This window comes from Streptomyces melanogenes, assembly GCF_014649795.1.
GTDB lineage: Bacteria > Actinomycetota > Actinomycetes > Streptomycetales > Streptomycetaceae > Streptomyces > Streptomyces noboritoensis.
This window is the reverse complement of the sequence record NZ_BMTS01000010.1, coordinates 285,633-341,028: the sequence shown is the minus strand read 5'-3', so window position 1 is coordinate 341,028 and position 55,396 is coordinate 285,633. Positions and strand designations below refer to the sequence as shown.

55 protein-coding genes, 1 pseudogene and 1 riboswitch (1 of these 57 running past the window's edge) are annotated in these 55,396 nt (G+C 72.7%); of the genes and pseudogenes, 26 read left to right on the top strand and 30 right to left on the bottom strand.

The annotated features are described in order from the left end of the window. Window positions 1–998 (bottom strand): GH3 family acyl-acid amido synthetase (locus tag IE252_RS23275; protein ID WP_190091430.1); only part of this gene is annotated, 998 nt, incomplete at its 3' end. Beyond that, complete coding sequence (locus IE252_RS23270) at window positions 985–1,635, bottom strand: hypothetical protein (RefSeq protein ID WP_190091385.1); 651 nt, start codon at window positions 1,633–1,635, stop codon at window positions 985–987. The genes IE252_RS23275 and IE252_RS23270, both read right to left, overlap by 14 nt. Window positions 1,636–1,940: 305 nt before the next feature. Between IE252_RS23270 and IE252_RS23265 the strand changes: the two genes are divergently transcribed. The 3 genes from IE252_RS23265 (at window position 1,941) to IE252_RS23255 (ending at window position 6,845) form a co-directional block, all read left to right on the top strand. Beyond that, the gene (locus IE252_RS23265) at window positions 1,941–2,567 is read left to right on the top strand and encodes a YigZ family protein (RefSeq protein WP_190091384.1); all 627 of its coding nucleotides are present in this window, start codon (window positions 1,941–1,943) and stop codon (window positions 2,565–2,567) included. A 70-nt stretch (window positions 2,568–2,637) separates the two neighbouring features. Beyond that, a complete protein-coding gene (locus IE252_RS23260) occupies window positions 2,638–3,837 on the top strand; it encodes an exonuclease SbcCD subunit D (RefSeq protein WP_190091383.1) in 1,200 nt (399 codons plus the stop codon). Beyond that, complete coding sequence (locus IE252_RS23255) at window positions 3,834–6,845, top strand: AAA family ATPase (RefSeq protein WP_190091382.1); 3,012 nt, start codon at window positions 3,834–3,836, stop codon at window positions 6,843–6,845. The genes IE252_RS23260 and IE252_RS23255 overlap by 4 nt, the downstream gene beginning before the upstream one ends. Before the next feature lie 16 nt (window positions 6,846–6,861). Here the strand turns inward: IE252_RS23255 and IE252_RS23250 are convergent, their stop codons facing one another. Continuing rightward, window positions 6,862–7,308, bottom strand: coding sequence for an Lrp/AsnC family transcriptional regulator (locus IE252_RS23250; RefSeq protein WP_190091381.1), 447 nt, complete (start codon window positions 7,306–7,308; stop codon window positions 6,862–6,864). Between the two features lie 94 nt (window positions 7,309–7,402). On the opposite strand from IE252_RS23250, the gene IE252_RS23245 reads away from it, so the two are divergent. Further along, a complete protein-coding gene (locus tag IE252_RS23245; RefSeq protein ID WP_190091380.1) occupies window positions 7,403–7,891 on the top strand; it encodes a rhodanese-like domain-containing protein in 489 nt (162 codons plus the stop codon). An 84-nt stretch (window positions 7,892–7,975) separates the two neighbouring features. Here IE252_RS23245 and IE252_RS23240 read toward each other — a convergent pair whose 3' ends face one another. Both IE252_RS23240 and IE252_RS23235 read right to left on the bottom strand, forming a co-directional pair. Continuing rightward, on the bottom strand, window positions 7,976–9,658 hold the full coding sequence (locus IE252_RS23240) for a DUF885 domain-containing protein (protein WP_190091379.1): 1,683 nt from the start codon (window positions 9,656–9,658) through the stop codon (window positions 7,976–7,978). Between the two features lie 50 nt (window positions 9,659–9,708). Then, complete coding sequence (locus IE252_RS23235; protein WP_190091378.1) at window positions 9,709–10,239, bottom strand: Lrp/AsnC family transcriptional regulator; 531 nt, start codon at window positions 10,237–10,239, stop codon at window positions 9,709–9,711. Window positions 10,240–10,298: 59 nt separating this feature from the next. Between IE252_RS23235 and IE252_RS23230 the strand changes: the two genes are divergently transcribed. After that, the gene (locus tag IE252_RS23230; protein WP_190091377.1) at window positions 10,299–11,546 is read left to right on the top strand and encodes a trans-sulfuration enzyme family protein; all 1,248 of its coding nucleotides are present in this window, start codon (window positions 10,299–10,301) and stop codon (window positions 11,544–11,546) included. Here IE252_RS23230 and IE252_RS23225 read toward each other — a convergent pair. After that, window positions 11,440–12,897, bottom strand: a complete 1,458-nt coding sequence (locus IE252_RS23225) for a GNAT family N-acetyltransferase (RefSeq protein ID WP_229848739.1) — start codon at window positions 12,895–12,897, stop codon at window positions 11,440–11,442. The two genes, IE252_RS23230 and IE252_RS23225, sit on opposite strands and share 107 nt — an antisense overlap. A 186-nt stretch (window positions 12,898–13,083) precedes the next feature. Beyond that, window positions 13,084–14,667 carry an alkaline phosphatase D family protein gene (locus IE252_RS23220; protein ID WP_190091376.1) on the bottom strand — a complete coding sequence of 528 codons (1,584 nt, stop codon included), beginning with the start codon at window positions 14,665–14,667 and terminating at the stop codon, window positions 13,084–13,086. 292 nt (window positions 14,668–14,959) lie between these two features. Between IE252_RS23220 and IE252_RS23215 the strand changes: the two genes are divergently transcribed. Continuing rightward, window positions 14,960–15,373: a VOC family protein gene (locus IE252_RS23215; protein ID WP_190091375.1), complete on the top strand. Its 414-nt coding sequence runs from the start codon at window positions 14,960–14,962 to the stop codon at window positions 15,371–15,373. On the opposite strand, the gene pdxR is transcribed toward IE252_RS23215, so the two are convergent. After that, a complete protein-coding gene (gene pdxR / locus IE252_RS23210; protein ID WP_190091374.1) occupies window positions 15,370–16,851 on the bottom strand; it encodes a MocR-like pyridoxine biosynthesis transcription factor PdxR in 1,482 nt (493 codons plus the stop codon). The two genes, IE252_RS23215 and pdxR, sit on opposite strands and share 4 nt — an antisense overlap. Between pdxR and IE252_RS44525 the strand changes: the two are divergent. Next, a pseudogene (locus IE252_RS44525) lies at window positions 16,842–17,303 on the top strand (EamA family transporter); the annotation flags it as partial. The gene pdxR and the pseudogene IE252_RS44525 overlap by 10 nt on opposite strands. Before the next feature lie 483 nt (window positions 17,304–17,786). Here IE252_RS44525 and IE252_RS23200 read toward each other — a convergent pair. Continuing rightward, entirely contained in the window at window positions 17,787–18,617 is an 831-nt protein-coding gene (locus IE252_RS23200) for an alpha/beta fold hydrolase (protein ID WP_190091373.1), read from the bottom strand. A 186-nt stretch (window positions 18,618–18,803) separates the two neighbouring features. On the opposite strand from IE252_RS23200, the gene sigJ reads away from it, so the two are divergent. Continuing rightward, entirely contained in the window at window positions 18,804–19,721 is a 918-nt protein-coding gene (gene sigJ / locus IE252_RS23195) for an RNA polymerase sigma factor SigJ (protein WP_190091372.1), read from the top strand. A 250-nt stretch (window positions 19,722–19,971) separates the two neighbouring features. Next, window positions 19,972–20,733 carry a GntR family transcriptional regulator gene (locus tag IE252_RS23190; RefSeq protein WP_190091371.1) on the top strand — a complete coding sequence of 254 codons (762 nt, stop codon included), beginning with the start codon at window positions 19,972–19,974 and terminating at the stop codon, window positions 20,731–20,733. A 133-nt stretch (window positions 20,734–20,866) separates the two neighbouring features. Here the strand turns inward: IE252_RS23190 and IE252_RS23185 are convergent, their stop codons facing one another. The 3 genes from IE252_RS23185 to IE252_RS23175 form a co-directional block, all read right to left on the bottom strand. Then, window positions 20,867–22,024, bottom strand: a complete 1,158-nt coding sequence (locus IE252_RS23185) for an ROK family transcriptional regulator (protein WP_190091370.1) — start codon at window positions 22,022–22,024, stop codon at window positions 20,867–20,869. An 88-nt stretch (window positions 22,025–22,112) separates the two neighbouring features. After that, window positions 22,113–22,763 carry a response regulator gene (locus IE252_RS23180; RefSeq protein WP_190091369.1) on the bottom strand — a complete coding sequence of 217 codons (651 nt, stop codon included), beginning with the start codon at window positions 22,761–22,763 and terminating at the stop codon, window positions 22,113–22,115. 4 nt (window positions 22,764–22,767) lie between these two features. Further along, a complete protein-coding gene (locus tag IE252_RS23175; RefSeq protein WP_190091368.1) occupies window positions 22,768–23,940 on the bottom strand; it encodes a sensor histidine kinase in 1,173 nt (390 codons plus the stop codon). A gap of 107 nt (window positions 23,941–24,047) precedes the next feature. On the opposite strand from IE252_RS23175, the gene IE252_RS23170 reads away from it, so the two are divergent. The 5 genes from IE252_RS23170 to IE252_RS23150 all read left to right on the top strand — a co-directional run bounded on the left by IE252_RS23170 (window position 24,048) and on the right by IE252_RS23150 (window position 27,076). Then, on the top strand, window positions 24,048–25,088 hold the full coding sequence (locus tag IE252_RS23170) for an ABC transporter ATP-binding protein (RefSeq protein WP_190091367.1): 1,041 nt from the start codon (window positions 24,048–24,050) through the stop codon (window positions 25,086–25,088). Window positions 25,089–25,091: 3 nt separating this feature from the next. Continuing rightward, entirely contained in the window at window positions 25,092–25,841 is a 750-nt protein-coding gene (locus tag IE252_RS23165; protein ID WP_190091366.1) for an ABC transporter permease, read from the top strand. A 37-nt stretch (window positions 25,842–25,878) separates the two neighbouring features. Next, a complete protein-coding gene (locus IE252_RS23160; RefSeq protein WP_190091365.1) occupies window positions 25,879–26,316 on the top strand; it encodes a hypothetical protein in 438 nt (145 codons plus the stop codon). Window positions 26,317–26,422: 106 nt separating this feature from the next. Further along, window positions 26,423–26,824, top strand: a complete 402-nt coding sequence (locus IE252_RS23155; protein WP_190091364.1) for a hypothetical protein — start codon at window positions 26,423–26,425, stop codon at window positions 26,822–26,824. A gap of 105 nt (window positions 26,825–26,929) precedes the next feature. Further along, complete coding sequence (locus IE252_RS23150) at window positions 26,930–27,076, top strand: hypothetical protein (protein ID WP_229848737.1); 147 nt, start codon at window positions 26,930–26,932, stop codon at window positions 27,074–27,076. A 45-nt stretch (window positions 27,077–27,121) separates the two neighbouring features. Here IE252_RS23150 and mug read toward each other — a convergent pair whose 3' ends face one another. From mug to IE252_RS23135, 3 genes are read right to left on the bottom strand one after another with little or no spacing between them, the layout of a single operon-like run. Beyond that, window positions 27,122–27,679: a G/U mismatch-specific DNA glycosylase gene (gene mug / locus IE252_RS23145; RefSeq protein WP_190091362.1), complete on the bottom strand. Its 558-nt coding sequence runs from the start codon at window positions 27,677–27,679 to the stop codon at window positions 27,122–27,124. 31 nt (window positions 27,680–27,710) lie between these two features. Further along, window positions 27,711–29,153: an adenylosuccinate lyase gene (gene purB, locus IE252_RS23140; protein WP_190091361.1), complete on the bottom strand. Its 1,443-nt coding sequence runs from the start codon at window positions 29,151–29,153 to the stop codon at window positions 27,711–27,713. Between the two features lie 59 nt (window positions 29,154–29,212). Then, window positions 29,213–30,040: an SGNH/GDSL hydrolase family protein gene (locus IE252_RS23135; RefSeq protein ID WP_190091360.1), complete on the bottom strand. Its 828-nt coding sequence runs from the start codon at window positions 30,038–30,040 to the stop codon at window positions 29,213–29,215. 65 nt (window positions 30,041–30,105) lie between these two features. On the opposite strand from IE252_RS23135, the gene IE252_RS23130 reads away from it, so the two are divergent. Beyond that, window positions 30,106–31,149, top strand: coding sequence for a maleylpyruvate isomerase family mycothiol-dependent enzyme (locus tag IE252_RS23130; RefSeq protein WP_190091359.1), 1,044 nt, complete (start codon window positions 30,106–30,108; stop codon window positions 31,147–31,149). A gap of 262 nt (window positions 31,150–31,411) precedes the next feature. After that, window positions 31,412–31,699: a holin gene (locus IE252_RS23125; protein WP_190091358.1), complete on the top strand. Its 288-nt coding sequence runs from the start codon at window positions 31,412–31,414 to the stop codon at window positions 31,697–31,699. Between the two features lie 63 nt (window positions 31,700–31,762). Here IE252_RS23125 and IE252_RS23120 read toward each other — a convergent pair whose 3' ends face one another. The 9 genes from IE252_RS23120 to bioB form a co-directional block, all read right to left on the bottom strand. Beyond that, window positions 31,763–32,782, bottom strand: a complete 1,020-nt coding sequence (locus tag IE252_RS23120) for a hemolysin family protein (protein ID WP_190091357.1) — start codon at window positions 32,780–32,782, stop codon at window positions 31,763–31,765. Further along, window positions 32,779–34,317: a hemolysin family protein gene (locus IE252_RS23115; RefSeq protein WP_190091356.1), complete on the bottom strand. Its 1,539-nt coding sequence runs from the start codon at window positions 34,315–34,317 to the stop codon at window positions 32,779–32,781. Before IE252_RS23115 ends, IE252_RS23120 begins: the two co-directional genes overlap by 4 nt. 242 nt (window positions 34,318–34,559) lie before the next feature. Next, window positions 34,560–37,124 carry an ABC transporter permease gene (locus IE252_RS23110; protein WP_190091355.1) on the bottom strand — a complete coding sequence of 855 codons (2,565 nt, stop codon included), beginning with the start codon at window positions 37,122–37,124 and terminating at the stop codon, window positions 34,560–34,562. Between the two features lie 6 nt (window positions 37,125–37,130). Further along, window positions 37,131–37,955 (bottom strand): ABC transporter ATP-binding protein, encoded by an 825-nt coding sequence (locus IE252_RS23105; RefSeq protein WP_373298594.1) that lies wholly within the window; start codon window positions 37,953–37,955, stop codon window positions 37,131–37,133. A gap of 115 nt (window positions 37,956–38,070) precedes the next feature. Continuing rightward, window positions 38,071–38,742 (bottom strand): class I SAM-dependent methyltransferase, encoded by a 672-nt coding sequence (locus tag IE252_RS23100; protein WP_190091353.1) that lies wholly within the window; start codon window positions 38,740–38,742, stop codon window positions 38,071–38,073. A gap of 117 nt (window positions 38,743–38,859) precedes the next feature. Then, complete coding sequence (locus IE252_RS23095) at window positions 38,860–39,213, bottom strand: VOC family protein (protein ID WP_190091352.1); 354 nt, start codon at window positions 39,211–39,213, stop codon at window positions 38,860–38,862. After that, the gene (gene bioD / locus IE252_RS23090) at window positions 39,213–39,905 is read right to left on the bottom strand and encodes a dethiobiotin synthase (protein ID WP_190091351.1); all 693 of its coding nucleotides are present in this window, start codon (window positions 39,903–39,905) and stop codon (window positions 39,213–39,215) included. The genes IE252_RS23095 and bioD overlap by 1 nt, the downstream gene beginning before the upstream one ends. 1 nt (window position 39,906) lies before the next feature. Then, on the bottom strand, window positions 39,907–41,220 hold the full coding sequence (locus tag IE252_RS23085; RefSeq protein ID WP_190091350.1) for an adenosylmethionine--8-amino-7-oxononanoate transaminase: 1,314 nt from the start codon (window positions 41,218–41,220) through the stop codon (window positions 39,907–39,909). Next, window positions 41,213–42,406, bottom strand: a complete 1,194-nt coding sequence (bioB, locus tag IE252_RS23080; protein ID WP_190091349.1) for a biotin synthase BioB — start codon at window positions 42,404–42,406, stop codon at window positions 41,213–41,215. Before bioB ends, IE252_RS23085 begins: the two co-directional genes overlap by 8 nt. Window positions 42,407–42,550: 144 nt before the next feature. Here bioB and IE252_RS23075 point away from each other — a divergent pair, with 144 nt between their 5' ends. Then, entirely contained in the window at window positions 42,551–43,693 is a 1,143-nt protein-coding gene (locus IE252_RS23075) for an 8-amino-7-oxononanoate synthase (RefSeq protein WP_190091348.1), read from the top strand. A gap of 17 nt (window positions 43,694–43,710) precedes the next feature. Here IE252_RS23075 and IE252_RS23070 read toward each other — a convergent pair whose 3' ends face one another. Further along, entirely contained in the window at window positions 43,711–43,956 is a 246-nt protein-coding gene (locus IE252_RS23070) for a DUF397 domain-containing protein (RefSeq protein WP_190091428.1), read from the bottom strand. A gap of 10 nt (window positions 43,957–43,966) precedes the next feature. Continuing rightward, complete coding sequence (locus IE252_RS23065; RefSeq protein WP_190091347.1) at window positions 43,967–44,824, bottom strand: helix-turn-helix domain-containing protein; 858 nt, start codon at window positions 44,822–44,824, stop codon at window positions 43,967–43,969. 242 nt (window positions 44,825–45,066) lie between these two features. On the opposite strand from IE252_RS23065, the gene IE252_RS23060 reads away from it, so the two are divergent. Further along, window positions 45,067–45,498 carry an ATP-binding protein gene (locus IE252_RS23060; protein WP_190091346.1) on the top strand — a complete coding sequence of 144 codons (432 nt, stop codon included), beginning with the start codon at window positions 45,067–45,069 and terminating at the stop codon, window positions 45,496–45,498. A gap of 68 nt (window positions 45,499–45,566) precedes the next feature. Here the strand turns inward: IE252_RS23060 and IE252_RS23055 are convergent, their stop codons facing one another. From IE252_RS23055 to IE252_RS23045, 3 genes are all read right to left on the bottom strand, one after another. Continuing rightward, complete coding sequence (locus IE252_RS23055; protein WP_190091345.1) at window positions 45,567–46,040, bottom strand: C40 family peptidase; 474 nt, start codon at window positions 46,038–46,040, stop codon at window positions 45,567–45,569. 4 nt (window positions 46,041–46,044) lie between these two features. Then, a riboswitch (cyclic di-AMP (ydaO/yuaA leader) is annotated at window positions 46,045–46,206 on the bottom strand. Window positions 46,207–46,543: 337 nt separating this feature from the next. Further along, window positions 46,544–46,852: a hypothetical protein gene (locus tag IE252_RS23050; protein ID WP_190091344.1), complete on the bottom strand. Its 309-nt coding sequence runs from the start codon at window positions 46,850–46,852 to the stop codon at window positions 46,544–46,546. Window positions 46,853–46,856: 4 nt separating this feature from the next. Further along, entirely contained in the window at window positions 46,857–47,489 is a 633-nt protein-coding gene (locus IE252_RS23045) for an ATP-dependent Clp protease proteolytic subunit (protein ID WP_190091343.1), read from the bottom strand. Window positions 47,490–47,586: 97 nt separating this feature from the next. On the opposite strand from IE252_RS23045, the gene IE252_RS23040 reads away from it, so the two are divergent. From IE252_RS23040 to IE252_RS23005, 8 genes are all read left to right on the top strand, one after another. Continuing rightward, on the top strand, window positions 47,587–47,868 hold the full coding sequence (locus IE252_RS23040; RefSeq protein ID WP_190091342.1) for a type II toxin-antitoxin system Phd/YefM family antitoxin: 282 nt from the start codon (window positions 47,587–47,589) through the stop codon (window positions 47,866–47,868). Window positions 47,869–48,077: 209 nt separating this feature from the next. After that, complete coding sequence (locus tag IE252_RS23035; RefSeq protein WP_190091341.1) at window positions 48,078–48,380, top strand: urease subunit gamma; 303 nt, start codon at window positions 48,078–48,080, stop codon at window positions 48,378–48,380. Window positions 48,381–48,395: 15 nt separating this feature from the next. Then, entirely contained in the window at window positions 48,396–48,707 is a 312-nt protein-coding gene (locus IE252_RS23030; protein WP_190091340.1) for an urease subunit beta, read from the top strand. Further along, window positions 48,700–50,421, top strand: coding sequence for an urease subunit alpha (locus tag IE252_RS23025; RefSeq protein WP_190091339.1), 1,722 nt, complete (start codon window positions 48,700–48,702; stop codon window positions 50,419–50,421). Before IE252_RS23030 ends, IE252_RS23025 begins: the two co-directional genes overlap by 8 nt. A 34-nt stretch (window positions 50,422–50,455) precedes the next feature. Beyond that, on the top strand, window positions 50,456–51,130 hold the full coding sequence (locus IE252_RS23020; RefSeq protein WP_190091338.1) for an urease accessory protein UreF: 675 nt from the start codon (window positions 50,456–50,458) through the stop codon (window positions 51,128–51,130). Between the two features lie 131 nt (window positions 51,131–51,261). Beyond that, the gene (gene ureG / locus IE252_RS23015) at window positions 51,262–51,939 is read left to right on the top strand and encodes an urease accessory protein UreG (protein WP_190091337.1); all 678 of its coding nucleotides are present in this window, start codon (window positions 51,262–51,264) and stop codon (window positions 51,937–51,939) included. Further along, the gene (locus IE252_RS23010; protein ID WP_190091336.1) at window positions 51,927–52,709 is read left to right on the top strand and encodes an urease accessory protein UreD; all 783 of its coding nucleotides are present in this window, start codon (window positions 51,927–51,929) and stop codon (window positions 52,707–52,709) included. The genes ureG and IE252_RS23010 overlap by 13 nt, the downstream gene beginning before the upstream one ends. A gap of 109 nt (window positions 52,710–52,818) precedes the next feature. Further along, the gene (locus IE252_RS23005; RefSeq protein ID WP_190091335.1) at window positions 52,819–54,396 is read left to right on the top strand and encodes an alpha/beta hydrolase; all 1,578 of its coding nucleotides are present in this window, start codon (window positions 52,819–52,821) and stop codon (window positions 54,394–54,396) included. Between the two features lie 57 nt (window positions 54,397–54,453). Here the strand turns inward: IE252_RS23005 and IE252_RS23000 are convergent, their stop codons facing one another. Continuing rightward, window positions 54,454–55,396, bottom strand: partial view of an NAD-dependent epimerase/dehydratase family protein gene (locus IE252_RS23000; RefSeq protein ID WP_190091334.1) — the 3' portion only. Its footprint extends 86 nt past the window's final position; 943 of the gene's 1,029 nt are visible here — the last part of the coding sequence; the start codon falls outside the window, past its right edge — the gene reads right to left on this strand; its stop codon occupies window positions 54,454–54,456.

Genomic DNA, 55,396 nt, shown 5'->3' with positions numbered 1-55,396 from the left:
GCGGGCAGGAGGGTGACGCCCGGTCCGAACTCCTCGCGCAGGCGGGGGAGGTAGAGCGAGGCCAGGCCGGTGGTCCAGCAGAACAGGGCCCGCATGTTCGGCCACACGTGGGCGGGCCGGACCCGCCCGAAGTGCGCGGCGAGACGGTTGAGTTCGCGGGCGCGCTCGGGGTTGGGGGAGCGGTAGGGGTGCCCGCCGAGGGTGCCGTCGCGCACTTCTTGCACGATGCGCTCCCACCACAGGTTCAGCTGGTGGGGGAGGGCGGCGACCATCGCCGGGTTGATCCCGATGACACAGCGGACATCGCTCTCGACGGCCAGGCGCAGCCGCAGATACATCTTCTCCAGATGCGCATCGGCCGCCACCGGCACCGGCAGCGTGGCCCAGGGAGCGCTCGTACCGGGCTCCGCCGAGAGCGGCTCACCGAACTTGGCGCCGAAGTCGACCTGGCTGGCCCCCACATGGGGTTTGCCGGAGGCCGTGGTCGGCGGGGCGGCCAGCGGGTCGTGCTTCAGATTCAGCACCGCGTCCGGGCGCGCGAGGACGTCGGGGAAGTGCTCGATCAGGGGCGCCCACGCGGCGTAGTAGAACGGGAAGAACGTGGTGCGCATGAACTGAGGAGTGACGGGGATCTTCTTGTGGGCGCCGGTGCTGCCGCTGCTGGTGAAGAAGACGGCGGGCTTGTCGGCGGTGAGGACGTTGTCCTCGCCTGCGGCCGCCCGTTCGATCCAGGGGGCGAGCCCGCTGTAGTCCTGGACGGGGACGGCTTTGCGCCAGTCGTCCAGCGTGCGGATCCGGGCGAATCCGTGGGCGCGTCCGTACGCGGTGTCGGCGTTGAAGGCGAGCAGGTCCTCCAGGACCCGCTGCTGGTGTCCGGCCGGGTCCGCGAATGCGGCCCGCAGGCGGGCCCGCTCGGCGAACACCCGCGACCGGTACCGCGCGATGCGCTCCGGATTCGACCAGGACGGGCCGTCCTGACGCGTCTCAGACGTAGTCATGGCAGACCGCCTCCCGCACGGCGTCGGCGGTCCGCTCCGGAGAGTGCTGCTGCTCCACGACGGTCACCGGGAGGTACCGGATCTCGTCCCACATCAGCTTCTCCAGGTCGGTCTGGTACCGCTCGAACGACGTCCGGTTCGGCTGCTCGCCGTAGTGCTCCAGGGAGTTGAGCCGGGTCCCGTGCCGACTGCGCCGCCAGGCCTCGTGCGGCGCGACCTTGAGGTAGACGACGTGGCGCGGCTGCGGGAACGAGCGCCACCAGTCGTACATGGGGTTCTCGCGCACGCCCGCGAGGCGGCACTTCGCGAGGATCTTGTAGTAGTACGAGTCGACGAGGAGCGGCCGCCCGTCGGCGGCGTCCGCGGCCGTGAGGAGCTGGTCGCGCAGGTGCACCACGGCGGTCTGGAGCATGCTCGCCATGAAGTCCGGCGAGTAGGCGCCGTCCGGGGCGGCGACGTCCTTGACCACGTCGCGCCGCAGCCGGCCGATCAGTGAATGCCGGTCGGCGAGGAACCGATCGTCGACCGAGACGACCCGGACCGGTTCGGGGCCTCCGGCGAGCCGGGACATCGCCGATGACTTGCCCGCGTAATCGCCTCCCAGGAGGACGGAGAATAACGGGAGGTTTGATGACATATTCGGGTTACTCCTTACGAACCGGCGCACTCTCTGCTGTGGCACGACTCCTCCCCGCAGCCTGGGGGAGGTGCCTATAGCGAGAGTTGAGGATCAAGGGGGAGAGGCGGGCGAAGGTTCAACTGAGGTCCATCCGGTCGTCGCCGGGGTGTACTTTCGGGCATCGCCCTTGCCCCGCTGTCGTGTCAAACCGGGTGACATCGGTCACCCGGTACCCCCGGGGCGGGCCGTGTATCTCTGCCCCGAGGGCCGGGGCACCCCGGTGACCAGCAGTTCACCGGCCCGGCACCGCATAGGGTGGCCGTATGCAGGAGCAGTACCGGACGATCGCCCGCGAGGGTGTGCACGAGACCGAGGTCAACCGATCGCGGTTCCTCTGCGCGCTCGCGCCCGCCGCGACCGAGCAGGAGGCGCAGGACTTCATCGCGCGCGTCCGCAGGGAGCACCCGACGGCGACCCACAACTGCTTCGCGTACGTCATCGGGGCCGACGCCTCGGTGCAGAAGGCCAGCGACGACGGCGAGCCGGGCGGCACCGCCGGAGTCCCGATGCTCCAGATGCTGACCCGCCGCGAGGTGCGGTACGCCGTCGCCGTCGTCACCCGCTACTACGGCGGTGTGAAGCTCGGCGCCGGCGGGCTCATCCGCGCCTACGGGGGAGCCGTCGGCGAGGCCCTGGACGCGCTCGGCACCGTGGTGCGCCGGCGGTTCCGCCTGGCCACCGTCACCGTCGACCACCAGCGCGCGGGCAAGCTGGAGAACGATCTGCGGACCACCGGACGCGCGGTGCGCGAGGTGCGCTACGCCGAGGCCGTGACCATCGAGATCGGCATCCCGGAAGCGGACGTGGAGACCCTGCGGCGCTGGCTCGCGGACGTCACCGCGGGCACGGCGACGCTGGAGCTCGGTGGAGAGGCGTACGGGGACGCGTGACAGCTCTGCGCCGTACCGGTAAGGCAGTTGCCGCCCGGGATGTCCGACCCCACCGTTACCCTCGGGGATCATGAGATTCCTGCACACGTCGGACTGGCACCTGGGACGGTCGTTCCACCGGGTCGCCCTGCTCGACGCCCAGGCAGCGTTCCTCGACCACCTGGTGGCGACGGTGCGCGAGCGCGACGTGGACGCGGTCCTGGTGGCGGGGGACGTCTACGACCGGGCCGTGCCGCCGCTCGCGGCCGTGGAGCTCTTCGACCGCGCCATCCACCGGCTCGCCGAGGAGGGCGTGCCGACGGTCATGATCTCCGGGAACCACGACTCCGCGCGGCGGCTCGGCGTCGGCGCGGGCCTCATCGAGCGGGCGGGCATCCACCTGCGCACCGATCCGGCCGGGTGCGGCACGCCGGTGCTGCTGTCCGACGCCCACGGGGAGGTGGCCTTCTACGGGCTGCCCTACCTCGAACCGGCCCTGGTCCGCGACGAGTTCAAGACCGACAAGGCCGGGCACGAACAGGTCCTCGGCGCGGCCATGGAGCGCGTCCGGGCGGATCTCGCGGCACGCGCGCGAGGCACCCGGTCCGTCGTCCTCGCGCACGCCTTCGTGGCGGGCGGCGAGCCGAGCGACAGCGAGCGGGACATCACGGTCGGCGGGGTCGCCGCCGTGCCCTCGGGAGTCTTCGACGGCGTCGACTATGTGGCGCTCGGCCATCTGCACGGCAGCCAGACCCTCACCGACCGCGTGCGCTACTCGGGCTCCCCGCTGGCGTACTCGTTCTCCGAGACCACCCACCGCAAGTCGATGTGGCTCGTCGACCTGGCCGCCGACGGTGCCGTCGCCGCCGAGCGGATCGACTGCCCGGTCCCGCGCCCCCTCGCCCGCATCCGGGGCCGCCTCGACGACCTGCTCGAAGACCCCGCCCTTGAGCCCCACGAGGACGCGTGGGTGGAGGCGACGCTCACCGACCCGTTCCGCCCCGACGACGCGATGGCCCGCGTCGCCGTCCGCTTCCCGCACACGCTGAGCCTCGTCTTCGAGCCGGACCGCGCCCCCGAGGACCCGCTCGCCTCGTACGCGCGCCGCCTCCAGGGCCGCACCGACCAGCAGATCGCGGAGGACTTCGTGGCCCATGTGCGCGGCGGCAGCGGCCCGGACGAGCGGGAGCGGACGGTGCTGCGCGGCGCCTTCGACGACGTACGGGTGGAGTCGGCGCTCACCCAGGACCACGCGCGCGAGGCCGCGGCCGCGCGGGAGGGTGCCCGATGAGGCTGCACCGGCTGCGCGTCACCGCCTTCGGCCCCTTCGGCGGCACCGAGGAAGTCGACTTCGACGCGCTCTCGGCCGCCGGGCTCTTCCTGCTCCACGGAGCCACCGGCGCGGGCAAGACCTCCGTCCTCGACGCTGTTTGCTACGCGCTGTACGGGGCGGTGCCCGGCGCCCGCCAGAGCCCCGGCGCCACCCTGCGCAGCGACCACGCCGCGCCCGACACCGTCACCGAGGTGCTGCTCGACCTGACCGTCGGCGGACGGCGGTTGGAGATCACCCGGCGGCCCCAGCAGAACCGGCCGAAGAAGCGCGGCACCGGCTTCACCGCCGAGAAGGCGCAGACCTGGCTGCGCGAGTACGACGCGCGCGAGGGCGCCTGGGAGGCGCTCAGCCGCTCCCACCAGGAGGTGGGGGAGGAGATCGGGCAGCTCGTCGGCATGAGCCGTGAGCAGTTCTGCCAGGTCGTCCTGCTGCCGCAGGGCGACTTCGCCAAGTTCCTGCGCTCCGACGCCGAGGCGCGCGGCAAGCTGCTCGGGCGGCTCTTCGACACCGGCCGCTTCGCCGCCGTCGAGGAGCGGCTCGCCGAGCTGCGCCGCGCCGCCGAACAGCAGGTCAGGGCCGGTGACGAGCGGCTGCTCGCGCTCGCCCAGCGGATGGCGCAGGCCGCCGGGGACGGCGCGGACGCGCGCGACTGGCCGCTGCCCGACCACCGCCCCGGGGAGCCCGGCCTGGCCGAGGCCGTCCTGGAGTGGGCCGCCGTCGCGCGCGTGGGGGCCCGCGAGCGCTTCACCGTCGCCGAGTGCGCGGTCAGCGCCGCCGAGAGCCGGCAGGCCGCCGCCCGTATCGCGCTCGACGACGAGCGCCGCCTCGCCGAGCTGCAGCGCCGGTACGCGGACGCCCGCCGCCGCGCCGACGAGCTGGCCGCCGCCGAGCCCCGCCGCGCGGCCGTACGGGACCGGCTCGACCGGGCCCGCAAGGCCGACCTCGTCGCCCCCGCCCTCGCCCTGCGCGCGGAGACCGAGCGCGAGCACCGCACGGCCACCGCTGTGCGCGAGCGCACCGCCGCGCAACTGCCCCCGGACCTCGCTGAGGCCGGGGCGGAGCAACTCGCGGCATTGGAGCGGCAGATGCGCCAGGAGCTCGGCGCGCTCGACGCCGCCCGCAGGGCCGAGGCCCGCAGCGCCGAGATCACCGCCGAGCGTGCCGCCCTGGACCGCGAGGCCAGGGCCGACGAGCAGCTGCTCCTGGACGCGACCGGATGGCTCGCCTCCTGGGACGCCGACCGACTGCGCCACCAGGAGCGGATCGAGGCGGCCCACCTCGCGGCCACGCGCGCGGAGCAGCTGGTGGGGCGGCTCGACCCGGCCCGGCGCAGGCTCGCGGCCGCTCGCGAGCGCGATGCCCTCCAGGCGCGGCTGGACGCCGCCGAGGAACGGCAGGGCTCCGCGCGGGAGAGGGCCAACCAGGCCCATGAGCACTGGCTCGCCCTGCGCGAGGAGCGGCTGCGCGGCATCGCGGCCGAGCTGGCCGCCGGGCTGCGTGATGGCGAGGCCTGCGCGGTCTGCGGCTCCGCCGAGCACCCCGCGCCCGCGCGGGCGGCGGACGGCCAGGTGGACCGCGCGACCGAGGACGCCGCCCACGAGGCGTACCGGCGCGTCGAGGCGGACCGCTCCGACGCCGAGCGCGCCCTCGCCTCCGTACGCGAGCAGTTCGCGGCCACGCGCGCGGAGGCGGGCGCCGAGACCGTGGCGGAGCTCGCCGCCCAGGTCGGTGAGCTGGAGCGCGAGTACGGCGAGGTCCGGGCGCTCGCCGCCTCTCTGCACGCCGCGCAGGAGGCGTTCGGCAGTGCCGAGCGCGAGCACGCGCGCCGGGTCTCGGAGCAGCGGGAGGCCGAGAACCGCGTCTCGGCCCGCAACGCCCGGCGCGAGGAGATCGACCGGGAACAGGCCGCCCTGGAGCGGGAGTTGGCGCAGGCCCGGGGCGAGGCCCGCAGCGTCGCCGAACAGGCGGCGCTCCTGGAGCACCGGGCCGGGCTGCTCGCCGGGGCCGCCGAGGCGGTCCGCGAGGTCGAGGCGACCGCCCAGCGGCTCAAGGACGCCGACGGACGGCTCTCCGAGGCGGCCTTCCGAGCCGGTTTCGACACCCCGCGGGCGGCGGCCGAGGCGTTCCTCGACGACCGCCAGCAGCGAGAGCTCCAGCACCGGCTCGACGAGTGGCAGCGCGAGGAGGCGGCCGTCGCCGACCGGCTCGCCGAGCCCGCCACGGTCGCGGCGGCCGAGCGCCCGGCCGCGCGCACCGAGGAGGCCGAGGCCGTCCACGCGCGCGTGGACCGCGCGCTGCGCGAGGCCGCCTCGGTGCTCTCCGCCGCGCGCGCCCGCTGCGCCGAGCTCGCCCGGCTGGGCCGCGAGGCCACCGCGGAGACCCGAAGGATCGGGCCGCTGCGCGAGGAGTACGACCGGGTGGCCCGCCTAGCCGGGCTCACCGCGGGCACCTCCGCCGACAACGAACGCAAGATGCGCTTGGAGTCGTACGTACTGGCCGCGCGCCTGGAGCAGGTGGCGGCCGCCGCGACGGCCCGGCTGGGCCGGATGTCCGGCGGGCGCTACACCCTGGTGCACTCCGACGCCCGGGGCGGCCGCGGCCGCTCCGGCCTCGGGCTGCACGTGGTCGACGCCTGGACGGGCCGGGAGCGGGACACCGCCACGCTGTCGGGCGGCGAGACGTTCTTCGCGTCGCTCGCGCTGGCGCTGGGCCTGGCTGACGTGGTCACCGACGAGGCGGGGGGCGTCCGGCTGGACACGCTCTTCATCGACGAGGGCTTCGGCAGCCTCGACGACCAGGTCCTGGACGAGGTCCTGGACGTACTGGACTCGCTGCGCGAGCGCGACCGCAGCGTCGGCATCGTCAGCCACGTCGGGGACCTGCGCCGCCGCATCCCCGTCCAGCTGGAGATCGTCAAGGAGCGGAACGGGTCGCAGGTGCGGCACCGGGCGGACGCCGGGGAGTGAGCACCCCGGCCGGCGCTCAGCGGCCGATCGCCCGGCGGGGCAGCGGCGAGGAGTAGACGACGCTGGTCGTCACCGACCCCAGGGCGCCGATCTTCCCGGAGATCTCCTCCAGGTGGCTCATCGACCGCGCCCCCACCTTGATCACGAAGCAGTCGTCGCCCGTGACGTGGTGCGCCTCCATGATCTCCGCGGTCGCATCGAGCAGATCGTGGAACGGCTTGTAGTTGCCGTTCGGGTACCGCAGCCGGACGAAGGCGAGGATGCCCCGGCCGAGCCGCTCCTGGTCGACGACCGCCGTGTAGCCCGAGATCACCCCCGCCTCTTCGAGGCGCCGCACCCGCTCCGTCACGGCGCTCGGGGACATGGCGACGGCGCGGGCCAGCTCCGCGAAGGTGGCCCGGCCGTCCTGCTGGAGGGCGTCCAGGATGCGCCAGTCGGTGGCGTCCGGGGAATACTCGGTCATGGCTGCCAGACAACAGTGAAATCCCCGGCGAATCAAGAGATGTTCCGGGGATCGCATCTTCCGGCCGATGATCAAGGGCCGTAGATTTTCGGCCATGACAACAACGCAGCTCGCCACCGCCGCCAACCCCGTTCTCCGCGTCGCCCCGGCCGCGCCCGCCGACGCCGCCGCCTACTTCCGCGCCAGCCTGGTCTTCCACGCCGACGTCTCCGACGTGGCGTCCGTGCTGGCCGGAGGCGGCGAGCCGGGCTTCGTCGTACTGGACTCGCGCTCCACGGAGTCCTGGGACCAGGGCCACGTGCCCGGCGCCGTCCACCTGCCCACCGCGCTGATCGCCGAGCAGGCCGAGCAACTGCTCGACAAGTCCGTGCCGGTCGTCACCTACTGCTGGGGCCCCGGCTGCAATGGCGCCACCCGCGCCGCCCTGGCGCTGGCCGAACTCGGCTACCAGGTCAAGGAGATGCTCGGCGGCTTCGAGTACTGGGTGCGCGAGGGCTTCGAGTTCGAGACCTGGGAGGGCCGCGAGAAGCGCGAGGCCGACCCGCTGACCGCGCCCGTGGGCGCGGAGAACTGCGGCTGCTGACCGGCCGGGCCGGTGGCGGGCGGTGGGTGGCGGGCCGGAACCCGCCACCCGCCACCCGCAGGTGAGGAACTGCCACCCGCCGCGTCAGAGCTTGGACAGCTCGTCCACCAGGTCGTCCAGGCCCAGCGGCCCCTGCGAAAGGGCCGCCATGTGCCAGGCCCGGGCGTCGAACGCGTCGCCGTGGTGCTTCTTCGCGTTCTCCCGGCCCATCAGCCAGGCCCGCTCGCCCAGCTTGTAGCCGATCGCCTGGGCGGGCACCGACAGATACCGGGTGAGCTCGCTCTCCACGAAGTCCGCCGGACGCCCGCTGTGGCCGCCGAAGAACTCCTGCGCCAGCTCCGGCGTCCACCGCTCGCCGGGACGGAACGGCGAGTGGTCCGGAATCTCCAGCTCCAGGTGCATGCCGATGTCGACGATGACCCGGCAGGCCCGCATCATCTGCGCGTCCAGGTACCCCAGCCGCCGCTCCGGGTCGGGCAGGAAGCCCAGCTCGTCCATGAGCCGCTCGGCGTAGAGCGCCCAGCCCTCGGCGTTGGCGCTCACCGTGCCGATGGTCGCCTGGTAGCGCGAGAGTTGGTCCGCCACGTGCCGCCACTGCGCGATCTGCAGATGGTGGCCCGGAACGCCCTCGTGGTACCAGGTCGAGACCAGGTCGTACACCGGGAACCGGGTCTCGCCCATGGTCGGCAGCCAGGTGCGGCCCGGGCGCGAGAAGTCCTCCGAGGGGCCCGTGTAGTAGGGCGCGGCGGCGCTGCCGGGCGGCGCGATGTGCGACTCCACCTTCCGTACCCGCTCGGCGAGTTCGAAGTGCGTGCCGTCCAGGGCCTCGATCGCCTCGTCCATCAGGGCCTGGAGCCACTCGCGGACCTCGTCCACGCCCTCGATGTGGACGCCGTGCTCGTCGAGGTGGGCCAGCGCCTCCCAAGGGCCCGCGCCCGGCAGGATCTTGTCGGCCTCGGCCTTCATCTCGCCGAGGATGCGGTGGTACTCGGACCAGCCGTACGCGTACGCCTCGTCGAGGTCCAGGGTCGTCCCGTTGAAGTAGCGCACCCAGCGGGCGTACCGCTCGCGGCCCACCGTGTCGGGCGCCCCGGCGATCGCGGGCGCGTACACCTCGCGCAGCCAGTCGCGCAGGGCCACCAGCGCGTCGCCCGCCACGCGTGCGGCCGCGTCCAGTTCGGGGCGCAGGGCCTCGGGGCCCGGCGCGACGAACTCCTCGAACCAGTTGCGGTCCGTGCCGATCCACTCGGTGAGCTGGCCGATGAAGGTGGCCGTGGCGCGCGGCCCCGCGAACAGCTTCCGGTCGAGCCCAAGGCGCAGCGAGGCGCGGTAGCCGTCCAGGGCCGCCGGGACGGCGGTGAGCCGGGCCGCCACGTCCGCCCAGTCCGCCTCGTCGGCGACCGGCATCATGGTGAACACCTGGCGCACCGAGTGGACGGGCGAGCGCAGATTGCTGATGCAGCGCAGGCCCTCCTGCGCCTCGTGGACGGCGAGTTCGGACGTCAGGCGCTCCCGCAGCAGTCTGGCGCAGCGCCGCTCGGAGTCGCTGTCCGCGCCCGGCAGCCGCTCCGCCTCGTCGAGCCGCGCCAGCGTCGCGCGGGCCAGATCGGCCACGGCCGCCTGCCCGGCGGGTGTGAAGTCCGGAAGCAGCCGGGCGCTTCTGCGCACGCCCAGATAGGTACCGGTGATGGGGTCGAGTTCGATGAGTGCGTCGACATGGGCGTCGGCGACCTGGCGGGGCAGCACGCTGCTGGAAGTGTCTGGCATGGACCACATACTCGTACGCGCGGAGGCTCCGCGTCACCAACAGGCGACCTTCAGCCACCAGAGGCGGAAGGGGAGAGAGGGGACGAAGCGGAAGGTGGTCCCGGTGTCGACGAGGGTGGCAGCAGAGGGCCGCACTCCCACTGCTGGAAGATCAACCGCGTCTCCACCCGGGCGACTTCGCGCCGCGAGGTGAACTCGTCGATGACCAGCCGCTGGAGGTCGGCCGTGCCGGTCACGGCCACGTGGACCAGGTAGTCGTCGGGCCCGGTGAGGTGGAACAGGGCACGGGACTCCGGCAGCGCCCGGATCCGCTCGACGAACGGACCGATCAGTTCACGCCGATGTGGTCGCACCTGTACGGAGAGGAGTGCCTCCAGGCCACGGCCCATTCTGGCCGGGTCGAGTCGGAGCTGGTGGCCCAGGATGACTCCGGAGCGGCGCAGCCTGGTCACCCGGTCCAGGCAGGTGGAGGGCGCCACGCCCACCTGCGCGGCCAGGTCACGGTAGGTGGTCCGGGCGTCGTTCTGCAGGAGGCGCAGAATGTCCAGATCCACCGGGTCCAGTGCGACAGAATCGGCCATTGGCCGAACGTAGCACGGACCTCGCCGCTCATTTCCGGTCAGCTCATCACAGTGCCGCCATGGACACCGACACGCAGGACCGCGCCCAGGCCGCACCCCGTGCCCTGGCCACCGAAGCCGTCCACGCCGGCCGCGACGACCTCGCGGGACTCGGCCTGCACGCCCCGCCGATCGACCTCTCGACGACCTACCCCTCGTACGACAGCGCGGCCGAGGCCGCCCGGATCGACGCCTTCGCGGCCACCGGCCTGCTGCCCGACGGACCTCCGGTCTACGCGCGTCTGGACAACCCGACCGTGGGCCGTTTCGAGACAGCCCTCGCACGGCTGGAAGGGGCCGCCGGCGCCGTCGCGTTCGCCAGCGGCATGGCCGCCCTGACCGCGGTGCTGCTCGCCCGGGCCTCGGCGGGCCTGCGGCACGTGGTCGCGGTCCGGCCGCTGTACGGCTGCAGCGACCACCTCCTGGACGCCGGACTCCTCGGTACGGAGGTGACCTGGGTGGACCCGGCGGGCATCGCCGACGCCCTGCGGCCCGACACCGGCCTGGTGATCGTGGAGACCCCGGCCAACCCGACCCTCGCCGAGGTCGACATCCGGGCCGTCGCCCACGCCTGCGGCTCGGTGCCGCTGCTGGTCGACAACACCTTCGCCACGCCCGTGCTCCAGCGGCCGCTCGAACAGGGCGCGCGGATCGTGCTGCACAGCGCCACCAAGTACCTGGGCGGCCACGGCGACGTCATGGGCGGAGTCGTCGCCTGCGACGACGCGTTCGCCCGGCAGCTGCGCCAGGTGCGGTTCGCCACCGGCGGCGTCCTGCACCCGCTCGCGGGCTATCTGCTGCTGCGGGGCCTGTCGACGCTTCCGGTACGGATGCGGGCGGCCGCGGGGAGCGCCGCCGAGCTGGCCCGCAGACTGGCCGCCGACCCCCGGGTGACCCGCGTCCACTACCCGAAGGTGGGCGGGGCGATGGTCTCCTTCGAGGTGGACGGCGACCCGCACCGCGTCATCGCGGGCGTCCGGCTCATCACCCCGGCCGTCAGCCTCGGCAGCGTCGACACCCTCATCCAGCACCCCGCCTCCATCAGCCACCGCATCGTGGCCGAGGGGGACCGGCGCTCCGCCGGGGTGAGCGACCGCCTGCTGCGGCTCTCGGTCGGCCTGGAGGACGTCGAGGACCTGTGGAGCGATCTGAGCCGGGCGCTCAGCGCTCCGCCCGCGACGCCTGCTCGAACGGCGTCTGCCCGAACGAGGCCTGCTGCTCGAACGACGGACGCGCCGGTACCCGAGACTTCGGCAGCCGGGCGGTGACCACCAGCGTGCCCTCCTCGATCTGGTAGTCCAGCGGCAGGCCGAGGCCGCGCATCGCCGCCACCATCCCGGTGTTGGAGGACTGCGTGACCGCGTACACGCTCTCGCAGCCCGCCTCGACCGCCAGCGCCACCAGGCGCTCCAGGAGCTCGGAGCCGATGCCCCGGCGCTGCCAGTCGTCCTCGACGAGCAGCGCCACCTCGGTCTCGTCGCCGTCCCACAGCAGATGGCCGAGGGCGACGAGCCGCCCCGAGGCGGTCTGGGCGGCGATGGTGCGCCCGTAGCGGGGGCTGAGCAGGTGGTTGAGGTAGCGGTCGGCGTCGCCGACGGGGCCGTGGTAGCGCAGGCTCAGCGTGCGGTCGGAGCAGCGCTCGTGCATGGCCTTGGCGGCCTCGACGTCGTCCTGACCGGCCCGGCGGACGGTGATCTCGTTGCCCTCGGGCAGGGTGAGGACGTCCTGGCTGCGCGGGATGCGCGGGCCGAGCCGCGCGTCCAGCTCGACCAGTGCGCGCGCCCGCGCGAACTCGGTCGGGGTGAAGGGGAGGTAGGGCCGCTCGATGGTGATGGCCCCGCCGTTCGGGTCGCGCAGCCGCATGGTGGTCGATTCCAGGACGCCCTCGACCGGCGCCGTCTCACCGGTCGGGCGGCCCGAAAGGGACACGGCGGGCAGCGAGTGGATCGTGCACCGGCCCAGCAGTTGCCGCAGCGCGAGCGGAAGTTCGGCCGCGTCCAGCGCGGTCCGGGTGGCGAGCCCGAGCACCCGGGTGGGCGCGTCCACCAGGTCGTGCGCGTCCGCGCGCTCCAGCCAGATGTCGCCGCCGCCCGCCGCCGCGATCTCCTGGGTGAGCCGGGTGCCCGCCAGCTCGGCGGGGGCCCGCAGCAGGAACTCGTCGACCGTGCCGTCGGCCAGCGGGTGCGTCTGGAGGGTGAGGATGTCGACCCGGCTGTGGGCGAGCGCGGTGCACAGGGCGGCCAGACTGCCCGGCTCGTCCCGCACGGTGGCCCGCATCCGCCACAGCGAGGTCTCGCGGGGCGCCGTCTCGGGTGCGGTGGATCCGTCGGTGGACGCGGCGCCGGCTGTCGCGGGCACCGCGTCCGTATCCGCCGGTGTGTCCGCCGGGGGCGCGTGGCTGTGGCGGTGCGCCCACCAGGTGTGGAACGCCGCCGTGGCCACCAGGGCGACCGCCGAGGCGACCAGCAGGAACGGTCCGTCCGGGCCGTGTGCGACCGTGTTCGCCAGCCCGTCGGCCACCGCCACGGCGGTGAACAGCGCGGCCAGCTCGATCATGTCCCGCCGCCAGTGGTGGCGGCGGGCGCTCTTGCGGGCAGTCAACTCAGGCAGCTCAGTCATGCCCTCACTGTGGCCGAGCGGTGTTGCGTGATCACGAACGCTTTGTGACTGATGGGTTAAGTGTGATTCTGGTGCTTTTCTGGCCGTTTCTTACGGCTTGTGGCGCACAATGACCGGCTCGGTGCCGCAGTCCGTACGTCGTTTCCGACCCCTGCCATCACTGCGCGCCATCACTGCCGTACGTCGCTACTGGCCCACCAGACCCGGCCTCAGCACCTTGGTGAAGAGTACCGAACCGCCCTGGGCGCGCAGTCGCACCGTCAGTTCGCCGCTGGCGCCGTCGATCTCGATCTCGCCGAAGTTCGGCGGGGTCTCCATCGGGGAGGCGTTGGCCTGCGCGGGCGCGTGGACGAAGACCTGGTCGGGGCCGAAGGTCGCGTCGAGCTTGTTCGCCGGGAACCCGCCCGCGGCGAGCGGTCCCGACACGAACTCCCAGAACGGCGCGAAGTCCTTGAACGCGGCCCGCGACGGCTCGTAGTGCTGGGCCGCCGTGTAGTGCACATCCGCCGTCAGCCACAGCGTGCCGGTGATCTTGCGGTGCTTGATGAACCGCAGCAGCTCGGCGATCTGGAGCTCGCGCCCGAGCGGCGCGCCCGGGTCGCCCTGCGCCACGGCCTCGAAGTTCGCCGGGCCGTCGGTGACGACGAGTCCGAGCGGCATGTCGGCGGCGATCACCTTCCACACCGCCCGGGAGCGCGCGAGTTCCCGCTTCAGCCACTCCAGCTGCTCCGCGCCGAGGATGCCCACGGTGTCGTCGGCCTGGCGCCCGGGGGAGTTGGCGTCGCGGTACGTCCGCATGTCGAGCACGAACACGTCGAGCAGCGGACCGTGCCGCACCACCCGGTGCACGCGCCCCTCCCGGCTGCCCGGCCGCAGCGTGGAGACGGGGAAGTACTCGCTGAAGGCCCGCAGCGAACGGGCGGCCAGCACGTCGATGTTCTTCTCGGTGTACCGGGCGTCGTCCAGGATCTGCCCGGGGTACCAGTTGTTCCGTACCTCATGATCGTCCCACTGGACGATGGAGGGCACCTGCGCGTTGAACCGCCGTACGTTCTCGTCCAGCAGGTTGTAGCGGAAGTTGCCCCGGTACTCGGCCAGGGTCTCGGCGACCTTGGACTTCTCCTCGGTCGTGATGTTCCGCCAGACCCGGCCGTCGGGCAGCGTCACGCTGGGCAGGATCACCCCGTCCGCGTAGATGTTGTCCCCGCTGGACAGGAAGAAGTCCGGGTTGAGCCGCCGCATCTCGTCGTAGACGCGGAAGCCGCCGATGTCCGGGTTGATGCCCCAGCCCTGCCCGGCGATGTCGCCGGACCACAGGAAGCGCACGTCCTGGTGGCGCGAGGCGGGCGCCGTGCGGAACGTGCCGTACACCGGCTTGCCGGTACGGCGCGGGTCCTCGGGGTCGGCGAGCGTGACCCGGTAGTGGATCTGCTCCCCGGCGGGCAGGCCGCGCAGCTGCGTCGTACCGGTGAAGTCGGTGCCCGGACCGAGCAGCGGGCCCTGCCATCTGCGGGCGCGGCGGAACGATTCGGTGGCGGAGGTCTCCACGACCATCCGGGCGGGTCGGTCGGACCGGGCCCAGACGAGACCCGACGACGCCGTGATGTCACCGGCCTGCACACCCCAGTCGGCGCTCGGCCGCCCGGAGAGCGCCAGCGCGGGCGCGGCCGTGGCGAGCCCGGCGGGCAGGGCGAGCCCCGCCGACACGGCGAGCGAACCCTTCAGTACGGTACGGCGGTTGGGCGAGGGGATCCGAGGGCGGTACGGCATCGGGGCGCCTCCAGGGACGGCGTGGTGGGGTGGGACGGGTGGTCCGGCGCGTGCGGATCCGTGCCATGCCTACTGCCCGGCTGCGGCGCGGGCGCGAACCCCAGGTGAACAACCGGATGTTGGCCCCCGGCCGACGGACCGAGGGCCGTGGGACCGGGCCGTTCGGACTAGGGCAATCGGCCGGGGACCAAGGAACCATCGACCGGGTGATCTTCGTTGAGTACGTTGCCGGTACGGGCCGCCGCCGAGGCGGCCCCGGACGACAGCAACAGCGAAAGCACAGGGAGTTCCCATGCCGGTCGGAGGCCGTTCTCACATCCGCATCGCCCGTCCGTCGCGCGATCTGGCGGCGGCGGAGCGCTTCTGGGTCGAGGGCCTGGGCCTCGACGTCGTGTGGCGGCTCGACGCGGCGAGCGCCGCCCCCGGCGAGCAAGGGCTGCTGATGGTCGGCTGGCCGGACGCCGACTGGCACCTGGAGCTGGTCCACGAGCCGGCCGCGCCCGTAGAGCCTCGGCCGACCGAGGAGGACCTGCTGGTCATCTACGTGGACGAGGAGCTTCCGCAGGACCTGGTGGCCCGCCTGGAGGCCCACGGCGGCAAGCGGGTGCAGTCGCCGAACCCTTACTGGAACGAGTGGGGCGTGACGATCGAGGACCCGGACGGGTACCGGTTGGTCCTGTGCATACGGGGCTGGTCGAACTCCTAGGCGTCACGTGCGGGTACGGCCCCGGCGAGGAGCCGCACCCCGCGCGCGATGTCGGACGGGGTCAGATGGGCGTACCCCATCACCAGCGCCACGCCGTCGCTCGCTCCCGCTTCTCTTTCGGTCCCGCGTGAGCTGTAGTACGAGAGTGGGCGCACGGCCACGCGCGCGTGGGCGGCGCGTTCGAGCAGACGGGGCTCCGGGCCGTACCGCGCGGGCAGCCGGGCGATGATGTGCAGTCCGGCCGCGATGCCGCTCACCTCGGCGCCAGGGAAGTGCTCGCGCAACGCGCCGACCAGCGCGTCCCGCCGCTCCCGGTAGGCGCGTTGGCACCGGCGCAGCTGACGGTCGTACGCGCCGCTGGTGACGAAGTCCGCGAGCAGCGCCTGGTCGAGGGCGGGGTTGCCGAGGTCCATGGTGCGCTTGCGGGTGACGATCGATCCGGTCAGCCGCTCCGGCGCGAGCAGCCAGCCGAGCCGCAGCCCGGGGGCGAGCGACTTGCTGACCGACCCGGTGTACGCGACGTGTTCCGGGTCCAGTCCCTGGAGCGCCCCGACCGGAGCCCTGTCGTAGCGGAAGTCGCCGTCGTAGTCGTCTTCGACGACGAGGCCGTCCACCGCCCGCGCCCAGTCCAGGAGTTCGGCCCGCCGGCGCGCCGAGTAGGCGATTCCGGACGGGAACTGGTGCGCCGGAGTCGTTACCGCGACTCGTACCCCGCTCGCGTACAGCGGGCCCGTCGCCAACCCCTCCTCGTCGAGCGGCAGCAGCCGGGTCCGTACGCCGGTGGCCGCGAACAGCGCGGTGTGCTCGGGGCTGCCGGGGTCCTCGACGCCCACGGTCCGCTCGCCCCGCTCCCCGAGCGCGAAGCCGAGCAGCGTCGTTGCCTGGGCCACCCCGGAGCACACCACGATCCGCTCGGGGTCGGCGACCACGCCGCGCCGCCGGGCGAGCAGCGCGGCCAGCGCGGTCCGCAGCTCGGGCAGCCCGCGCGGATCGGGATAGCCCAGCGACCGGTGCGGCAACCGCTCCAGGACGCCCTTGTGCGCGGCGGCCCAGGCGGCACGGGGGAAGAGCGACAGGTCCGGGGTGCCGGGCAGGAAGTCGACGAGGGCGCCCGCCTCGCGCGGAGCCAGATCACGCGCGCGTGGCGCGTCGGCGGCGCGCGCCGCCCCGCCCACCCAGGTGCCCGATCCCCGGTCGCTGCGCAGATACCCCTCGGCGGTGAGCTGCTCGTACGCCTCGGTGACGAGGCCGCGCGAAACCCCGAGGTCGGCGGCGAGCTCACGGCTCGACGGCAGTCGCGTCCCGGCCGCGAGCCGCCCCGACCGCACGGCCTCGCGGAACGCCGACTGGAGCATCCTGCCCCGCTGCCGGGCCGGTGCGGCGGCGGCCGGAAGCAGCAGTTCCCAGGCCGCGTTCCAGGACGGCGGCGCGTCGCCGCCCTGTGGCGCGGAGGGCGAAGTGGTCCCCGATGGTGTCATGGAAGTGGACCTTAAACAAGACCACCGCGCTGCCTAGCGTCGGGCTCATGAACGTGTCACAGCTGCGGGGCGCGGCGCTCGCCGCCCTCGCCTGCTTCCTCGTCGGCGGCTCCTTCACCGCCAACAGCGTCCTCGGCGACTATCCGCACGCGGGCGGCCAGGCCCTTCGCTACGGCCTCGCCTGTCTGCTGCTGCTCCCGCTGCTCGGCCGAGGCGGCACCGCGCCGCTGCGCGGCCTCGGCGGGGCTCGGTGGGGCCGGCTCGCACTGCTCTCCGCCGTCGGGATGGTGGGCTTCAACATGGCGGTGCTGGCCGCCGAGCGCACGGCGGAGCCCGCCGTCCCCGGTGTCTTCGTCGGGTGCGCGCCGGTCGTGGTGGCGGTCCTCGTGCCGCTGCTGGACGGGCGGCGGCCCACCCGGCCGGTGCTCTACGGGGCGCTCCTGGTGGCGGCCGGAGCCTTCACCGTGCAGGGGTGGGGCCGTACCGACGCGGTGGGCATCGCCTGGTCGGCGGGCGCGCTGGTGGGCGAGGTGGGGTTCGCGGTGCTGGCGGTTCCGGTGCTGCGCCCGCTCGGCCCGAAGCTGCTGTCGGCGGCCGTGTGCGGGGTCGCGGCCGTCGAGTCCGCCGCGCTCGCGCTCGTACTGGACGGCCGGGCGGCGCTGCGGCTGCCCGACGCCGCCGAGACGGCGGCCCTGGTCTGGCAGGCAGCCGTCGTCACCGTCGTCGGATTCGTCTGCTGGTACATGGGCGTGCAGCGGATCGGCGCCGAACGGGCGACGCTCTTCTCCGGCCTCATCCCGGTGTCGGCGGCGCTCACGGCCCCGCTGGTCGGTGCGGGAGCGTACGGCACGGCGCAGGCCGTGGGCAGTGCGCTGGTCGGCGCCGGGGTCGCGCTGGGCGCGGGGGTGCTGATCCGGCGCCCGAAGCGCGCCGGATCAGCGGCTGGTGTCGAGGATGACGCGCGCGACCAGGGCCGGGTCGTCGTTCATCGGGACGTGGCCGCAGCCGGGCAGCCGCACCAGCCGGGCGCCGGGGAGGGTGTGCTTGGCGCGGACCCCCTGGCGGCGCAGCAGCAGCCGGTCCTTGGCGCCCCAGGCGACGGTGACCGGGATGCCGGGCACGTCGTCGGTGAACCGGACCTGCACCCCGGCGGTCAGGGTCTCGTCGAAGCCGGTGGCCTGGCGCAGCGCGAGCGTCTCGGCGACGACGGCCTCGGGTGAACGGCGCCCGGGGCGCGCGTAGATGGTGCTCGTGAGCGCCGCGCGCCCGGCCGCGCTGCGGGACAACCGCTCGATGACCGGCAGCGGCAGCAGCTTCGCCCCCCGCCGCATCGCGGTCAGCGTGGCGAAGGCGTAGCGGCGCTCGGCCTGGGTCCAGAACCCGGCGGGGGAGAGGGCCGTCACCGACCGCACGAGCTTCTCGCGCCCCAGCTCCAGGGCCAGCAGCCCGCCGAGCGAGTTGCCCGCCACATGCGGCCGCTCGACGCCCAGCTCCTCGCAGAGCGCGCCCAGCGTCGGCACGACCGACCGCAGGTCGTACGAGACGCCCTCGGGCAGCGCCGGGGACTCGCCGAAGCCGGGCAGGTCCACGGCGATGACGTCGCGCTCGGCGGCCAGGAGATCGAACACCGGGTCCCACGCCTGGCGGTGGTGGCCGATGCCGTGCAGCAGGAGCAGCGGATCGCCGGAACCGGCCCGCCGGTAGGAGACGGTGACGGTGCGGCTGCCCCGGGGGGAGCCGATCGTGAAGGAGACCTCTTCGGCCATGCTGCTGCTCCCGGTCGTGGACGGACGGCGCCGCGCGGGCGACGGTAGACACCCTGTCAGCAACAATTACCCCTCGGTAGCTTGGAGTTCAAGAGGCGGGTCCCGGACAGCGCGCGAGGGGCCAGGAATCGAACAGCGCGGGTTCCCCTTCTGGACAGCCGGTTGCCGGTCGGCTGGGATGGAGCGGTGACTGCCCCCACCGCCGCCGAACTCTTCGAAGACCACAGGTCCGTCCTCACGGGCGTGGCCTACCGCATGCTGGGCCGCGTCGCCGACGCCGAGGACGTGGTGCAGGAGTCGTGGCTGCGCTGGTCGGCGCGGGATCGCGACGGCGTGCGCGACCCGCGCGCGTTCCTCGTGCGGATCACCACCCGGCTCGCCATCGACCGGCTCAGACAGATCCAGGCGCGGTGCGAGGCCTACGTCGGGCCCTGGCTGCCCGAGCTGATCGCGACCGATTTCGGGCCCGTCGTACCGGATACGGTCGAACAGGCCATGCTGGCCGATTCCGTCTCGCTCGCCGTCCTCGTCGTCCTCGAATCGCTCTCGCCGCTGGAGCGCGCGGTGTTCGTCCTGCGCGAGGCGTTCGGCTTCCCGTTCGCGGAGATCGCGGCCACCCTGGACCGTACGGAGCCCGCCGTGCGCCAGCTCGCCGGGCGCGCCCGGCGCCACGTCGACGAGCGCAAGCCCCGCTACGACGTCGACCCCGCCCAACGCCGCGACCTCACCGAGCGGTTCATGGCCGCCGCGGGCGGCGGCGACCTGGACTCCATGCTCTCCCTGCTCGCCCCCGACGTACGGTTCATCGGTGACAGCGGCGGCAAGTCCAAGGCCCCGACGCGGATCATCGAGTCCGCCGACAAGGTCGGACGCTTCCTGTACGCGGTGTCGCAGGAGGGCGGGCCCGAGGGTGACTTCCGCATCACGGAGATCAACGGCGGCCCCGCGGTGCTGGTCCTCTACGACGGCGAGCCGGACAGCGTCCTGCAGCTCGACGTCCTCGACGGCCGCATCCACTGCGTCTACGTCGTACGGAACCCGGACAAACTGACCGCCCTCGTCCGCGAGTGGCGCGAGGTGTCCGCGGACCAGTCGTCCTGTTAGCCCCACGCGCCCCAGCAGCCCCGACCCCGTGCCCGGATCCGGGCACGGGGCACTTTGCTGCGCCCGGCTCACGGGACCGCGAACGTCGTGTGAACGCTCTGGGCCAAGGGTCGGTTTCGTTCCGTAACGGAACGAGGATTGGTCTTGACCAAGGGGGTGTGCCGCCCTATGGTCGCAGAGTTAGTGCAGGAACCTTTAATAAACAAGGGCGCAGAAAAGCCGCCGGGGCACGGCGATTGCGGAGGACAGGGTGGGGACCACGCAGCTGGAAACGGTGCCGGAGCCGAAGTACTGGCACCTCAAGACCGTGCTGAGCGAGGCGCTCGACTCGGACTTCGCGGTGGGAGAGATCCTGCCCAACGAGCGTGAGCTGGCCGCCCGTTTCGGCGTCGCGCGCGCCACGCTCCGCCAGGCTCTGGAGCAGCTCGAACTCGAAGGCAGGCTGCAGCGCCGCCGCGGCGTCGGCACGACCGTCGCCCCGCCGCGCGTGGGCGTCTCCGTCGGCGCCGAGCAGCACGACTGGCCCGGCACCGCCGGTGACTCCTGGCAGGCCGCCGACTGTGCCGTCGGCGCCCCGCCGCTCGCGGTGGCCCGGCTCTTCGACAGCGAGCCGCTCGAAGAGGTGCACACCGTCCGCCGGATCCGCACCACGCACGGCCAGCCCGTCGCCGCCGAGCTCCTGTACGTACCGGCCTCCTCCGTGCCGGACCTCACCGCGATCGACGCGCCGTCCGGACCGGCACGCGCGCGCAGCGTGCTGCGCGAGCTCCAGCGCCTCGACCTGGAGGGCCAGGACCGCGCGGTCGAGCTGGGCTCGGCCCGCGCCGACGACGCGAAGGAGCTCGACCGGCTGCCGGGTGCGCCCGTCCTCGTCGTGACGACGCGCTACTTCTCCCTCGGCCGGACCGTCGCCGTCTCGGTGGCGACCTACCGCGCCGACACCTGCCGCCTCACCTTCGGCGACTCGGGCGACCTGCAGATCAGCCACGACGGCCACCGCCAGGCCTCCTGACACCTGCCCGCTCCGTTTTTGCCACGGCCCGCCACTCTCGAGAGTGGCGGGCCGTTCGCGTTGGGGGAGGGGGAGGCGCGGTGCTTCGTCCGGGATGGCGGGGCCGCCGTAGGCGCCCCGCGTCCCCGCCCGCTCAGCGTCGAGCCGTCACCGTGCCCTCGACCGCGAACAGCTGCTCCTCGACATGGTCGAGCGCCAGCCGCAGCGCACCGGTCGCCACCGCCGCCTCCCCGAGGAGGGAGAGGGCCACGCGCGGCGGCCGCAGGCAGTACCGCGCCAGCTCCTGCCGCAGGGGATCCAGCACGCCGTCGATCCCCGCCGCCCAGCCGCCGACGACCACCAGCTCCGGGTCGAGCGCGAGCACCAGGGCCGCCACATCGTGGACCAGTCGCTGGATGAACCGCTCGACCGCCTCCTGCGCACCGCTGTCGCCCCGCTTGGCCAGCGCGAACACATCGGCGACCGCCTGCTCGTCCAGCGGGTGCAGTGGCTCCCCGGTCGTCGACAGCAGCTTCTCCGGCGTCACGTCGCGGCCCAGCAGATGCAGGGCGCCGATCTCGCCCGCCGCGCCGCCGAACCCCCGGTGCAGCCGTCCGCCTATCAGTGACCCGGCTCCCGGGCTCAGCCCGGCCAGTACGAAGACGATGTCGTCGGAGTCGGTCGCCGCGCCCTTCCAGTGCTCGGCCACGGCCGCCGCGTTGGCGTCGTTCTCGACCAGCACCGGGCAGCGGAACGACCGCCGCAGCCGCTCGCCCAGGGCCAGTCCGGTCCACTCGGGCAGCGCCGTGCCGAGCCGCACGGTGCCGTCGGCCTCCACTATGCCGGGGCTGCCGACACCGACCGCGCGGAGCGAACTGCGCGCCACGCCGGCCCGTCGCAGCAGGTCGGCGACCGTCGCCCTGACCTTCTCCAGACGCTCATCGGCCGAGGCAGTCTCCGACACCTCGCGGGACCCGGCACCGACGATCCGCCCGTCGAGCCCGGACAGCAGCGCCGCCACCCGGTGCGGGCCGATCTCGATGCCCAGCAGATGGCCCGCCTCGGCCCGGAACCTGAACCGGCGCGCGGGGCGCCCCTGACGGCGCGCCTCACCCTCCTCGGGAGCCGACTCGACGACGAGCCCGCCCTCCATGAGCCCCTCGACCACGCCCTCGACCGTCGGCCTCGACAGACCGGTGATCCGGGTCAGATCGGTCAATGTGGGAGATTCCGCCCCACGCAGTGCATGGAGAACCACCGCGGAGTTGATCCGCCGCAGCAGAGAGGGATCCCCGCCGGTCAGCCGCCCCAACGTGTGTCCTCCCAGCTCGTACGCGTGTCTGCCGGATCGTACTCGCTGGTCAGGTATACGGCGAGTGGCGGATGGTCACGGAGACGCATCAGCTCGGAGCCACGAATCCCGACTCGTACGCCGCGATCACCGCCTGGGTCCGGTCCCGGGCGCCCAACTTGGCCAGGACGGCGCTGACATGGGTCTTCACCGTCTCGGTGCCGACGATCAGCCGGGCGGCGATCTCCGCGTTGGAGAGCCCGCGCGCCATGAGCCGCAGCACGGCCGCCTCACGCTCGGTGAGCGCCGCCTTGTCCAGCGCCGCCCGGGCGTCCCGGTTGCCGTACTCGGCCGCGAGCGACCGGACCGCCGCCGGGAACAGCAGCGATTCGCCCTCCGCGACGAGCCGCACCGCGTGCACGATCTCGGCGGGCCGGGCCCGCTTCAGCAGGAACCCGTCGGCCCCGGCCCGCAGCGCCTCGTACACGTACTCGTCGTTCTCGAACGTCGTGACCACCAGGATCTTCGGCGGATCCTGCACCGTGCGCAGCACCGCCCGAGTGGCCTCTATGCCGTCGAGCAACGGCATCCGGACATCCATCGCCACCACATCGGGGCGCAGCCGGCGCACCAGCGGGATGACGGCGGCGCCATCGGCGGCTTCACCCACCACCTCGATGTCGGGCTGGGCCTCCAGTACGGCACGCAGACCCGCACGGACCAGGGGTTCGTCGTCGACGAGCAGAACGGTAACCGGCATCCGGTCAGCGTAGGCCGTCCAGCGGCAGCCGGACGCGCACCCTCCATTCCCCCTCCTGCGGACCCGACCGGGCCTCGCCGCCCAGCAGTGCCGCCCGTTCACGTATCCCGCGCAGGCCGCTGCCGCCCTGCCCCCTGGGCATCGAACCCGTCAGTGGATTCGTCACATCGAGCTCCAATCGCTCTCTCAACACGGCTATCCGCACCCGCACGGGCACCGGACCCGAGTGCCGCAGCACATTGGTCAGTGCCTCCTGGAGGATCCGGTACCCCTCCCGGGAGACCGGACCCGGCACCGACGCCAGCGGGCCGCTCAGCTCGGAGTCCACCTTCGCCCCCGACGCCCGCGCCGATTCGAGCAGCCGGTCGGCCTCGTCGAGCGTCGGCCGCTGCCCCACCGGCCCCCCGCTCTCGCGCAGCACGAGCAGAACGCGCTCCAGGTCGTCCAGTGCGGTCCGGCCCGTCTCCTCGATCGCGGCCAGCGCCCGGGCGGTGAACGCCGGGTCGCCCGCCGCCCGGGCAGCGCCGGCCTGCACCACCGCGACGGTCAGCGCGTGCCCGATCGAGTCATGGATCTCGCGGGCGATCCGATTGCGTTCGAGCAGCCGCTCGGTCCGCTCCTCCAGCGCGGTCAGCCGCTCCTCCTTCGACGGGCCGAGCAGCCGCCGCGCGATGGCGGCGTCCAGCTCTCCGAGGGGCGCGACACAGCAGAGCATGAGGAGAACGGGCAGCGGAGCCAGCGCCGACCACCACCAGTGCGGTGCCGCGTCGCGCAGGACAGGAAGGTCACTCCTCCCGTGGCCCATGGAGGTGCTGACCAGCTCGTAGGCGACTATGGGGAGCCATGCCGAGATCGCCATGGTCACCAGCGCGAGCGCCAGTCGTATCTCCAGCCACATGACGGTCCGCCCGCGCTCGGCCCAACTGGCCGACGGCGCGGCGGAGACAGTCGCGTCGTGCCGGCCCCGCTCCTTCGGTACGACGAGCAACTGGACCTGTATCCCCTCGGCCAGACGCACGGCCGGTATCAGCCCTATCAACAGCAGGGCGAGAAACGGGACATACGGCTTTTCCATATCGATGAACAGCCAAATGCCGTACACCGCGACGGGCATCGACAGATGCAGCCATCGCGTGTACGTCACGGAGCGGCCCAGCGGGCGGAGAAAGCGGATCATGTCGCCATCGTGCCAGCGTCCGGATCGCCGCGGCTCCCCCGCACGGGGGAGACGGTCCCCACGCACGGGGGAGGCCCCGGACCTGCGGTGACGGCGAACGTTGAGACATGACCAGCATCGACGTCAAAGAGCTCACCAAGGAGTACGGAACGACCCGCGCGGTGGACCGCCTGACATTCAGCGTGCGGCCCGGCCAGGTCACCGGCTTCCTCGGCCCCAACGGCGCCGGCAAGTCCACCACCATGCGGCTCGTCCTGGGCCTGGACCGGCCGACGTCGGGCACCGCCACCCTCGGCGGCCGCCCGTACGTGGAATACGACGAGCCGCTGCGCCACGTCGGCGCGCTGCTCGACGCCCAGGCCGCGCACGGCTCGCGCACCGCGCGGAACCATCTGCTGGCCCTGGCCGCCAGCAACCGAATACCGGCCCGACGCGTGGACGAGGTGCTCGAAGAGGCGGGTATCGCCCGTGTCGCGGGCCGGCGCATCAAGACCTTCTCCCTCGGCATGCGTCAGCGGCTCGGGATCGCGGCGGCCCTGCTCGGTGACCCCTCGGTGCTGATCCTGGACGAGCCGTCCAACGGCCTCGACCCGGAAGGGATCATCTGGATAAGGGAGTTGATGCGGGGGCTTGCCCGCGAGGGCCGGGCCGTCCTGGTCTCCAGCCATCTGATGAACGAGACCGCTTCGTTCGCCGACCACCTGGTCGTCCTCGGCCGAGGACGGCTCCTGGCCGACACGCCCATGCAGGACTTCATCGACTCGCGCATTCAGCCGCGAGTACGCCTGCGGACCACCGAAGGCAGCCGCCTGCGCACCCTCCTGACATCGCGGGGCTTCACACCCGTCCAGGGCGAGGACGGTCGATGGATCGTGGAGGGCGCCCGGGTCGAGGACGTGGGCCCGCTCGCAGCGGCGGACGGCATCCCGATCCTCGAACTCGCGACGGAGGAGGCAACGCTGGAGCAGGCCTATCTCGACCTCACGGCAGACGAGGCGGAGTTCGCGTCCGGCTCGGCCGCAGGCCCCAACCGTTCGACCCCTCACACCTCATCCCACCACGCGAACCTATCCGACCCTTCTTCCCCTTCTTCCTCTTCGTCCCCGTCTTTCCGCTCCGTCCGTTCGACCACCGACCAGGAGGTATGAGCCGTGTCGTTCCCCGCAGTTCTCCACGCCGAGTGGATCAAGGTCCGCTCGCTGCGGTCCCTCGTCGGCTCGCTGATATCGGTGTTCCTGGCGACAGCCGGGCTGACCATCCTGGTGTGCGCCACGCTGGGGCGCCCGGAGCCCGACAGTGACGACTTCGTCGAGCCCATTCTGTTCTCCTACTACGGCCTCAACTTCGGGCAGATGGCGGCACTCACCTTCGGGGCGATAGCGATGGCCGCGGAGTACAAGAACGGGGGGATACGGGTCTCGCTCGGCGCCGTGCCCAACCGGGGGCTGTTCTACGCGGCGAAGCTCGTCGTGATCGCCGGTCTTGTCTTCGCCGTGGGGCTCGTCACCAGCCTGACCTCGTTCCTGTCCGGCCAGGCGCTCATGGACAAGGGGTTCGGCATAGGCATCGGTGATCCGGGGGCGCTTCGCGCGGTGGTCGGCTGCGCCTTCTACCTCGCCCTGCTCAGCCTGCTGGCCGCGGGCCTCGCTGCGCTCCTGCGCAGTGTCACCGGCAGCATGTGCGTGCTCGTGCCGATGTTCCTGATTGCGCCCTTCGTGGTCGGGGACGTGTCGCAGGGCGGCAGTGCCGCGGACTTCCTGCCGGATCGGGCGGGCCAGCAGATCCTGCTGCTCCACCCGGAAGGGCCGTTGGGTGCCTGGAGCGGCATGGCCGTGCTCATGGCGTGGAGCGGGCTGGCCGTGGGGGCGGGCTGGTGGGCGCTGCGGCGGAGGGACGCCTGAGAGGCCAATTGTCAGTGGCGGCGGGTTTACTGACTGCATGACCACCGCACGGCATCTCGAAGTCATCGATCTGCTGCGCGTCCGCGACTTCCCCGCGGAGCGCGGCAGGTCGGGGGCGCTCACCAGCGGACCCGGCTACCACCTGGCGGAGCTCAGCACCAGCGAGGACTTCTGGGACGACGACGGAAGCAGACGCGTCGAAGTGGAGGAGCAGTACGAAGCGGAGTGCGAGGCCCTCGCCGAGCTGCTGAGCCAGCGGTGGGGCGCGGCGCAGATGTTCAACCTCTGGAGCGTGCTGACCCGAGGCATGGAAGGAGAGGAGATAGCCGAGCCGTGGGGAGAGCTGAGCAACAGCGTTCCGTACCTCCACCTCTGGCGGGTGGACCACCACTGGATCGCCGTCGGCGTCTCGCAGTGGGACGCGGAGTTGGAGTTCCAGCTGATGGCGGTGGTGACAGAGGTTGATCCGCCGTGAGGCCGTAGGAGGTGCGGGCAGGGCCGCCGGGTGACGGGTCGGCGGGCCGGTGTGGCGTAACGTCCTGGGGCGTCGCCGTCTCTTGCCGGCGGGTGAGGAGATCGTGATGACGTACGCAGTGGCGGATCTGGGTGGCGGTACGACGGAAGTGTCCGTCGTCGCGGACGGCGTGGTCCAGATGACCGGCTACGCGGGCGGTGGTGAGGCGTCGGTCGCCGAGTTCACCCCCGCACAGGCCCGGGAGCTGGCGGCGGCGCTGGTGCAGGCGGCGAACGAGGCGGAGAACCTGACACCGAGCGAGCCCGTGTCGGTCAAGGCGCAGGACCTGAGGCGGGGCGACGTAAGGGACGGCGACCGGTCGATGACAGTGGACCGGGTCAAGGTGGACGAGGCCATCTCGACGGCGCACGTCACCTGGAAGTCGGACGTGGGCCGTACCTGGACGCAGAGCTATGCCATGGACACGGACATCCGTCTGCGGAGGCGGGGGCCGGAAGCGGCGGGGTGAGGGAAGGGGGGTGTTGGCGCGGGGAGGTTGGGGCTCGGTGTCCTCGGCTCGGTTCTCGTCCCTGGGGGAGCACCGTCGTGCCGGGCCTGTGTGGGGGAGAACGGGGTGGTGCGGTGGTTCAACGGGAGGGAGGTGTACGAGCTCTGCCGGGTGTGCGGGGTCGCGCTGGACTCGCGTGATGCCGAGCCCGACCCCGTGGTGCTCCAGGCGGGCCGGGAGCGCTGGGCCAGGATCTGGGGGCGCATGCCCTAGGCCGGGGGCGAGGTGCTGATACCCCGGGCGGCCGGTGCAAGCGGGTTAGCTGGTGGCGGTGTCCCCGTCTGCTTGCGCCGCTGCTCGGAGGTGGGCGTACTCCTCGGCCATCGTCTGGGCCGTCCAGTGGGCGTTCAGGCCGCTGGGGTTGGGCAGGGCCCAGACGCGGGTGTCGCCGATGGTGCGGGTCTGGGGGCCTATCCGGGCCTTGCGGTCGTCGAAGGCGGTGCGGTAGGCGGTTATGCCGACCACGGCGAGGTAGCGCGGGCGGAGTTGTTCGACCTTGGCGGTGAGGAGGCGGCCGCCCTCGCGGAACTCCTCGGCGCTCAGCTCGTCGGCTCGGGCGGTGGCCCGGGCGACGACGTTGGTGATGCCGAGGTCGTAGGTGAGCAACTCGTTCTGCTCCCAGGGCTTCAGCTGGCGCGGGGTGAAGCCCGACAGGTGCAGGACCGGCCAGAAGCGGTTGCCCGGGCGGGCGAAGTGGTGGCCGGTGGCGCCGGACATCAGGCTCGGGTTGATGCCGCAGAAGAGCACGGACAGACCGCCCGCGGCCACGTCGGGGATGACGGTGTCGCGGGCGGCCTGGAGTTCCTCGGGAGTCATCGGGAGGACCCGTGAGAGGGGGTGGGCGCGGTCAGAGGATCGAGCCGGGGGTGTACGCGGCGGCGGCCGGGTGCTGCTTGGCGATCTCCTCGATACGGGAGACCAGCACGGCGACCTGGTCGCCCGCGGCGCCGGTGAAGGAGAGCTTGTCGGCCATCAGGGCGTCGAGCTGGGCGCGGTCGAGCGGCATGCGGTCGTCGGCGGCCAGCTTGTCGAGGAGCTCGTTGCGCTCGGCGCCCTGCTCGCGCATGGCCAGGGCGGACGCCACGGCGTGCTCCTTGATGACCTCGTGCGCGGCCTCGCGGCCGACCCCGGCGCGTACCGCCGCCATCAGCACCTTGGTGGTGGCGAGGAAGGGCAGGTAGCGGTCCAGCTCGCGGGCCACGACGGCGGGGAAGGCGCCGAACTCGTCGAGCACGGTGAGGAAGGTCTCCAGCAGGCCGTCGAAGGCGAAGAACGCGTCGGGCAGCGCGACCCGGCGGACGACCGAGCAGGAGACGTCGCCCTCGTTCCACTGGTCGCCGGCGAGCTCGCCGGTCATCGAGGCGTAGCCGCGCAGGATGACCATCAGGCCGTTCACGCGCTCGCAGGAGCGGGTGTTCATCTTGTGCGGCATCGCGGACGAGCCGACCTGGCCGGGCTTGAAGCCCTCGGTGACCAGCTCGTGCCCGGCCATCAGCCGGATCGTCTTGGCGACCGAGGAGGGCGCGGCGGCGAGCTGCACCAGGGCGGTGACGACGTCGTAGTCGAGCGAGCGCGGGTAGACCTGACCGACGGAGGTGAAGGCGTGGGCGAAACCGAGGTGCCCGGCGATGCGCTGTTCGAGCTCGGCGAGCTTCGAGGCGTCGCCGCCGAGCAGGTCGAGCATGTCCTGGGCGGTGCCGACCGGGCCCTTGATGCCGCGCAGCGGGTAGCGCGCGAGCAGCTCCTCCAGACGGCCGTAGGCGACGAGCAGCTCGTCGGCGGCGGTGGCGAAGCGCTTGCCCAGGGTGGTGGCCTGCGCGGCGACGTTGTGCGAGCGGCCCGCCATGACCAGCTCGGCGTACTCGCCGGAGAGCTTGCCGAGGCGGGCCAGGACCGCCACGGTCCGGTCGCGCATCAGCTCCAGGGAGAGCCGGATCTGGAGCTGCTCGACGTTCTCGGTCAGGTCGCGGGACGTCATGCCCTTGTGGACCTGCTCGTGTCCGGCGAGGGCGTTGAACTCCTCGATCCGGGCCTTCACGTCGTGGCGCGTGACCTTCTCGCGCTCGGCGATCGACGCGAGGTCGACCTGGTCGAGTACGCGCTCGTAGTCGGCGAGGGCGGCGTCCGGCACCTCGATCCCGAGGTCCTTCTGCGCGCGCAGCACGGCGAGCCAGAGCTGACGCTCCAGCTTCACCTTCTGCTCGGGGGACCAGAGGACGGCCAGCTCCGTGGAGGCGTAGCGGCCGGCCAGGACATTGGGGATGCGAGGCTTCGCAGACACAGCAGTCACGTGTCCAGATTCTACTGGCGATTTCTGCAGGCCAGCGCCCCGGTCCGGTTTGTGGCTTGCTACGAGAGCGCGGTCACGTCGCCGGACGCCGTGCCCGGTACCCCGTTCGCCGGTGGGGTCGGGGCGTACGGCAGGAGCTCCGGGCGCTTCGCCGGGCGGCCGTCGCCCGAGGACCGGCCGGTCAGGCGGCGCGCGATCCACGGGGCCAGGTGCTGCCGGGCGAACCGCGCGTCGGCCACGCGGCGCGTCGCCCAGCGCGGGCGCGGCCCGTGCGGCAGCGGGGCGAGCCAGTCGTCCTCGGCCGGGAGCCCGAGCTTCTGCCAGACCGCCTCGGCCACCCGGCGGTGCCCCTCGCCGGTCAGATGGAGCCGGTCGACGTCCCACAGGCGCGGATCGCCGAGCACGGCCGCGCCGTACAGGTCGACGACCAGGGCGTCGTGCTTGGCGGCCAGGTCCTCGATGTGGGCGAAGAGCTCTTCCATACGCGGGCGGAAGCGTTCCATCACCGGGCCGTTGCGGCCGGGGCTGCGCATCAGGACGAGTTGGCCGCAGGACGGCGCCAGCTTCTCGACGGCCTCGGTGAGGAGCCCGCGTACCCGGCCCATGTCGCACTTGGGACGCAGGGTGTCGTTGAGGCCGCCGACCAGGGTCACCACATCGGCGCGCATCGCGGCGGCGGGTTCGACCTGTTCGTCGACGATCTGGCCGATGAGCTTTCCGCGTACGGCGAGATTGGCGTAACGGAAGCCGGGCGTCCGGGCGGCGAGCCGGGCCGCGAGCAGATCCGCCCAGCCGCGGTAGGAGCCGTCGGGCAGGAGGTCGGACATGCCCTCGGTAAAGGAATCGCCGACTGCGACAAAGCTTGTGTAGCTGGCATTCATCTCCATGGCGGAGCGATCGTACCGCGCGGTAGTGTCACGCGGTCCGGGTGGTGACGGCGAGGGGGAAGCGGATGAGCGAGGCGCTGGAACAGGCGCTGGCGGAGGCGTTGGCGGTGCTGGTCACCGCGGTGGACACCTGCGAGGACGATGTGCTCGACCCCGACACCGCGGTGAAGTGGCTGGAGGGCAGCGCGTACGTCCTGGACCGGCTCGCCCCCGCGGACCGGCGGCGGCTCGCCGCGCTGTTCCGGGCGGCCGCGCTGCGCGAACCTGCCGGGCCCTGGCGCGACGACCTGCTCAAGGTCGGGGACGGCTTCGGGCTCGACGAGGACCAGCACGAGCGCTACTGCGACGCGATGGAGACGCATGTGCGGCGGTTCGCCGAGACCGTGCGCGCCGCCGACCCCGCGACCGAGGTGCCCGCCTGCCCGGGCTGGACCTTCGCCGACCTCACCCGCCACCACGGCACCACGCACCGCTGGATCGCCCATCTCGTACGCCACCGGGTCACCGAGCGCGTCTGGTCGAGGGACGTGCCGCTGGAGCTGCCGGACGAGGAGAAGGACTACCCGGACTGGCTGGCGGCCGCGGCCGAGCAGTCGCTGCGGGTGCTGCGTTCGGCCGACCCCGAGACCCCGATGTGGTCGCATGGCGCCGACCAGCACGTCCGGTTCTTCGCCCGGCGGCTGCTGTTCGAAGCCGTGGTGCATCTCGCGGACGCCGAGCTGGCGCTGGGGCGTACGCCACGCGTCGAGGCGTGTACGGCGGCCGACGGCATCGAGGAGTTCCTGGAGAACCTGCCGTACTTCGGGCGGCTCGCGGAATCAGGCGCCGCGCTCGGCCGGGACGGCGCGTCCCTGCGGCTGCGCGCCACCGACACGGGTGCCGCCTGGACGGTGGTCCTTGGCGGCGCGAACGGCTTCCGGTGGGAGAACGCCGCGGGCGGCGCGAGCGGCTCCGCCGCCCCCGAGGCCGACGCCACTGTCACCGTCGAGGGCCCGGCGGGCGAACTGCTGCTGCTCGTGTACGGGCGGCGGGCGCCCGGCGAGGAGGAGTTCACGGTCGCGGGCGAGCGCGAGGTGCTCGACGCGTGGCTGGCCGCGACGGCGCTCTGACCGGCTGCCCGTAGTCGCTTGCCCGACGCCGCCGCCGGCTTCGGGCGGTCGCGGTTCCGTCACCTGCCCTGGGCGAACCCGGCCCGGCTCAGTCCAACCCGGCCGACCTCAACCGAACTCAGCCGATCCCCGCCGCGCGGGCCCTGTCGGCGCGGGGTGTTCCGCGGTATGCCAGGAACACCTCAAGTTCCCGCACCTCAACGCCCCCTGTCCCCAGACCACTTGACCCCGCATTGACCACGCACGAGAGAGCGAGCGTTCCATGTTCACCAAAGCCTTCTGGAAGGCCACTGCCGAGCGGGCCGTCCGTACCTTCGCCCAGTCGCTCGCGGCGGTCCTGACGGCCGGGGCGACCAACCTGTTCGACGTGGACTGGAAGGCGGCGCTCGCCACCGCGGGCCTGGCGACGCTGCTCTCCGTGCTGATGGCCATCGGCTCGTCGGGCCTGGGACGGCCGGGGCCGGGCCTCACCGAGACCACGGCACCCGACGCCCCCGCCAAGCCGGCCACCACCACGGGAACCGAAAGCGCCGCCAAGCCCGTTGTATAGGCGGCGCCCCGCCGCCCCCCGGGCGCGCCCGCCTTACGCGGTGCCCGATCGGCCGACCAACTCCTACGCCGTGTCCGGTCGGCCGACCAACTCGCGCAGCACGTCCTCCATCGTGACCAGGCCCGACAGTCGTCCGTCCTCGCCGAGCACCGCCGCGAGGTGCGTACGGCTGCGGCGCATGGCGGTCAGTACGTCGTCGAGCGGCGTCGAGGTGCGGACCCGGGCGATCGGCCGCAGCGCCGTCACCGGGAACGGCACATCGCGCGGCATCGCGTCGAGCGCGTCCTTGACGTGCAGATAGCCGAGGATGCGGTTGCCCGCGTCCACGACCGGGAAGCGGGAGAAGCCCGACAGGGCGGCGAGCCGCTCCAGCTCCTCCGGAGTCGTGCCGACCGGCGTGTGCACGACCTTCTCCAGCGGGACCACCACGTCCCGGACGGGGCGCCGCCCCAGCTCCAGGGCGTCGTGCAGTCGCTCGGCGGCCCGGTCGTCGAGCAGCCCGGCGTCGCCCGCGTCCCGGACCATCCGGGCCAGCTCGTCGTCCGAGAACGTCGCCGCGACCTCGTCCTTCGTCTCCACCCGCAACAGCTTGAGCAGGGCGTTGGCGAAGGCGTTGATCGCGAAGATCACCGGGCGCAGCGCCCGGGCGAGCGTCACCAGCGGCGGGCCGAGCAGCAGCGCGGTCCTGGCAGGCTCGGCCAGCGCGATGTTCTTCGGCACCATCTCGCCGAGCAGCATGTGGAAATAGGTGGCGAGCGCCAGGGCGATGAAGAAGGAGATCGGGCGCGCCGCGCCGTCGGGCACGCCGACCAGGTGGAACACCGGCTCCAGGAGATGCTCGATGGCGGGCTCGGCGACCACACCGAGCACCAGGGTGCACAGCGTGATGCCCAGCTGGGCCGCCGCCATCAGCGCGGAGACGTGCTCCAGACCCCAGATCACGCTGCGTGCACGGCGGTTGCCCCGCTCGGCGAGCGGTTCGATCTGGCTGCGGCGCACCGAGATCAGCGCGAACTCGGCGCCGACGAAGAAGGCGTTGACGACCAGCGTCGCCAGACCGATCAGCAACTGGATGACGGTCATCGGCCGGTCCCCTCGTCATTGGCGGAACGAGAACCGGAACCGGAACCCGAACCGGAACCGGAACCGTCGTCAACGGCGGAACCGTCGGCATCAACAGCACCACCAGCCCCATTGGCACCAGCAGCCCCATCGCCCCGGCCCTCGCGCCGCGCCCCCCTGCCGCGCCGCGCCCCCCGGTGCTCCCTGCGCCGTCGGGAGCCGTGCTCCTCGTCCTCGTCGTCCCCGTCGCCCGGCAGCGGCGCGTGCAGCAGGACGCGGGCGGCGCGGCGGCCGGACGCGTCGACGACGTCGAGCCGCCAGCCGCCCAGCTCCACGCTGTCGCCGAGGGCCGGGATCCGGCCGAGCCCGGTGGCGACCAGGCCCGCCAGCGTCTCGTACGGGCCCTCCGGGACGCGCAGCCCGATGGCCTCCAGCTGGTCGGTGCGGGCGGCGCCGTCGGCCGAGTAGAGCGCGCGCCCGTCGGCGTCCTCGCCGGCCCGGGCCAGGTCGGACGTCTCGTGCGGATCGTGCTCGTCCCGCACCTCGCCGACGACCTCCTCGACGATGTCCTCCAGGGTGACGACCCCGGCCGTACCGCCGTACTCGTCGATGACCACGGCCATCGTCCGCCGTCCGTACAGCTGGTCCAGGAGCCGGTCCACGGTCAGCGTCTCCGGTACGAGCAGCGGCTCGCGCAGCAGCTCGGTGACCGGATGGCGGGGCCGCTGCTCGGCGGGGATGGCGAGGACGTCCTTGATGTGGGCGATCCCGACGACGGTGTCCAGGCTGCCCCGGTAGACGGGGAAGCGGGACAGGCCCGTCGCGCGCGTGGCGTTCGCGACGTCCTCGGCGGTGGCGTGCACCTCCAGCGCGGTGACCTGCACGCGGGGCGTCATCACGTTCTCGGCGTCGAGCTCCGCCAGGTTGAGCGTACGGACGAAGAGCTCGGCGGTGTCCGCTTCGAGGGCGCCCTCCTTGGCGGAGTGGCGGGCCAGCGCGACCAGCTCCTGGGGAGTGCGGGCGGAGGCCAGCTCCTCGGCGGGCTCCAGGCCCAGGCGGCGCAGCATGCGGTTGGCGGTGTTGTTGAGGTGGCTGATGAAGGGGCGGAAGGCCGCGCTGAAGGCGCGCTGCGGCGTGGCGACGACCTTCGCGACCGCCAATGGCGAGGAGATGGCCCAGTTCTTGGGGACGAGTTCGCCGACAACCATCAGGAAGACGGTCGACAGGGCGGTCCCGAGGACCAGCGCCGCCGAGTGGGAGGCGCCCTCGGGCAGGCCGAGGGAGCCGAGCGGGCCGCTGATCAGCTTGGCGATCGAGGGCTCGGCGAGCATGCCGATCACCAGATTGGTGACGGTGATGCCGAGCTGTGCGCCGGAGAGCTGGAAGGTGAGGCTGCGGACGGCCTTGAGGGCGCTGCTCGCGCCGCGCTCGGCGTTCTCGACGGCCCGCTCCAGGTCGCCGCGCTCCACGGTGGTGAGGGAGAATTCGGCCGCCACGAAGGCCCCGCAGGCCAGCGACAGCAGCACGGCCACCACGAGCAGAAGCACTTCGGTCATCGGTTCACCTCCGTCCCATGATCGGGCAGGGCCAGGAGGATCGCGCGATGTCGTGTACCGGTACGGGGACGGGTACTGGGAGGCTCGCCCATGGGCGGACGCTCACACCTTTCAGTCGTGGGTAGGTGCACCCATGGTAAAGCATTGGCAAAATGGCGGTGAGGGTAGGTCCTGGGGACCAGGAAAACCCCAGGTCAACGCACTGATACGAAGCTGCGTACCCGGAACGACGCCCGCGCCCCCTACTCGTGCGCGATCGCCGCCAGCACGTTCATCCGCGACGCGCGCAGCGCCGGGAGCAGTGCCGCCACCAGGCCCACGGCCGCCGCGCCCACCGCCACCGCGATCACCGTGGACCAGGGCACGGCGAACGCCTTGAGGCCCTGGAGCGCGAGCACCTGCTGGATGCCCACGCCCCACACCATGCCGAGCACCAGCCCCAGGAGCGCCCCGAACACCGCGATCACCACCGACTCCAGCCGGATCATGCGCCGCAGCTGGACCCGCGAGAGCCCGATGGCGCGCAGCAGCCCGATCTCGCGGGTGCGCTCCACCACCGACAGGGCCAGGGTGTTGACCACGCCGAGCACCGCGATGACGATCGCCAGGCCGAGCAGCGCGTACACCAGGTAGAGCATCACGGCGATCTGGTCGCGGATCAGCTTCTTGTAGTCCGCCTGGTTCCGCACTTGCACCTGCGGATAGGGATCCAGGGCCTTCTCCAGCGAGGCCCGCAGCTCGTCCGCACTGGTGCCGCCGCCCGCGTTCACGTACACCGCCGCGTCCTGGCCGCCCGGAAGGTAGCGCTCCACGGTGGCCAGGCCCATGAACACCCCGCCCTCCACGCCGAAGCCGCCCGAGGTGTCCATGTCGGTCAGGGCGGCCACCCGCAGCCGCGCCCTGCCGCCGGTGGAGAAGGTGACGGGGAGGGTGTCGCCGAGGCGGACGCGGTGGTCGCGCGCGTAGTCGCGGTCCATCGCCAGGTTGCCAGGGGCGAGCGCCTCGGCCGAACCGCCCGCCGCGTAGGTGATGTGGGCGACGTCGTCGAGCTGCGGGTCGTAACCGGACGCGGTCGTCTGGGGCGTCCTGCCGTCGGGCAGCGTCAGCCGCAGCGGCGCGAACCGCTGGCGGACGACGGTCTCCGTGCCCTTCACCGCGCGCACCTTGTCGGTGATCTCCTGCGGGAACGGCTGGAAGTTGCCGTTCTGTACGACGAAGTCGGCGCCCAGCGTCTTGTCGATCTGCTGGTCGAACGACTTGGTCATGGAGGCGCTGGCCACCGACAGCCCGGCCACCAGGGCGATGCCCACCATCAGGGCGGACGCGGTCGCGCCCGTGCGGCGCGGGTTGCGCAGCGCGTTGCGCTGGCTCATCCGGCCCACCGGACCGTACAGGCGCGGGAAGGCGGCGCCGAGCACCCGGATCACCGGCCGGACGAGCAGCGGCCCGGCCACCACGGTCGCGATCAGCGTGAGCACCACGCCGAGTCCGAGCAGCGAGGACGAGGTCGCGGTCTTCGTGGATGTGGCGCACCCCGTGAGCGCCGCCGCTCCCGCGACCGTCAGGACCGTGCCCACCACGGCCCGTACCTTCAACGGCCGTCCGATGCCGGAGACTTCGGCGTCCGCGAGCGCCGCCATCGGGGAGACCCTGGCGGCCCGGCGCGCGGGCAGATACGCGGCCACGAACGTCACGCCGACGCCCACCGCGTACGCCGCCACCGGCGTCCCCCAGCCGATCACCATCTCGGCGGTGCTGAGCTTCATCCCGAACGTGCCCATCAGCGCCATCAGTCCGGCGGCCAGCCCGATCCCGGCGCCGAGGCCGAGCGTGGAGCCGACCAGGCCGAGCAGCAGCGCTTCGAGCAGCACCGACCGGCGCACCTGCCGCCGGTCCGCGCCGAGCGCCCGCAACAGGCCCAGCTCGCGGGTGCGTTGGGCGATCAGCATCGAGAAGGTGTTGACGATCAGGAAGATGCCCACGAGCGTCGCCACACCGGCGAAGCCCAGCATCACGTACTTGATGACGTCGAGGAACCCGCCCAGCTCGTCGGCGGCCGACTTGGCCTGCTGGGCGGCCGTCTTGATCTCGTAGGAGCCGCCGACGGCCGCCGTGACGCGCTGCTTGAGCTCCTCGTCCGACACCCCGGCGGCCGCGTCCACCGAGATGGCGGTGGCCACGTCCGGCTTGCCCAGGAGCCGGGTCTGCGCGGTCGGGGTGTCCAGGAACACCAGCGCCGCACCGGGGTTGGTGGTGGTGAAGGTGGCGATGCCGACGACCTCGACCTTGAAGGAGCCGGGCTGGGCCAGGACGGTGAGCGGGTCCCCGATGCGGACGTGCTTCTTGTCGGCGGTGTCCTTGTCGAGCAGCGCCTCGCCGGGGCCGTGCGGCGCGTGGCCGCTGGCCAGCTTCACCGGACTGCGTTCGGTGACGTACCAGTTGGTGGCGATGGTCGGGGCGCCGGTGGTCGGTCCGACCGAGTCGTTGGAGCGGTCGACGACGGTGATGTTCTCGACGGCCACGTCGACGTGCGTGGCGGCCACGCCGTCGACGCCCGCGATCCGGGCCGTGAGCGAGGCCGGGACCGTCCGGGTCACCCCGGACGACACCCGCTCGTCGAGCCCCTTGGTCGGGTTGACCGTCACGTCCGCCGACGTCGAGGCGAAGAGCCGGTCGAAGGTACGGGCCACGGTGTCCGAGAAGATCAGCGAACCGGCGACGAACGCCACCGAGAGGATCACCGCGAGCGCGGACAGCAGCAGCCGTCCCTTGTGGGCGAGGAAGCTGCGCAGGGTCGCCTTCAGCACGGCCGCTCAGCCCTTGCGCAGCGGGTCGTAGTCGGGGGCGCCGTCTTCGGCGGTGGCCGCGTCCGTGCCCGGCCCGCCGGAGAACAGCCGCAGCCGGTCCAGGACCGCCTCCGCCGTCGGGCGGGGCATCTCGTCGACGATCCGCCCGTCGGCCAGGAACAGCACCAGGTCGGCCCGGCCCGCCGCGACCGGGTCGTGGGTGACCATGACCACCGTCTGCCCCAGCCGGTCCACGGCCTCCCGCAGGAACGTGAGGACCTCGGCCCCGGCCCGCGAGTCGAGGTTGCCGGTCGGCTCGTCCGCGAAGATCAGCTCCGGGCGGGACGCCAGCGCCCGCGCGCACGCCACCCGCTGCTGCTGGCCGCCGGAGAGCTGGGCGGGCCGGTGCCCCAGGCGGTCGCGCAGCCCGAGCGTGTCGATGACCTGTTCCAGCCACTCCCGGTCGGGTTTGCGCCCGGCGATGTCCATCGGCAGCGTGATGTTCTCGGCGGCGGTGAGCGTCGGCAGCAGGTTGAACGCCTGGAACATAAAGCCGATCCGGTCCCGCCGCAGCCGGGTCAGCTCGCGCTCCTTGAGCCCGGTGATCTCGGTGCCGCCGAGCCAGACCTGGCCCGCCGAGACCGAGTCGAGCCCGGCCAGGCAGTGCATCAGGGTGGACTTGCCCGAGCCCGACGGGCCCATGACCGCGGTGAACCGGCCGCGCGCGATGTCCACGTCGACCGAGTCGAGCGCCAGGACGGCCGTCTCGCCCGTGCCGTACGCCTTGGTCAGCGCCCGGGCCCGCGCGGCGACCCCTTCTGTTTCCGCTGTGGCCGCTGCGGGTGTGGACAAGGCCGCCTCCCGGGTCGTTGCGTCATGGCTGGACCGACTCCCGTACGGCATAAGAGAGTAGAGGCGCGGACCGGCCCCGGCCATCCGGCGGAAGCAGGAGATCCCGGGAAGGGGATCAGGCGGCATCCGGGCGGCGGGCCGTGCCGAGCACATGGGGCGACGCCGGGTGCCTCGGCCCCTTCTCGGGCACCCGCAGGCGGCGGAACGCGACCAGGTCGAAGCCCGCCGCCTCCATCGCCGCCAGCGGGTCGCGCGAGGTGTGGCAGCCGCCGAGGAGCAGCGGCCACAGGGTCCGGTCGGCCGCGCGCTGGACGGCCGCGAGGGCCCGGCCCTCGGCCCGTACGTGCTCGTAGAACCGCAGCTCGCCGCCGGGGCGCAGGACCCGGCGGATCTCGGCCAGCGAGCGGTCCACATCGCGTACGGAACACAGCACCAGGCAGACCACGGCGGCGTCGAACGCCTCGCTCTTGACCGGCAGCGCCTCGGCCGCGCCCGGCACCACGTCGACCGGCACCTCCGCGCGCAGCGCCGCCCGGACGGCCAGCGTGCGCAGCCCGCGCTCGGGTTCGATGGCGACCACTTCGGAGACGCCGCCCGGATAGTGCGGGAAGTTCAGGCCGTTGCCCGCGCCGATCTCGATGACCCGGCCGGAGAGCCCGGCCAGCAGCTCGCGGCGGTGCGCGGTGACGCCCGCCTTCCGGTCGGTCGTCTCGCTGAACCGGCCGTAGAAGCGGGCGAACAGGGGGTGGTGCACGGCGTCCGGGGCGATCTTGGCGCGCTTCTCCATGGGGGAACCCTCCAACGACGGGCGGGAGAACGGGCGGGGCGGACACAGTGATTGTCCCCGCCCCGGCCCCGCGTCACCCGTACGCGGCCCCGTCCCCTCGCATCGGAGGGACGGCCGTCAGCCGCTCACGAAGCAGAACTCGTTCCCCTCCGGGTCCCGCATCACCTGGAACGCGCCCTGCGCGTCCGTGACGACCGCGCCCACCGACCGCGCGCCCAGACGCACCGCGGCGGCCCGGGCCCGGGCGACGTCCTCCACCACGAGGTCGAGGTGGAGCCGGTTCTTGCCCGCTTTCTCCTCCGGCACCCGCTGGAAGGCGAGCCGCACGGTGCCGGGTGCGTCGAGGTACGCCCAGCCCGCGTCGCGGACCACCGGGGCGCCGCCGAGCAGCGCCGCCCAGAACCGCGCCAGGCGGTCCGGGGCGGCGCAGTCGACGACGATCTGGCGCAGCCGTGCCCGTAGGACCGCCATCACAGGCTCCAGTCGCCGCCGAGCTCCGGACCGAGCCAACCCTTCGCCGCCGCACGGAAGTCGGCGCCCGAGAGCTGCCCGGCCCCCTCCGGCACCAGGCCGACCAGCGGGGAGCCCGAGGACTCCGGCAGGTCCGCCAGGTTGCAGCGGGACGCCAGGTCCGGCTCGGCCGGCCAGCTGCCCACGACCACGCCCGCGCACGCGATGCCCCGGGCCCGCAGCGCCTCGCCGGTCAGCGCCGCCATGTTCAGCGTGCCGAGCCCGGCCGGGGTGACGACCAGGACGGGCGCGCCGAGCAGCCGGGCCACGTCGGCGAGCGTGCCGCCCTCGTCGTCGAGGCGGACCAGGAGCCCGCCCGCGCCCTCCACGAGGACCAGGTCGTGCTCGGCGGCCAGCTTCTCGGCCGCCTCGGCGACCTCCTCGGGGCGCACGGCCGTCATCCCGGCCCGCCGGGCGGCCGTGTTGGGGGCCAACGGCTCGGGGAAGCGGGCGAGTTCGGCGCCGGTGATGTCGTCGCCCGCCAGGCGCAGCACCTCCGCCACGTCGCCGTGCTCGCCGGGGGCGACCCCGGTCTGGGCCGGCTTGAGGACGGCGACCGAGCGTCCGGCGGCGCGCGCGAGGGCGGCGACGGCCGCCGTGACGACCGTCTTGCCGATCTCCGTCCCCGTACCGCTCACTACCAGTACCGTCATCTCAGCCCTCCCGAGCAGCGGCGGCCACGGCACGGCAGATGCGCGCCAGGTCCTCGTCGTTCGTCACATACGGCGGCATCGTGTAGACGAGGTCGCGGAACGGGCGCAGCCACACGCCCTCGCGGACCGCCGCCCGGGTCGCCGCCGCCATGTCGACGTCGTGGTCGAGCTGGACGACGCCGATGGCGCCGAGGACGCGGACGTCCTTGACCCCGGGCGTCCCCACGAGTTCGCCCAGACCGTCGCGCATCCCCGTCTCCAGGCGCTTGATCCCGCCCTGCCAGTCCTGGGACAGCAGCAGGTCGATCGAGGCGCAGGCGACGGACGCGGCCAGCGGATTGCCCATGTACGTCGGGCCGTGCGCCAGGACCGGGACCTCGCCCGAGGAGATGCCCTCGGCCACCTCGGTAGTGCACAGCGTCGCCGCCATCGAGAGGTAGCCGCCGGTCAGCGCCTTGCCCACGCACAGCACGTCGGGCGAGACGCCGGCGTGCTCGGAGGCGAAGAGCGTGCCGGTGCGGCCGAAGCCGGTGGCGATCTCGTCGAACACGAGCAGCACGCCGTGCTCGTCGCACGCCTCGCGCAGCACCCGCAGATAGCCGGGGGAGTGGAACCGCATCCCGCCCGCGTTCTGCACCACCGGCTCGACGATCACCGCCGCCACCTCGTCGGCGTGGCGGGCGATCACCTCCCGCAGATGGCGTACGTAGGCCTCGTCCGGCTCCGCGTCGTACCCCGTGGGGGGCGCGTCCGCGAAGACCTGCTCCGGCAGCCGGCCCGACCACAGCGAGTGCATACCGCCGTCCGGGTCGCACACCGACATCGGCTGCCAGGTGTCGCCGTGGTAGCCGCCGCGCCAGGTCAGCAGCCGCTGCTTGCGCGGCTGCCCGACCGACTTCCAGTACTGCAGGCACATCTTGATGGCGACCTCGACCGACACCGAGCCGGAGTCGCTGAGGAAGACGTGCTGGAGCGGCTCGGGGGTGATCTCCACGAGCTTGGCGCTCAGGCGCACGGCGGGCTCGTGGGTGAGCCCGCCGAACATCACATGGCTCATCCGGTCCAGCTGGCCGCGCACGGCCTCGTCCAGGACCGGGTGGCGGTAGCCGTGCAGCGCCGCCCACCAGGACGCCATGCCGTCGACCAGCTCGCGCTGCCCGTGGGCCTCCTCGGCGAGCCGCAGCCGGACCCCGGACGCGGACTCCACGACCAGCGGCTCCTGACGGCCCGGCATCGGGCCGTAGGGGTGCCAGACGTGCTGCCGGTCCAGGGCCCGCAGCTCGGCGACGTCGTAACCGGGCGTCGTATCAGGCATTGGGGGCCAGATCCGTGCCCGCGCCGCGGCGGCGCACCGCCACCAGGTCCGTGCGCGCCTCGGAGACCTCGGCCGCGGCGGCCGGCACGCTCTCGGAGCCGCACGGGCCGCAGCCGCCGCCCTCGTGTGAGCCGCAGCCGCTCTGGGCGTGCGAGCCGCAGCCCGCGCCGGCCAGCGCGTCGGCGCGGTGCTGGGGCAGCGTGGTGGTGCCCGCGCCCTCCACCTCGAAGCCGGCGTCCGCGATCATCTCCAGGTCGGCCTTGCCCTCCTGGCCCTCACTGGTGAGGTAGTCGCCGAGGAAGATCGAGTTGACCAGGTGCAGGGCGAGCGGCTGCATCGAGCGCAGATGCACCTCGCGGCCGCCCGCGAGCCGCACCTCGACGTCCGGGCAGACGAACCTGACCATCGCCAGGATGCGCAGACAGCGCTGCGGGGTGAGGTTCCACTCCTTGGCGAGCGGGGTGCCCTCGAACGGGATGAGGAAGTTGACCGGCACCGAGTCCGGGTCGAGCTCGCGCAGCGCGTAGACGACGTCGACGAGGTCCTCGTTGCTCTCGCCCATGCCCGCGATCAGCCCGGAGCAGGCCGAGAGCCCGGCGGAGTGCGCCTTCTGCACGGTGTCGACGCGGTCGGCGTAGGTGTGCGTGGTCGTGATGTCCCCGTACGTCCCCTCGGACGTGTTGAGGTTGTGGTTGTACGCGTCGGCGCCCGCCGCGCGCAGCCGCTCGGCCTGGCCGTCCGAGAGCAGCCCCAGGCAGGCGCACACCTCGACGCCCTCGTTCTGCTCCTTGATCGCCTCGATCGTCTGCGAGACGCGGTCCACGTCGCGGTCGGTCGGGCCGCGGCCGCTGGCCACCAGGCAGACGCGCTTGGCGCCGCCCGCGACGCCCGCGGCGGCCGCCTTGGACGCCTCGTCGGGCTTCAGCCAGGTGTACTTGAGGATCTCGGCCTTGGAGCCGAGCCGCTGCGAGCAGTACGAGCAGTCCTCGGGGCACAGCCCGGACTTCAGGTTCACCAGGTAGTTCAGCTTCACCCGGCGCCCGAACCACTGACGGCGCACCTTGCCGGCCGCGGCCACCACGTCGAGCAGTTCCTCGTCGGAGGTCGCCAGTACGGCGAGCGCCTCTTCACGGCTCGGCAGCTCGCGCCGCAGCCCCTTGTCCACCAGCGTGTTCAGCAGGTCCATGGCGCCGATCCTTGCCCAAGACCCCGCTTCCAGCCAAGGAGGGATCGTACAACTGCGCTCCCGGAAGGTGTGTGTATTGCCACACCCTGACCTCGCCCGTCCAGGAATAGGGTCTGTCCGCTGCCTACAAAAGGGATCTTCACCATGCCCCGAGCGCCATTCGACTGGATCGACGGAGCGACCGAGCGGCGCGAGCGCGCCGGTCTCGTACGGGTGCTGCGGCCGCGCGCCGCCGACCAGGACCTCCTGGACCTGGCGAGCAACGACTACCTGGGCCTCACCCGGCACCCGGCGGTCACCCGGGGCGCCGCCGACGCGGCGCTGCGCTGGGGCGCCGGATCCACCGGATCGCGCCTGGTCACCGGCACCACCGCGCTCCACGCCGAGCTGGAGGAGGCGCTGGCCCGGTTCTGCGGGTTCGAGGCGGCGCTGGTCTTCTCCTCCGGGTACGCGGCCAACCTCGCAGCCCTGACCGCCCTCGGCGAGCGGGACGCGCTGATCGTCTCCGACGCGGGCAACCACGCCTCGATCGTCGACGGGTGCCGCCTCTCGCGCGCGCAGACCGAGGTGGTCCCGCACGCCGACCCGGAGGCTGTACGCAAGGCGCTGGACGCCCACGGCGGGCCCGCGCTGGCGGTGAGCGACTCGGTCTTCTCGGTGGACGGCGACGCCGCCCCGCTGCCGGAACTCGCCGCCGCCTGCCGGGAGTTCGGGGCGGCGCTGGTGGTGGACGACGCCCACGGCCTCGGCGTGCTGGGCGAGGGCGGCCGGGGCGGGCTGCACGCCGCCGGCCTCGCGGGCGCGGACGACGTGGTGGCCACCCTCACCCTGTCGAAGTCGCTGGGCAGCCAGGGTGGCGCGGTCCTGGGCCCGGCCCGGGTCATTCAGCACCTGGTCAACGCCGCCCGTACGTTCATCTTCGACACCGGCCTCGCACCCGCGGCGGTGGGCGGCGCGCTGGCGGCGCTGCGGCTGATCGAGGCCGAGCCGGAGCGGGCGGGCCGGGCCCGGGCCGTGGCGGCCGAGCTGCACGGACGGCTGACGGCGGCGGGCCTTCAGGCGGCGCGCCCGGACGCGGCCGTGGTGTCGGTGCGGGCGCCCTCGCCGGAGCAGGCGGTGGTCTGGGCGGCCGACTGCCGGGGCGCGGGTCTCGCGGTGGGGTGCTTCCGGCCGCCGTCGGTGCCGGACGGCATCTCCCGGCTGCGGCTGACCGCCCGGGCGGACCTGACGGAGGATCAGATCCAGTGGGCGGTGGACACGATCCTGCGGACCGCGCCCACCGCCTAGTCCCCCGTTCGCAATGCTCAACTCCTGCTGTCGGGCGCCTCGTCGAGCTCGACCGGCAGGCCGGAAAGGAAGCTGCGCCAGGCCCGTGCTCCGAAGAGCAGCGCGGGTCCGGCGGTCCGCTTGGAATCACGGACGGCGAGCAGTCCGGCGTCGAGGAATGCGGTCTCGACGCAATTGTTCATTCCTGTACTACGGCTGCTGCGCCGCCACTGCGCACCGTTCAGTGAAGTGCTGGAAGGTACATGCGCGGGGGGTGCGGGCATCATGCCTCCCTTACACGCCGTGAGTCATCCCGGCGATGAGATTCAATGATTCCTTGAACGAGAGGGCCTGCGCCTCGGCCATGTGGAACGCGGCGCTGTACGCCTCAAGGTCTTCTCTCCGTTCGAGATAGAGGCTACTCGTCAAGTGGTCGATAACCACAACGTCCAGATCGGAAATGTGCGGAAAGGAGAAGATAATGAAAGGCCCGGTGAGACCGATATGGCCACCGCAGCTGAAAGGCAGCACCCGCAGCCGGACGTGCGGCAGCTGGGCCGCCGCCAGGAGATGGTCCAACTGCCGCCGCATCGCGGCCGCCCCGCCCACCTCGCGGTGCAGTGCCGCCTCGTCGACCACCGCGCTCAGCTCCAGCGGCGGATCGGCCCGCAGCACCGCCTGGCGCGCCAGGCGCACCTCCACCAGGGAGTCCACCCGCGCCGCGTCGAGCCCGCCCAGCGCCGCCCGGGTCACCGCGCGGGCGTACTCGGGCGTCTGGAGCAGCCCCGGTACCACGGACGTCTCCAGGGTGCGCGCCGCCGACGCCTGTGACTCCAGGCTGATGAAGTCCCGGTACTGCGGCGGCAGCAGCCCGCGGTAGGCCTGCCACCACTGGCCGCCGCGCCCGTCCGCCGCCCCCGCGAGCGCTTCGAGCAGCGCCCGCAGCCCCGGGTCGTCCACGCCGTACACCTCGAGGAGCCGGGCCACGTCGGCGGGCTTCACGCCGCTGCGGCCGGTCTCGATCCGGCTCACCTTGGACTGGTGCCAGCCCAGGTGTCCGGCGACCTCGCCGCTCGTGAGGGCGGCCGCGCAGCGCAGCCGGCGCAGTTCCTCGCCGAGTTTGCGGCGGCGTACCGCGGGCCCGTGCCACATGTCGGTCTCCTTCCACCCGGCCGGGATTCGGGCGATGGGCAAGTGTGGCGCCCAAATACGGTCCTTCGTCGCAGAGTTCACCGCTTTGAGCGACAGATATATGCACATCTTGGTGGATCGGCGCATCCGACGGCACGATGAGTGGCACTCTGGCGCGAAGCACAAGTCCGGGCCGTCCTCGCGTTTGTCCGCGCGCTACGCGTCCAGCAGGCCGACCCGGGTGGGAAAGGGACAGCGTCGCCATGGCAGACCACCAAGAATCCACCGTCACTCTGCCGAGCGATCCCGCCTCGGTCTCCGCCGCCCGCAGACACGTCGTCGGCGTACTCACCGAGTGGGGTCTTCCGACGGACGCCGACTCCGCCGATACGATCCGCCTGATCGTCTCCGAACTCGCGACCAACGCCGTGCAGCACACCTTCGGCCAGTCGCCCACCTTCACCGTGGACATGCGCCTGGAGCGCGACGAGCAGCTCCACATCGGCGTCACCGACAGCCATCCCCGCTGGCCGAAACGTCTTCCCGCCGCCGTCCAGCAGGACAACGGGCGCGGCATGGTGATCATCCGCTGGCTGGCCGCCGAGTGCGGGGGGCGGCTGTCGGTCACCCCGACGCCGGACGGCGGCAAGACGGTCTGGATCGCGCTGCCGTGGACGGCACCGGTCCAGAGCTGAGCACGCGCCCCTCGTGGGGCGCCGGTGACGCGGGCGCCCGCGTCACCGGCCCCTGTGCACCGCGTACGTCAGCGCACGCGTCCGTACCAGACGCTCTTCGACCAGATCTTCTCCAGCCGGACCACGGACCCCGTCTTGGGGGAGTGCCAGATCTTGCCTTCCCCGGCGTAGATCCCCACGTGGTAGACGTTCGAGCCGGAGTGGAAGAACACCAGGTCGCCGCGCTGGCGCGAGGACGACGAGATGTGCCGGGTGCTGTTGTACTGCTGCTGGGTGGTGCGGGGCAGCTTCTTGCCCGCCTTCTTGAACGAGTAGAGGGTGAGCCCCGAGCAGTCGAACCGGTACGGGCCGGTGGCCCCGTACTTGTAAGGCGATCCCTTCTTGGACGCGGCGACATTCAGCGCCTTCGTCGCGAGTGTCGCGGCGCTCGCCTCACTGCTGGCGCCCGGCGCCAGCAAGGTGCCGCCGACGGCGGCGAGGGTGAGGGCGGAGACCGCGCCGACACGGGTCAGCAGGGACGGGACATGATTCTGCGCAGTCATGCGCAACCCTTCGTCAAACCGCCTGCGAAGGATGACCTGTCGGGTTCGGACTGGCGAAGATGCCCGGCCGCTCACGCGGCTTCACCCCAAGGGCCTCCCGGTCTCCCGGTGGGCCCGCACTGCTTGGGTCCTCCACTCCTGCCGATCCACTCAGTCGACCAGTCATCCGGGTACGGCGGCAGGACTCGGCGTCCGCCCGGACCGCCCCGCCGCGGTGGCGGGGGCTTGTCGTCGGAAGGGATCTTGACCCACGGAGTGTCGGATTTCCGAGCCGAAACGGCGTTTTGTGAGGCTCCTCACGACTGACCCGTTCGGGTGTACATCGATGTTTCAACGCCTTTGACGGCGTGTCCGACCTGCGTCGCACCTGCGCTGGAACGATTCATTCCGCACGGTGTCTGCGCATTCGGAGCAACATCTGCGGTACGTCGTTCGGACCATCGGATGGTGCGAACGAGCGACGCCGACTCGTATCCGCGCGGGGGCGGACGGACGCCGTGGCGTCAACTCGCCGATGACGGCGGCGGCACCGTCACCCGACCCGCCCGGCGCTCCCCGTCGAGGGTCCGCAGCGCCCGCGCCAGCGTCTCGGAGTGCAGCTCGCTCTCGCCGCGCAGATGCATGGTCGTCAGCGCGTCCCGCAGCTCCACGGCCCGCCCGACGAGCGCCTGTGCGGCCCGCAGCGCGCCGTAGGTGTCGCGGTGCCGGGCGGGGTTGATCCGGCCCAGCTTGTCGAGCGCGTCGAGGTAGGCGTCGATGAACTCGCCCTCGGCGCGCGTCAGCGCGGGCAGCGGCGGCAGTTCGGGCAGCACGGCGCTACCTCCCTTGCGCCGGGGCCGAGTTCTTGCGGCTGGTCACGACGTGGTCGACCAGCCCGTACTCGGCGGCGGCGGTGGCGTCGAGGATGGTGTCCCGCTCGATGTCGGCGCCGATCCGCTCGACGGACTTGCCGGTGTGCCGGGCCAGCAGCTCGGTCAACAGCTCGCGCCCGCGCTGGAGTTCGGCGGCGTAGATCTCCAGGTCGGACGGCTGGCCCTGGATGGGTTCGTCGACCCCGGGCTGATGGATCAGGATCCGCGCGCCGGGCAGCGCGAGCCGCTTGCCCGGGGTGCCCGCCGCCAGCAGCACGGCCGCGGCCGAGGCGGCCTGGCCCATGCACACCGTCTCCACGTCGCAGGTGACGAACCGCATCGTGTCGTAGATCGCCGTCATCGCGGTGAGCGAGCCGCCGGGGGAGTTGATGTACAGCGAGATGTCGCGGTCCGGGTCGGCGTGCTCCAGGTGCATGAACTGCGCCATCACGTCGTTGGCCGCGGTGTCGTCGACGGGGGTGCCGAGGAAGACGATCCGCTCCTCCAGGAGCTTGGAGTACGGATCGAGGGTGCGGACCCCGGTCGCGGTGCGCTCGGAGAACTCGGGCAGGACGTAGCGGGCGGACGGGCCGTGCATGACGTACCTCCTTCTCGTGCCGGTGCTTCATGGCAGTGCTGCATGCCGGTGCATCTGTAAAAAATGTACAGGACGTACAGGCCGTTATGATGGGAGCATGGCCTATGAAATTCCGGTGACGCAAGCCCGAGCCGAGCTCGCCGAGCTGATCAACCGCGTGGTGTACGGCGGCGAGCGCGTCGTCGTGACCCGGCACGGCAAGCCCCTGGTCGCCCTGGTGTCCGCCGCTGACCTGGAACGACTCGAAGGCGCGGCGGAGCCGGCCGAGGAGCAGGTGATCAGCTCCGTGTCGTCGGTGCGTCAGGTCCCGTCCGCTCCCGGCGAACGGCGCCGGTTCGGCATCGCCGCCGAGCACCGGCAGCCGCCGATGGGTGACTGACGCGTTCCGGATCGCCGGGCCGGTGATGGATGCATTGGCCATGGATATGCAAAGCGTCAGTTAACGAGCCGGAAAAACTTCCGCCGTAACGTGCAATGCCTGGCTGCGGAGCAGGGAACCCCAGGTCAACAAGGTGTTGAACTGGGCGAGGGTCCCGCAGCGTCGAGGCGGGATTCCCCCGTTCCGGGCACGACTGTGAGGTGGGAAGCGTGCAACTGACGCCGCACGAGCAGGAGAGACTGCTCATCCATGTGGCCGCGGACGTCGCGGACAAGCGGCGCGCGCGCGGGGTGAAGCTCAATCACCCCGAAGCCGTCGCGCTCATCACCTCGCACATCCTCGAAGGCGCCCGCGACGGCCGGAGCGTCGCCGAACTCATGGCGTCCGGACGCAAGGTGCTCTCCCGCGACGAGGTCATGCCGGGCATCCCGGAGATGATCCACGACGTCCAGGTCGAGGCGACCTTCCCGGACGGCACCAAGCTCGTCACCGTCCACGAGCCCATCGTCTGACGGGGGAGCGCCGCCATGATTCCCGGAGAGATCCTGTTCACGGACGACCCCGTCGCCCTCAACGAGGGCCGCGCGATCACCGCGATGACCGTCCTCAACGCCGCCGACCGGCCCGTCCAGGTCGGCTCGCACTACCACTTCGCCGAGGCCAACCCCGGCCTGGACTTCGACCGCGCCGCCGCCCGCGGGCTGCGGCTGAACATCGCCGCGGGCACCGCCGTGCGCTTCGAGCCGGGTATCCCCGTCGATGTCGAGCTTGTGCCCCTCACCGGCCGCCGGATCGTCAGCGGGCTGCGCGGCGAGACCGGAGGTCCCCTCGATGACTGAGCTCCACCGCGCCGTCTACGCCGATCTGTTCGGCCCCACCACCGGCGACCGCATCCGGCTCGCCGATACCGATCTGCTCGTGGAGATCGAGGAGGACCGCTGCGGCGGACCCGGACGCGCCGGCGACGAGGCGGTGTTCGGCGGCGGCAAGGTGATCCGCGAGTCGATGGGCCAGGCCCGCACCACCCGCGCCGAGGGCGCGCCCGACACCGTGATCACCGGCGTCGTCGTCCTCGACCACTGGGGCATCGTCAAGGCGGACCTCGGCATCCGGGACGGCCGGATCACCGCGCTCGGCAAGGCGGGCAACCCCGACACCATGGACGGCGTCCACCCCGACCTCGTCATCGGCCCCGAGACCGAGATCATCGCGGGCAACGGGAAGATCCTCACGGCGGGCGCGGTGGACACCCATGTCCACTTCATCTCGCCGACCCTGATCGACCAGGCGCTCTCCTCGGGCATCACCACCCTCGTCGGCGGCGGTACCGGCCCTGCCGAGGGCACCAAGGCCACCACCGTCACCCCCGGCCCCTGGCACCTCGCCCGGATGTTCGCGGCCCTGGAGAACGCACCGGTCAACATCGGTCTGCTCGGCAAGGGCAACACCATGTCGCGCGAGTCCATGCACTCCCAACTGCGCGGCGGCGCCCTCGGATTCAAGATCCACGAGGACTGGGGGGCGACCCCGGCCGTCATCGACGCCTGTCTGAGCGTCTGCGACGAGACCGGCGCCCAACTCGCCATCCACACCGACACGTTGAACGAGGCGGGCTTCGTCGGCGACACCCTCGCCGCCATCGCGGGCCGCTCCATCCACGCGTACCACACCGAGGGCGCGGGCGGCGGGCACGCACCGGACATCATCACCGTGGTCTCCGAGCCGTACGTCCTGCCCAGCTCCACCAACCCGACCCGGCCGCACACCGTCAACACCATCGAGGAACACCTCGACATGCTGATGGTCTGTCACCACCTCAACCCGGCCGTGCCGGAGGACCTGGCGTTCGCCGAGTCCCGCATCCGGCCCTCGACCATCGCCGCCGAGGACATCCTGCACGACCTGGGCGCCATCTCGATCCTCTCCTCCGACTCCCAGGCGATGGGCCGGATCGGCGAGGTCATCCTGCGTACGTGGCAGACCGCGCACGTGATGAAGGTGCGCCGGGGAGCGCTCGCGGGCGACGGGCGCGCCGACAACCACCGGGCGCGCCGCTATGTCGCCAAGTACACGATCAACCCGGCGGTCGCGCAGGGCCTCGACGGCGAGATCGGCTCGGTCGAGCCGGGCAAGCTCGCGGACCTGGTGCTGTGGGATCCCGCGTTCTTCGGCGTCAAGCCGCAGCTCGTCATCAAGGGCGGCCAGATCGCGTACGCGCAGATGGGCGACGCCAACGCGTCCATCCCCACGCCCCAGCCGGTCCTGCCCCGGCCGATGTTCGGCGCGTACGGGAAGGCCCCGGCGGCCAACTCGCTCAACTTCGTGGCGCAGGCCGCGCTCGACGACGGGCTGCCCGAACGGCTGGGCCTGGTCAAGGAGTTCGCCGCCATCAAGAGCACGCGGCGGGTGGGGAAGGCGGACATGCGGGAGAACTCCGCGCTGCCGGACGTCAGGGTCGATCCGGACACCTTCACGGTGACCATCGACGGGGAGGCGGTCGAGCCCGTGCCCGCCGCCGAACTGCCCATGGCCCAGCGGTACTTCCTCTTCTGAGCGCGGCCCCGAACACCTCGGAAGGCGGTTGTCCATGTCCCGTGCGGCTCTGCTCGTCCTCGCCGACGGCCGGTTCCCGGCCGGTGGGCACGCCCACTCGGGCGGCGTCGAACCGGCCGTCAAGGCGGGGCGGGTCCACGGCGCGGCCTCCCTGGCGGAGTTCTGCCGGGGGCGGCTGCACACGGCGGGCCTGGTGTCGGCCTCGCTCGCCGCGGCGGCCGTCCTCGGCCTTGACCCGCTCGCCCTGGACGAGGCCGCCGACGCGCGCACGCCGTCCCCGGCGCTGCGGGCGACCGCGCGCAAGCTGGGGCGCCAGATGATGCGGGCGGCTCGGGCCGCGTGGCCGAGCGCGTCGCTGGACGCGCTGGCGGTGGCTCGGCCGCGGGGGGCGCACCAGCCCGTGGTGCTCGGGCTCGCCGCCCGGGCGGGCGGGCTCTCCGCCTCGGACGCGGCGCACTGTGTCGCGTACGAGACGGTCAGTGGGCCCGCCACGGCGGCGGTACGGCTGCTCAGCCTCGATCCGTTCGATGCGACTCGGGTGCTGGCGGGGCTGGCGCCTGAGCTGGACGTGGTGGCGGAACGTGCGGTGCGGGCCGCTGTCTCGGCCACAGCCGAGGGACTGGATGCGCTGCCCGCCGCGTCTGCGCCCCTGCTCGACGTCATGGCCGAGGCGCACGCCGCGTGGCCGGTTCGGCTGTTCGCGTCGTAGCGGTGTTTTCTCCCCCACCCCGCCCCTTCCCGAAACCGGGGGCTCCGCCCCCGGACCCCCGATCGCCCTGAACGGGCTCGTCCTCAAACGCCGGACGGGCTGAAGAACCTGCCCGACAAGGAGTCCCACCCATGCACCTCGACCACTCCCACCCCGGCCCCGCCGCCCTCAGCGCCGACGCCCGTCGGCCCGACGGGACGCGGCGCGCCCTGCGCGTCGGGCTCGGGGGGCCCGTCGGGTCCGGGAAGACCGCTACCGTGGCCGCGCTCTGCCGGGCCCTGCGGGACCGGTTCTCGCTCGCCGTCGTCACCAATGACATCTACACCCGCGAGGACGCCGAGTTCCTGCTGCGCAACGCCGTGCTGCCGCCGGAGCGCATCCAGGCCGTGGAGACCGGGGCCTGTCCGCACACCGCCATCCGGGACGACATCTCCGCCAACCTCGAAGCCGTCGAGGACCTGGAGGACGCGGTCGGGCCGCTCGATCTGATCCTCGTCGAGTCGGGCGGGGACAACCTCACCGCCACCTTCTCCAAGGGGCTGGTCGACGCGCAGATCTTCGTCATCGACGTGGCGGGCGGCGACGACATCCCGCGCAAGGGCGGGCCCGGGGTCACCACGGCCGACCTGCTCGTCGTCAACAAGACCGACCTCGCCCCGTACGTCGGCTCGGACCTGGAGCGGATGGCCCGCGACGCCAAGGAGCAGCGGGCCGAACTGCCTGTCGTCTTCCAGTCGTTGAGGTCCGAGGACGGCGTGGACGCGGTCGCCGAGTGGGTGCGGGAGCGGCTCGCCGCATGGACGGGCTGAGCCTCGGCGCGGGGGTGCGCGCCACCGCCCGGATCGTCGCCACCCCCGACGGCCTGCCGGTGCTCGCGGGAGAGGGGCCGCTCGCGCTGCGCCGCACCCGGGCCACCGGCGAGCACCACCGGGTCACCGTCGTCGGGGCGATGAGCGCCCCGCTCGGCGGAGACCGCATCGCCATCGAGGCGGAGGTGCGCGACGGGGCCCGGCTCACCGTGGACTCGGCCGCCGCCACCATCGCCCTGCCCGGGCGGACCGGCGAGCCCGCGCACTACGACGTACGCCTGAGCGTCGGCTCCGGCGGCGAGCTGCACTGGCTGCCCGAGCAGCTGATCTCGGCGCGCGGCAGCGATCTGCGGATGCGCACCCGCGTCGAGCTCGCGGCGGACGCCCGGCTCGTGCTGCGCGAGGAGCAGATCCTCGGGCGCCACGGAGAGGAGCCCGGCACGCTCGCCACCCGGCTCACCGTGCACCGCGCGGGCCGCCCGCTCCTCGACCAGGCGCTGGCGTACGGGCCCGGCGCCCCCGGTGGCTGGAACGGTTCGGCGGTCCTGGGCGGGCACCGGGCGGTCGGGCAACTCCTCGTCGTCGACCCGGAGTTGGCGGACAAGCCCGTCGAGGCGCGGCTGCTGGGGGAGAGCGCGGTGCTGACACCGCTGGCAGGGCCCGCGTTCCTGGTGACCGCCCTCGCGCCGGACGCCCGGCTGCTGCGGCGCGTCCTGGACGACATCGGCACCGCTCAGCGGGACTTCATGCCCCGGCTATCGGTTCGGTAAAGAAACACCAGTACGACCTGTTCTCGACACCCGCCGAGGCGCGAGGATCCCCCGAGACCATGGAACGCGCCGCTTCGCCGCGGCGCACTTCAGCAGGGGGAGGAACCACTTGAGACGCACCGCAGTGCTCGGCTCGGCCGGCACTCTGATCGCGGGCACGCTCATAGCGGGCGCGATCGCGGCACCGGCGGCCACCGCCGAAAGCCGTCACAACGGCACGTCCGAGGCGCGCGGCGTGCAGCTCGCCGCCGAGCGGGCCGCCAAGAAGGGCATCGACTGGACCGACTGCCCCGCCGACTGGGGCTTCGCCAAGCCGATCCAGTGCGGTTACGTCAGCGTTCCGCTCGACTACGCCCACCCGTACGGCCAGCAGATCAAGCTCGCCGTGGACCGCATCGCCTCGACCGGCACCCCGGCCGAGCGCCAGGGCGCGCTCATCTACAACCCGGGCGGCCCCGGCGCGTCCGGCATGCGGTTCCCGACCCGGGTGACCAACAAGAACCCCCTGTGGGTCAACACCGCCAAGGCGTACGACTTCGTGGGCTTCGACCCGCGCGGCGTGGGCCACTCGACGCCGATCTCCTGTGTCGACCCGCAGGAGTACGTCAAGGCGCCGAAGGCCGACCCGGTCCCGGACAGCGAGGCCGACAAGCGCGCCCAGCGCAAGCTCGCCGCCGAGTACGCGGACGGGTGCGCCGAGCGCAGCGGCTGGATGCTGCCGTTCATGACCACCCCGAACACCGCCCGCGACCTGGACGTCATCCGCGCCGCGCTCGGTGAGAAGAAGCTCAACTACCTGGGCGTCTCCTACGGCACCTACCTGGGCGCGGTCTACGGCACGCTCTTCCCGTCGCACGTGCGCCGCATGCTGGTGGACAGCGTCGTCGACCCGGCGCGCGACAACATCTGGTACCAGGCCAACCTGAACCAGGACGTCGCCTTCCAGGGCCGCTGGAACGACTGGGAGGACTGGGTCGCCAAGAACGACGCCACCTTCCACCTCGGCGACACCCGGGCCAAGGTCGAGGCGCAGTGGCTCAAGCTGCGCGCCCAGGCGAAGAAGAGCCCCCTGGGCGGCGTGGTCGGCCCGGCCGAGCTCATCGCCTACTTCCAGAACGCCCCGTACTACGACTCCTCCTGGGTGCCCACCGCCCAGACCTGGAGCAAGTACGTGGCGGGCGACACCAAGGCGCTGGTCGACGCGGCCGCTCCCGACATGTCGGACACCAAGGGCAACATCAGCGCCGAGAACGGCAACGCGGTCTACACCGCCGTCGAGTGCGCGGACGCCAAGTGGCCCACCAGCTGGAAGAAGTGGGACCGGGACAACACCCGGCTCCACAAGAACAACCCGTTCATGACCTGGGCGAACGCCTGGATGAACCTGCCGTGCGCCACCTGGCAGACCAAGCAGCAGACACCCGTCGAGGTGAAGACCGGCAAGGGCCTGCCGCCGGTGCTGATCGTCCAGAGCACCCGGGACGCGGCCACGCCGTACCAGGGCGCCGTCTCGCTGCACCAGCGCTTCAAGGGCTCGCGCCTGATCACCGAGAAGGACGCGGGTTCGCACGGTGTGACCGGTCTGGTCAACCCGTGCATCAACACCCGGGTGGAGGCCTACTTCCTCTCCGGCAAGGTCGACAGCGCCGATGTGACGTGCACCCCGCACGCCACGCCGAAGCCGTAACGGCCCAGCACGCATGAAGGAGGGGGCGACCGGAACTCCGGCCGCCCCCTTCGCGTGTCAGCCGCGCGCGGCCAGCCAGGCGTCCTCGGCCGCGTAGTCGAACAGGTCCGGGTACTTGGCCATGCCGGGGAACGCCTCCCGCCACTCCTTGTCCCCGAGCCGGTCCGCGATCGAGGCGACAGTCCGGGGCAGCGACTCCACGTACCCCGTCACCGGCCGGTAGCCCAGCTCGCGTTCGGCCGCCGCCATGTCGTAGACGATCGGGTGCGGGCCGCCCCACGGAGTGAGGCCCACCAGGCCCTCCTCCGGCGCCCCTTCGAAGACCACCGTCTCGCTGCGGACCCCGAGCACCTCGTCGATCGCGGCGCTGATCTCGGCGACGGTCGGCGCCTCGGGATCGGCCGCGTTGAGCACCCGTGGGCCCGGCCGCAGCGCGGCCAGCCGGATCAGCTCGGCGATGTTGGCGACGTGCGCCGGATGGAAGCGGCTCTCCCCGCCGTGCGCGAGCACCCGCACCGGCCGCCCGTCCAGCGCCCGCTTCACGAAGAACAGCTCGCGCGGACTGCGGCAGTGCGGGCCGTGGATCGCGCCCGCGCGCAGCAGCGTCGAGGGCGGCCCGGAGGCGAGCAGCTCCCGCTCCAGCTCGATCTTGCGCGTACCGTACGTCCGGTCGCCCGGCGCGACCGTGGCCAGCGTCTCGGGGATCGGCACCGGGTAGCGGGGCGAGCCGTCCGGCTCCGCCTGGGTGTCGAAGCTGCGGCCCCGGTCGTCCTCGTACACCGCCCCGCTGGAGATCACCACGGCCGAGCCGATCCGGTCGCGGAGCCCGGCCAACTGCCGGGCGTGCCCGCCGTCGTACGCCACCATGTCCACCAGGACGTCGCAGCCGTCCCCGAGCGCCGCCGCGAGCGCCCCTTCCTCGTCCCGGTCGAGCGCGAGCGGGCGGACCCCGTCCGGCCAGTCCGGATCGCTGCCGCCGCCGCGCGAGGCGGCCCGCACC

Coding starts and splice junctions, on each gene's coding strand:
- IE252_RS23245 (WP_190091380.1), top strand. CDS start 7,403: ATGACAACAACGCAGCTCGCCACCGCCGCCAACCCCGTTCTCCGCGTC.
- IE252_RS23160 (WP_190091365.1), top strand. CDS start 25,879: ATGACCACCGCACGGCATCTCGAAGTCATCGATCTGCTGCGCGTCCGC.
- IE252_RS23200 (WP_190091373.1), bottom strand. CDS start 18,617: ATGGCCGAAGAGGTCTCCTTCACGATCGGCTCCCCCCGGGGCAGCCGC.
- IE252_RS23065 (WP_190091347.1), bottom strand. CDS start 44,824: ATGTGGCACGGGCCCGCGGTACGCCGCCGCAAACTCGGCGAGGAACTG.
- IE252_RS23270 (WP_190091385.1), bottom strand. CDS start 1,635: ATGTCATCAAACCTCCCGTTATTCTCCGTCCTCCTGGGAGGCGATTAC.
- IE252_RS23180 (WP_190091369.1), bottom strand. CDS start 22,763: ATGCCGGTTACCGTTCTGCTCGTCGACGACGAACCCCTGGTCCGTGCG.
- IE252_RS23265 (WP_190091384.1), top strand. CDS start 1,941: ATGCAGGAGCAGTACCGGACGATCGCCCGCGAGGGTGTGCACGAGACC.
- pdxR (WP_190091374.1), bottom strand. CDS start 16,851: ATGACACCATCGGGGACCACTTCGCCCTCCGCGCCACAGGGCGGCGAC.
- IE252_RS23040 (WP_190091342.1), top strand. CDS start 47,587: ATGGCCTATGAAATTCCGGTGACGCAAGCCCGAGCCGAGCTCGCCGAG.
- IE252_RS23250 (WP_190091381.1), bottom strand. CDS start 7,308: ATGACCGAGTATTCCCCGGACGCCACCGACTGGCGCATCCTGGACGCC.
- IE252_RS23170 (WP_190091367.1), top strand. CDS start 24,048: ATGACCAGCATCGACGTCAAAGAGCTCACCAAGGAGTACGGAACGACC.
- IE252_RS23030 (WP_190091340.1), top strand. CDS start 48,396: ATGATTCCCGGAGAGATCCTGTTCACGGACGACCCCGTCGCCCTCAAC.
- IE252_RS23025 (WP_190091339.1), top strand. CDS start 48,700: ATGACTGAGCTCCACCGCGCCGTCTACGCCGATCTGTTCGGCCCCACC.
- IE252_RS23100 (WP_190091353.1), bottom strand. CDS start 38,742: ATGGAGAAGCGCGCCAAGATCGCCCCGGACGCCGTGCACCACCCCCTG.
- IE252_RS23085 (WP_190091350.1), bottom strand. CDS start 41,220: ATGCCTGATACGACGCCCGGTTACGACGTCGCCGAGCTGCGGGCCCTG.
- IE252_RS23120 (WP_190091357.1), bottom strand. CDS start 32,782: ATGACCGTCATCCAGTTGCTGATCGGTCTGGCGACGCTGGTCGTCAAC.
- IE252_RS23055 (WP_190091345.1), bottom strand. CDS start 46,040: ATGACTGCGCAGAATCATGTCCCGTCCCTGCTGACCCGTGTCGGCGCG.
- IE252_RS23020 (WP_190091338.1), top strand. CDS start 50,456: ATGTCCCGTGCGGCTCTGCTCGTCCTCGCCGACGGCCGGTTCCCGGCC.
- IE252_RS23255 (WP_190091382.1), top strand. CDS start 3,834: ATGAGGCTGCACCGGCTGCGCGTCACCGCCTTCGGCCCCTTCGGCGGC.
- IE252_RS23115 (WP_190091356.1), bottom strand. CDS start 34,317: ATGACCGAAGTGCTTCTGCTCGTGGTGGCCGTGCTGCTGTCGCTGGCC.
- IE252_RS23240 (WP_190091379.1), bottom strand. CDS start 9,658: ATGCCAGACACTTCCAGCAGCGTGCTGCCCCGCCAGGTCGCCGACGCC.
- bioD (WP_190091351.1), bottom strand. CDS start 39,905: ATGACGGTACTGGTAGTGAGCGGTACGGGGACGGAGATCGGCAAGACG.
- IE252_RS23235 (WP_190091378.1), bottom strand. CDS start 10,239: ATGGCCGATTCTGTCGCACTGGACCCGGTGGATCTGGACATTCTGCGC.
- IE252_RS23060 (WP_190091346.1), top strand. CDS start 45,067: ATGGCAGACCACCAAGAATCCACCGTCACTCTGCCGAGCGATCCCGCC.
- IE252_RS23070 (WP_190091428.1), bottom strand. CDS start 43,956: ATGCCCGCACCCCCCGCGCATGTACCTTCCAGCACTTCACTGAACGGT.
- IE252_RS23225 (WP_229848739.1), bottom strand. CDS start 12,897: ATGACTGAGCTGCCTGAGTTGACTGCCCGCAAGAGCGCCCGCCGCCAC.
- IE252_RS23075 (WP_190091348.1), top strand. CDS start 42,551: ATGCCCCGAGCGCCATTCGACTGGATCGACGGAGCGACCGAGCGGCGC.
- IE252_RS23215 (WP_190091375.1), top strand. CDS start 14,960: ATGCCGGTCGGAGGCCGTTCTCACATCCGCATCGCCCGTCCGTCGCGC.
- IE252_RS23260 (WP_190091383.1), top strand. CDS start 2,638: ATGAGATTCCTGCACACGTCGGACTGGCACCTGGGACGGTCGTTCCAC.
- IE252_RS23130 (WP_190091359.1), top strand. CDS start 30,106: ATGAGCGAGGCGCTGGAACAGGCGCTGGCGGAGGCGTTGGCGGTGCTG.
- IE252_RS23220 (WP_190091376.1), bottom strand. CDS start 14,667: ATGCCGTACCGCCCTCGGATCCCCTCGCCCAACCGCCGTACCGTACTG.
- IE252_RS23135 (WP_190091360.1), bottom strand. CDS start 30,040: ATGGAGATGAATGCCAGCTACACAAGCTTTGTCGCAGTCGGCGATTCC.
- IE252_RS23155 (WP_190091364.1), top strand. CDS start 26,423: ATGACGTACGCAGTGGCGGATCTGGGTGGCGGTACGACGGAAGTGTCC.
- ureG (WP_190091337.1), top strand. CDS start 51,262: ATGCACCTCGACCACTCCCACCCCGGCCCCGCCGCCCTCAGCGCCGAC.
- bioB (WP_190091349.1), bottom strand. CDS start 42,406: ATGGACCTGCTGAACACGCTGGTGGACAAGGGGCTGCGGCGCGAGCTG.
- IE252_RS23175 (WP_190091368.1), bottom strand. CDS start 23,940: ATGATCCGCTTTCTCCGCCCGCTGGGCCGCTCCGTGACGTACACGCGA.
- IE252_RS23125 (WP_190091358.1), top strand. CDS start 31,412: ATGTTCACCAAAGCCTTCTGGAAGGCCACTGCCGAGCGGGCCGTCCGT.
- mug (WP_190091362.1), bottom strand. CDS start 27,679: ATGACTCCCGAGGAACTCCAGGCCGCCCGCGACACCGTCATCCCCGAC.
- IE252_RS23230 (WP_190091377.1), top strand. CDS start 10,299: ATGGACACCGACACGCAGGACCGCGCCCAGGCCGCACCCCGTGCCCTG.
- IE252_RS23010 (WP_190091336.1), top strand. CDS start 51,927: ATGGACGGGCTGAGCCTCGGCGCGGGGGTGCGCGCCACCGCCCGGATC.
- IE252_RS23045 (WP_190091343.1), bottom strand. CDS start 47,489: ATGCACGGCCCGTCCGCCCGCTACGTCCTGCCCGAGTTCTCCGAGCGC.
- IE252_RS23095 (WP_190091352.1), bottom strand. CDS start 39,213: ATGGCGGTCCTACGGGCACGGCTGCGCCAGATCGTCGTCGACTGCGCC.